Origin of the sequence: Romboutsia sp. D33t1_170424_H2 (assembly GCF_015669105.1) — a bacterium.
GTDB lineage: Bacteria > Bacillota > Clostridia > Peptostreptococcales > Peptostreptococcaceae > Romboutsia_C > Romboutsia_C hominis.
Genome location: NZ_JADOZQ010000004.1, coordinates 57672 through 115342 on the forward strand (window position 1 = coordinate 57672; position 57671 = coordinate 115342).

General features: G+C 26.4%; 56 protein-coding genes, 2 pseudogenes and 1 riboswitch (2 of these 59 cut by a window edge). Of the genes and pseudogenes, 8 read left to right on the top strand and 50 right to left on the bottom strand.

All coding sequences use genetic code 11. The annotated features are described in order from the left end of the window. The 3 genes and pseudogenes from I4U66_RS06360 to I4U66_RS06370 all read right to left on the bottom strand — a co-directional run. On the bottom strand, positions 1 to 22 hold the beginning of the coding sequence (locus I4U66_RS06360; protein ID WP_195238154.1) for a homoserine O-acetyltransferase/O-succinyltransferase family protein. It extends 869 nt beyond the left edge of the window; 22 of the gene's 891 nt are visible here — the first part of the coding sequence; it begins with the start codon at positions 20 to 22; its stop codon lies off the left edge, out of view. Between the two features lies 1 nt (position 23). Then, positions 24 to 1262, bottom strand: a pseudogene (locus tag I4U66_RS06365) (O-acetylhomoserine aminocarboxypropyltransferase/cysteine synthase family protein); the annotation flags it as partial. A gap of 89 nt (positions 1263 to 1351) precedes the next feature. Continuing rightward, a riboswitch (SAM riboswitch) is annotated at positions 1352 to 1455 on the bottom strand. Positions 1456 to 1635: 180 nt separating this feature from the next. Further along, the gene (locus I4U66_RS06370) at positions 1636 to 2193 is read right to left on the bottom strand and encodes a hypothetical protein (RefSeq protein ID WP_195928612.1); all 558 of its coding nucleotides are present in this window, start codon (positions 2191 to 2193) and stop codon (positions 1636 to 1638) included. A 238-nt stretch (positions 2194 to 2431) separates the two neighbouring features. Here I4U66_RS06370 and I4U66_RS06375 point away from each other — a divergent pair, with 238 nt between their 5' ends. Next, positions 2432 to 3031, top strand: a complete 600-nt coding sequence (locus I4U66_RS06375; protein ID WP_195928613.1) for a hypothetical protein — start codon at positions 2432 to 2434, stop codon at positions 3029 to 3031. Positions 3032 to 3349: 318 nt separating this feature from the next. Next, positions 3350 to 4303 (top strand): L-lactate dehydrogenase, encoded by a 954-nt coding sequence (locus tag I4U66_RS06380; protein WP_195928614.1) that lies wholly within the window; start codon positions 3350 to 3352, stop codon positions 4301 to 4303. A gap of 99 nt (positions 4304 to 4402) precedes the next feature. Here I4U66_RS06380 and I4U66_RS06385 read toward each other — a convergent pair whose 3' ends face one another. The 20 genes from I4U66_RS06385 to I4U66_RS06480 form a co-directional block, all read right to left on the bottom strand. Continuing rightward, on the bottom strand, positions 4403 to 4915 hold the full coding sequence (locus I4U66_RS06385) for a transcription repressor NadR (protein ID WP_195928661.1): 513 nt from the start codon (positions 4913 to 4915) through the stop codon (positions 4403 to 4405). A gap of 278 nt (positions 4916 to 5193) precedes the next feature. Next, positions 5194 to 5352, bottom strand: coding sequence for a hypothetical protein (locus I4U66_RS14735; protein WP_240275773.1), 159 nt, complete (start codon positions 5350 to 5352; stop codon positions 5194 to 5196). Positions 5353 to 5579: 227 nt separating this feature from the next. Continuing rightward, on the bottom strand, positions 5580 to 6173 hold the full coding sequence (locus tag I4U66_RS06395; RefSeq protein WP_207743618.1) for a YdcF family protein: 594 nt from the start codon (positions 6171 to 6173) through the stop codon (positions 5580 to 5582). 91 nt (positions 6174 to 6264) lie between these two features. Continuing rightward, positions 6265 to 6594, bottom strand: a complete 330-nt coding sequence (locus I4U66_RS06400) for a hypothetical protein (protein WP_092925451.1) — start codon at positions 6592 to 6594, stop codon at positions 6265 to 6267. 53 nt (positions 6595 to 6647) lie between these two features. Continuing rightward, a complete protein-coding gene (locus I4U66_RS06405) occupies positions 6648 to 7301 on the bottom strand; it encodes a hypothetical protein (protein WP_092925449.1) in 654 nt (217 codons plus the stop codon). Between the two features lie 274 nt (positions 7302 to 7575). Then, positions 7576 to 9048: a protein adenylyltransferase SelO gene (locus I4U66_RS06410; RefSeq protein WP_195928616.1), complete on the bottom strand. Its 1473-nt coding sequence runs from the start codon at positions 9046 to 9048 to the stop codon at positions 7576 to 7578. Between the two features lie 120 nt (positions 9049 to 9168). Continuing rightward, positions 9169 to 9882, bottom strand: a complete 714-nt coding sequence (locus I4U66_RS06415) for a DUF434 domain-containing protein (protein ID WP_092925445.1) — start codon at positions 9880 to 9882, stop codon at positions 9169 to 9171. 81 nt (positions 9883 to 9963) lie between these two features. Continuing rightward, positions 9964 to 11733: a hypothetical protein gene (locus I4U66_RS06420; protein ID WP_242871312.1), complete on the bottom strand. Its 1770-nt coding sequence runs from the start codon at positions 11731 to 11733 to the stop codon at positions 9964 to 9966. Positions 11734 to 11889: 156 nt separating this feature from the next. After that, positions 11890 to 12087 (bottom strand): hypothetical protein, encoded by a 198-nt coding sequence (locus I4U66_RS06425; protein WP_092925443.1) that lies wholly within the window; start codon positions 12085 to 12087, stop codon positions 11890 to 11892. Positions 12088 to 12278: 191 nt separating this feature from the next. Further along, positions 12279 to 12374, bottom strand: a complete 96-nt coding sequence (locus tag I4U66_RS15020; protein WP_166505556.1) for a helicase C-terminal domain-containing protein — start codon at positions 12372 to 12374, stop codon at positions 12279 to 12281. A 329-nt stretch (positions 12375 to 12703) separates the two neighbouring features. Continuing rightward, on the bottom strand, positions 12704 to 13981 hold the full coding sequence (locus tag I4U66_RS06435; protein WP_195928617.1) for a methionine gamma-lyase family protein: 1278 nt from the start codon (positions 13979 to 13981) through the stop codon (positions 12704 to 12706). Between the two features lie 158 nt (positions 13982 to 14139). Further along, a complete protein-coding gene (gene hfq / locus I4U66_RS06440; protein WP_092925437.1) occupies positions 14140 to 14382 on the bottom strand; it encodes an RNA chaperone Hfq in 243 nt (80 codons plus the stop codon). 85 nt (positions 14383 to 14467) lie between these two features. Further along, positions 14468 to 15409 (bottom strand): tRNA (adenosine(37)-N6)-dimethylallyltransferase MiaA, encoded by a 942-nt coding sequence (miaA, locus tag I4U66_RS06445; RefSeq protein ID WP_092925434.1) that lies wholly within the window; start codon positions 15407 to 15409, stop codon positions 14468 to 14470. 14 nt (positions 15410 to 15423) lie between these two features. Beyond that, positions 15424 to 17544 carry a DNA mismatch repair endonuclease MutL gene (mutL, locus tag I4U66_RS06450; RefSeq protein WP_195928618.1) on the bottom strand — a complete coding sequence of 707 codons (2121 nt, stop codon included), beginning with the start codon at positions 17542 to 17544 and terminating at the stop codon, positions 15424 to 15426. A gap of 41 nt (positions 17545 to 17585) precedes the next feature. Further along, on the bottom strand, positions 17586 to 20615 hold the full coding sequence (gene mutS / locus I4U66_RS06455) for a DNA mismatch repair protein MutS (protein WP_195928619.1): 3030 nt from the start codon (positions 20613 to 20615) through the stop codon (positions 17586 to 17588). A gap of 229 nt (positions 20616 to 20844) precedes the next feature. Continuing rightward, complete coding sequence (locus I4U66_RS06460) at positions 20845 to 21411, bottom strand: chromate transporter (RefSeq protein WP_207733573.1); 567 nt, start codon at positions 21409 to 21411, stop codon at positions 20845 to 20847. Continuing rightward, on the bottom strand, positions 21408 to 21947 hold the full coding sequence (locus I4U66_RS06465) for a chromate transporter (RefSeq protein WP_092925428.1): 540 nt from the start codon (positions 21945 to 21947) through the stop codon (positions 21408 to 21410). The genes I4U66_RS06460 and I4U66_RS06465 overlap by 4 nt, the downstream gene beginning before the upstream one ends. A gap of 137 nt (positions 21948 to 22084) precedes the next feature. Further along, on the bottom strand, positions 22085 to 23701 hold the full coding sequence (locus I4U66_RS06470) for a Na/Pi cotransporter family protein (protein ID WP_195928620.1): 1617 nt from the start codon (positions 23699 to 23701) through the stop codon (positions 22085 to 22087). Between the two features lie 200 nt (positions 23702 to 23901). Beyond that, the gene (locus tag I4U66_RS06475; RefSeq protein ID WP_092925424.1) at positions 23902 to 24555 is read right to left on the bottom strand and encodes a diphthine--ammonia ligase; all 654 of its coding nucleotides are present in this window, start codon (positions 24553 to 24555) and stop codon (positions 23902 to 23904) included. Between the two features lie 124 nt (positions 24556 to 24679). Continuing rightward, positions 24680 to 25726, bottom strand: coding sequence for a hypothetical protein (locus tag I4U66_RS06480; RefSeq protein WP_092925422.1), 1047 nt, complete (start codon positions 25724 to 25726; stop codon positions 24680 to 24682). Positions 25727 to 25950: 224 nt separating this feature from the next. Here I4U66_RS06480 and I4U66_RS06485 point away from each other — a divergent pair, with 224 nt between their 5' ends. Further along, positions 25951 to 26562: an NUDIX hydrolase gene (locus I4U66_RS06485; RefSeq protein ID WP_092925420.1), complete on the top strand. Its 612-nt coding sequence runs from the start codon at positions 25951 to 25953 to the stop codon at positions 26560 to 26562. Between the two features lie 121 nt (positions 26563 to 26683). Here the strand turns inward: I4U66_RS06485 and miaB are convergent, their stop codons facing one another. Next, entirely contained in the window at positions 26684 to 28117 is a 1434-nt protein-coding gene (gene miaB, locus I4U66_RS06490; protein ID WP_092925418.1) for a tRNA (N6-isopentenyl adenosine(37)-C2)-methylthiotransferase MiaB, read from the bottom strand. A 194-nt stretch (positions 28118 to 28311) separates the two neighbouring features. Here miaB and I4U66_RS06495 point away from each other — a divergent pair, with 194 nt between their 5' ends. Continuing rightward, positions 28312 to 28962, top strand: coding sequence for a DUF421 domain-containing protein (locus I4U66_RS06495; protein ID WP_092925416.1), 651 nt, complete (start codon positions 28312 to 28314; stop codon positions 28960 to 28962). 25 nt (positions 28963 to 28987) lie between these two features. Further along, complete coding sequence (locus tag I4U66_RS06500; RefSeq protein ID WP_092925414.1) at positions 28988 to 29368, top strand: DUF4363 family protein; 381 nt, start codon at positions 28988 to 28990, stop codon at positions 29366 to 29368. 30 nt (positions 29369 to 29398) lie between these two features. Here the strand turns inward: I4U66_RS06500 and truA are convergent, their stop codons facing one another. The 8 genes from truA to larE all read right to left on the bottom strand — a co-directional run bounded on the left by truA (position 29399) and on the right by larE (position 37314). Next, on the bottom strand, positions 29399 to 30136 hold the full coding sequence (gene truA, locus I4U66_RS06505) for a tRNA pseudouridine(38-40) synthase TruA (protein WP_092925412.1): 738 nt from the start codon (positions 30134 to 30136) through the stop codon (positions 29399 to 29401). Between the two features lie 96 nt (positions 30137 to 30232). Further along, a complete protein-coding gene (locus I4U66_RS06510; protein WP_195928621.1) occupies positions 30233 to 31702 on the bottom strand; it encodes a sensor histidine kinase in 1470 nt (489 codons plus the stop codon). Between the two features lie 2 nt (positions 31703 to 31704). Further along, positions 31705 to 32403: a cell wall metabolism DNA-binding response regulator WalR gene (walR, locus tag I4U66_RS06515; protein ID WP_092925408.1), complete on the bottom strand. Its 699-nt coding sequence runs from the start codon at positions 32401 to 32403 to the stop codon at positions 31705 to 31707. A 17-nt stretch (positions 32404 to 32420) separates the two neighbouring features. Beyond that, on the bottom strand, positions 32421 to 33824 hold the full coding sequence (locus I4U66_RS06520) for an FG-GAP repeat domain-containing protein (protein WP_092925406.1): 1404 nt from the start codon (positions 33822 to 33824) through the stop codon (positions 32421 to 32423). Between the two features lie 10 nt (positions 33825 to 33834). Further along, complete coding sequence (locus tag I4U66_RS06525; protein WP_092925404.1) at positions 33835 to 34458, bottom strand: HDIG domain-containing metalloprotein; 624 nt, start codon at positions 34456 to 34458, stop codon at positions 33835 to 33837. A 162-nt stretch (positions 34459 to 34620) separates the two neighbouring features. Continuing rightward, positions 34621 to 35292, bottom strand: a complete 672-nt coding sequence (locus I4U66_RS06530; RefSeq protein WP_092925402.1) for a hypothetical protein — start codon at positions 35290 to 35292, stop codon at positions 34621 to 34623. Between the two features lie 60 nt (positions 35293 to 35352). Beyond that, the gene (locus I4U66_RS06535) at positions 35353 to 36495 is read right to left on the bottom strand and encodes a THUMP domain-containing class I SAM-dependent RNA methyltransferase (RefSeq protein ID WP_195928622.1); all 1143 of its coding nucleotides are present in this window, start codon (positions 36493 to 36495) and stop codon (positions 35353 to 35355) included. Positions 36496 to 36504: 9 nt separating this feature from the next. Further along, positions 36505 to 37314 (bottom strand): ATP-dependent sacrificial sulfur transferase LarE, encoded by an 810-nt coding sequence (gene larE, locus I4U66_RS06540; RefSeq protein ID WP_195928623.1) that lies wholly within the window; start codon positions 37312 to 37314, stop codon positions 36505 to 36507. Positions 37315 to 37457: 143 nt separating this feature from the next. Between larE and I4U66_RS06545 the strand changes: the two genes are divergently transcribed. Next, positions 37458 to 37688, top strand: coding sequence for a hypothetical protein (locus tag I4U66_RS06545; RefSeq protein WP_166505568.1), 231 nt, complete (start codon positions 37458 to 37460; stop codon positions 37686 to 37688). A 60-nt stretch (positions 37689 to 37748) separates the two neighbouring features. Here I4U66_RS06545 and I4U66_RS06550 read toward each other — a convergent pair whose 3' ends face one another. From I4U66_RS06550 to I4U66_RS06570, 5 genes and pseudogenes are all read right to left on the bottom strand, one after another. Then, complete coding sequence (locus tag I4U66_RS06550) at positions 37749 to 38453, bottom strand: N-acetylmuramoyl-L-alanine amidase (protein ID WP_195928624.1); 705 nt, start codon at positions 38451 to 38453, stop codon at positions 37749 to 37751. A gap of 130 nt (positions 38454 to 38583) precedes the next feature. Then, positions 38584 to 38895, bottom strand: a pseudogene (locus I4U66_RS06555) (Spx/MgsR family RNA polymerase-binding regulatory protein); the annotation flags it as partial. A 97-nt stretch (positions 38896 to 38992) separates the two neighbouring features. Then, the gene (locus I4U66_RS06560; protein ID WP_092925391.1) at positions 38993 to 40300 is read right to left on the bottom strand and encodes a hypothetical protein; all 1308 of its coding nucleotides are present in this window, start codon (positions 40298 to 40300) and stop codon (positions 38993 to 38995) included. Between the two features lie 281 nt (positions 40301 to 40581). Then, the gene (locus I4U66_RS06565) at positions 40582 to 44796 is read right to left on the bottom strand and encodes a 2-hydroxyacyl-CoA dehydratase (RefSeq protein ID WP_195928625.1); all 4215 of its coding nucleotides are present in this window, start codon (positions 44794 to 44796) and stop codon (positions 40582 to 40584) included. Between the two features lie 300 nt (positions 44797 to 45096). Then, complete coding sequence (locus I4U66_RS06570; protein ID WP_195928626.1) at positions 45097 to 46695, bottom strand: Na/Pi cotransporter family protein; 1599 nt, start codon at positions 46693 to 46695, stop codon at positions 45097 to 45099. Positions 46696 to 46857: 162 nt separating this feature from the next. Between I4U66_RS06570 and I4U66_RS06575 the strand changes: the two genes are divergently transcribed. Beyond that, positions 46858 to 47022, top strand: coding sequence for a hypothetical protein (locus I4U66_RS06575; RefSeq protein ID WP_176698671.1), 165 nt, complete (start codon positions 46858 to 46860; stop codon positions 47020 to 47022). Positions 47023 to 47134: 112 nt separating this feature from the next. Here I4U66_RS06575 and I4U66_RS06580 read toward each other — a convergent pair whose 3' ends face one another. Both I4U66_RS06580 and I4U66_RS14820 read right to left on the bottom strand, forming a co-directional pair. Then, positions 47135 to 48304, bottom strand: coding sequence for a CD0519/CD1768 family membrane protein (locus I4U66_RS06580; RefSeq protein ID WP_092925386.1), 1170 nt, complete (start codon positions 48302 to 48304; stop codon positions 47135 to 47137). 209 nt (positions 48305 to 48513) lie between these two features. Continuing rightward, positions 48514 to 48648, bottom strand: a complete 135-nt coding sequence (locus tag I4U66_RS14820; protein WP_271893476.1) for a hypothetical protein — start codon at positions 48646 to 48648, stop codon at positions 48514 to 48516. Positions 48649 to 48865: 217 nt separating this feature from the next. Between I4U66_RS14820 and I4U66_RS06585 the strand changes: the two genes are divergently transcribed. After that, positions 48866 to 49114: a hypothetical protein gene (locus I4U66_RS06585; RefSeq protein ID WP_092925384.1), complete on the top strand. Its 249-nt coding sequence runs from the start codon at positions 48866 to 48868 to the stop codon at positions 49112 to 49114. A 28-nt stretch (positions 49115 to 49142) separates the two neighbouring features. Here I4U66_RS06585 and I4U66_RS06590 read toward each other — a convergent pair whose 3' ends face one another. The 11 genes from I4U66_RS06590 to I4U66_RS06640 all read right to left on the bottom strand — a co-directional run. Further along, entirely contained in the window at positions 49143 to 49691 is a 549-nt protein-coding gene (locus I4U66_RS06590) for a hypothetical protein (RefSeq protein ID WP_092925382.1), read from the bottom strand. 76 nt (positions 49692 to 49767) lie between these two features. Further along, positions 49768 to 51387, bottom strand: coding sequence for an ABC-F family ATP-binding cassette domain-containing protein (locus I4U66_RS06595; protein ID WP_092925380.1), 1620 nt, complete (start codon positions 51385 to 51387; stop codon positions 49768 to 49770). Between the two features lie 90 nt (positions 51388 to 51477). Further along, positions 51478 to 52497: a molybdopterin-binding protein gene (locus I4U66_RS06600; RefSeq protein ID WP_092925378.1), complete on the bottom strand. Its 1020-nt coding sequence runs from the start codon at positions 52495 to 52497 to the stop codon at positions 51478 to 51480. Further along, positions 52484 to 53062, bottom strand: coding sequence for a molybdenum cofactor cytidylyltransferase (mocA, locus tag I4U66_RS06605; RefSeq protein WP_092925376.1), 579 nt, complete (start codon positions 53060 to 53062; stop codon positions 52484 to 52486). Before mocA ends, I4U66_RS06600 begins: the two co-directional genes overlap by 14 nt. Positions 53063 to 53152: 90 nt before the next feature. Next, positions 53153 to 53863 (bottom strand): selenium cofactor biosynthesis protein YqeC, encoded by a 711-nt coding sequence (gene yqeC / locus I4U66_RS06610; protein WP_092925374.1) that lies wholly within the window; start codon positions 53861 to 53863, stop codon positions 53153 to 53155. A 106-nt stretch (positions 53864 to 53969) separates the two neighbouring features. Further along, positions 53970 to 54713 carry a cell division protein gene (locus I4U66_RS06615; RefSeq protein ID WP_207733574.1) on the bottom strand — a complete coding sequence of 248 codons (744 nt, stop codon included), beginning with the start codon at positions 54711 to 54713 and terminating at the stop codon, positions 53970 to 53972. Positions 54714 to 54731: 18 nt separating this feature from the next. Beyond that, positions 54732 to 55223 carry a QueT transporter family protein gene (locus I4U66_RS06620; protein ID WP_092925372.1) on the bottom strand — a complete coding sequence of 164 codons (492 nt, stop codon included), beginning with the start codon at positions 55221 to 55223 and terminating at the stop codon, positions 54732 to 54734. Positions 55224 to 55429: 206 nt separating this feature from the next. Next, on the bottom strand, positions 55430 to 56014 hold the full coding sequence (locus I4U66_RS06625) for a CDP-alcohol phosphatidyltransferase family protein (protein ID WP_092925370.1): 585 nt from the start codon (positions 56012 to 56014) through the stop codon (positions 55430 to 55432). A gap of 16 nt (positions 56015 to 56030) precedes the next feature. Beyond that, positions 56031 to 56684, bottom strand: coding sequence for a TVP38/TMEM64 family protein (locus tag I4U66_RS06630; protein ID WP_166505576.1), 654 nt, complete (start codon positions 56682 to 56684; stop codon positions 56031 to 56033). Then, a complete protein-coding gene (locus I4U66_RS06635) occupies positions 56677 to 57498 on the bottom strand; it encodes a (Fe-S)-binding protein (protein ID WP_092925368.1) in 822 nt (273 codons plus the stop codon). Before I4U66_RS06635 ends, I4U66_RS06630 begins: the two co-directional genes overlap by 8 nt. A gap of 82 nt (positions 57499 to 57580) precedes the next feature. Then, positions 57581 to 57671, bottom strand: the final stretch of a protein-coding gene (locus I4U66_RS06640; protein WP_330383729.1) for a TVP38/TMEM64 family protein. It continues 629 nt past the right edge of the window; only the last 91 of its 720 coding nucleotides appear in the window; the start codon falls outside the window, past its right edge; it ends in the stop codon at positions 57581 to 57583.

The following is a 57671-nucleotide window of genomic DNA, read 5'->3' on the forward strand; positions in this document are numbered from 1 at the left end:
TTTTACAAAGATATACAGTCATATTATATTTCCTTAAGTGCTCTATCAAAGTCATTTATTAAGTCATCTATATTTTCTATTCCAACAGATACTCTAATCATCTCTAAACTAACTCCACACTTTATCTTATCTTCATCAGACAACTGGCTATGAGTAGTACTAGCAGGATGAAGTACTGATGTTTTATTAAATCCAAGATGTATTGCCAAATCTACTAATTTTAAAGATTTTATAAAAGTCTTAGCTTCATTTATTCCACCTTTTATACCAAATGTTAATATTCCACTTCCACCTTTTAAGTAAGTTTTTACTTTCTTATAATCTTCTCTACTTTCTAAGTATGGATAGTTTACCCAGCTTACTTTTTCATGATTTTCTAAATACTTTGCTAATACTAAAGTATTTTTACTATGTTTTTTCATTCTAAGATGAAGTGTTTCCACTCCTAGATTACTTAAAAATGCATTAAAAGGGCTCATTGTGCTACCTAAATCTCTAAGCAGTGATGCTCTTAACTTTGTTATATAAGCACTTTCCCTAAATTCCTCAACATATTTAATATCATGACAACTAACATCTCCATCACTTAATAATGGATATTTCCCATTATCCCAATTAAAATTACCACAATCAACAACTATTCCTCCAAGTGCCACTGCATGACCATCTATATATTTTGATGTAGAATGTATAACTATATTTGCACCAAAATTTATAGGATTACATAAATACGGGCTTGCTACTGTATTGTCAACTATAAAAGGAATATCCCCCTTTTTAGCTATTTCACTTAATTTCTTAAAATCTAATATATCTAGTCCTGGATTTCCTATAGTTTCTCCATATATAGCTTTAGTATTTTCATCTACTAAGGATAGTATATATTCTTTATCATCATTATTGGATACAAATTTTGTTTCTATTCCAAAACTTCTAAGAGTTATATTAAATAAATTATAAGTTCCACCATATAGTGATGATACTGATATTATATTGTCTCCACTTTTGCATATATTTAAAATAGCTAAAAGCACCGCCGATTGTCCTGAACTAACTGCAACTGCTCCGACGCCACCTTCAAGATATGCTATTTTTTCTTCAAAATTTGCTACTGTTGGATTGCTTATTCTACTATACATATGGCCATCTGCTTTTAAATCAAATATATCTGCCACTAAGTCTGGATCTTCATATTTGAAGGTTGTACTTTGAACCAAAGGATACACCATAGGCTCCCCAACATTTGGTTTATATCCCCCTCTTACACATAAAGTTTACTTGTTATAATTTTTCATAAAAAAAGCCCCCTTTTATCTAGGAAGCCTTTTATTAACGCAACAAATCAATATGCCTTTTATCTCTCAGGAAAACTCCTGCAGGATTTAGCACAATTCTAACTAAGTTAGCTGTTGCCAGGCTTCATAGGGCCAGTCCCTCCACCATTCTTAATAAAAGACTTTCTATTTATTTTTATTATTTAATAAGTATTATATATTATAATTATCGAAATTATAATTTAATAAATTAATTTATATATATTTATATGTATATGTTCATAAAATATTTTATACTATAACTTACCATTTTTGCTTAATTATTGATTATTCCAAATTACTATATTCTATAAAATTTTGTCTAGTTTTGAGCTTTTACTACATATTTATTTCTAACCTCTTTAGGTAGAATATTCCATACATAAACTGCTAAAGAGAAATCTAACATACTATGTATTATAGTTCCAACTCCTATTAATCCTATAACAGATACTAAAAAACCTTGATTATAAAATCCTTCCGAAAGGTTTGATGAAAAATAAAAAGGTATAATTACTAAAACTTCTCCAATAGCATGAATTAATCCTATAACAAATGAATATCCTAAAGAACTTTTTATACTCTTTATAAGATCCCTATTTTTGTTTAAGTAAATACACCCAATACTAACAAATAATAAATGACTTAGTGCTCTAATTACAATTGGTAATGGGAAACCACCAAATAAAAAACCTATTGTAGTTCCAAGTGTTACAAATAGAGCAGTCTTTGATGATATAAACATAGCTATAAATATTGGTATATGACTAGCTAATGTAAAAGATGCCGGTTCTAATATTATTTTAATTGGTGAAAACATTGGTATAATAATTCCCATTGCACATAAAAGTGCTGATAATACAATATTTTTAGTTCTCATATCTCTCCTCCAAATATATTTTTTAATTTAGTATATTTAATTCATATTACATGTGTCTTTACATATATATTTACAGTTTAGTGACTAAATTTATAATTGTCAAATACTTTTTTATGTTTATTCATTTAAGCTTGCTTACATATATAAAATTAATTTATTCATATTTATAATTTTTTAATATTGATAATATCAACTAATATGCTATAATTTACATAAATTTTCAATGAGTGGTGATATTATGAATGAATATATTGGAATAATCATAAGAAATCAAAATGATAAGTTTTTACTTTGTGATGGAAGCTTTTATATAAAAACTAGATTAGATTCTAATAGGGATATTGAGGATATAATAAAAACTGAAATATATAACGTATTAGAAAAAGACATATTTAAGATAAGAAAAATTTTTGAAGAAAAAATCATTCATAGATATGAAGAAATAACACTTTACTTAGTTGATGTTGGAGTTTATACCAATGACTACGATTTTATATCAATAGACAAGATATTAAGTGAAATTATAAATTTTGATGATAAAAACTATTTTAATGAATATATATTAAAACCTGAAGAATACTCTAATATACTCTCAACTACATTTACTTTGCTTATGCTTGTTATCACAGTTAATATATTTCATTTACCACAATTTATACACAATATTTCTTCATATACTCTAAGTGGATTTTCACTTATTTTTATATATGCAATATTTAATAGATACTTAAAATCAAATTTAATAACATACTTATCTTACTTTAAATTTAATGTTAAAATTGCTAACTATATAACATCACTTTTACTAGTTATATATTGTATAATAACTTTATTTTAAATACTAGCTATATATATATGAATCTATAATCAAATTTTTAAGTAAAATATAGCACAAAAGCTACTTTAATTTTATATAATCTAAGGATTTTCTATTCTTTTACTACCAATTCATTCTTTACTTTATAAAGATTAAGCAGTATAATAATGCCAAATACATCAATTTATAATTTTTTATAAAATAAATATATAATAATAATTTTATAACCAATATAGACTTAACTAATAAAATTTATAGGTTACTTATCTTATTTCTTAAGCCATACAAATAAATTCATTTCAAAACACTTTACAAAAGACAACTTTAGGAGGATGACTTATGTGTTTAAAATTAAGAAAAATAGCAATAGTAGGTACGGGACTAGTTGGATCTAGCTGTGGATTTGCACTAGTTAATCAATGTGTATGTGATGAACTTTTAATGATTGATATAAATGAAGAAAAAGCTAAAGGCGAAGCTTGGGATTTAACTCACGGAGTAGAATTTATGTCTCAAAGAACTAAAATAAGACAAGCAACATTTGCAGATTGTAGTGATGCTGATATTGTTATATTTACTGCAGGACCAGCACCTAAACAAGGTCAATCTAGACTTGATACTTTAGAAGTTAGTGCTTCTATATGTAACTCAGTAATTAAGGAAATAATGAAATCAGGATTTGATGGTTTCTTTGTAGTTGCTTCAAATCCAGTTGATATAATTTCATATCATATATGGAAGTTATCTGGACTTCCTAAAAACAGAATAATAGGAACAGGAACTACCATAGATTCATCAAGATTAAAAAACTTCTTATCTAAATATTTAGATGACGTAGACACAAGATCTATACATGCATATTCTATGGGTGAACATGGAGATTCTCAGATGGTTCCTTGGTCAAATGTTAGCATTGCAGGTAAACCTCTTCTAACCCTAATTGAAGAAAATGAAAAACTAAAAAAAGAAATAGATTTAGATTATTTAGTAGAAAAAACTGCTAAAGCTGGTTGGGAAGTATATAATAGAAAAGGTACTACTTACTATGGTATAGCTTCAGCAGTTGTTGGAATCATAAAATCAATATTTAGTAATGAAAGAAGAATTTTACCAGTTTCAGCTTTACTTGAAGGTGAATATGGAGAGACAGATGTGTATACAGGAGTCCCAACTATAATAGGTATAAATGGAGCTGAAAAAGTTATAGAAATTGATATGACTGAAGAAGAGAAGACTAAGTTTAAACATTCAAATAATATACTAAAACAATATTTAAAAAGCATTGGATATTAATTTATATATCTTAATAAAAAGTAAGGAGGAACGAATCGTTCCTCCTTACTTTTTATTAAAATTATATAGTTTTGTCTTATTTATAAAATACAATTTAGACTAATATAAATACCCTTTTTCAGTTAAAGAGGTTATAACTTGCTTATAAGTTTTTTCATCTTTGCACTTTATCGTGTGAAGATGTACACCATCTGTTAAATGAGATAGAGGGCTAGTTTCTTTTGAATTTAACTTGTTTATAAATTCTTTTACATCTCTTCTACATTCTAAGTGCAGATTGCCACTAATTTGACCATATATACTATGCTCTACTATTACCTCCTCAACTATAACACCTTCATCAACTATAGTATTTAATTCATCTTCTATATCTTCTTTATCATGCTTACAAGCTATAGTTTTTATTATATAATTGTCTTCTTTATTGTCATTTAATATATACCCTCTTGGAGTAGATATAATATGGATGCCACTAGCTCTAAGAAGAGCAACATCTCCTACTATAACTTGTCTACTTACATTAAGTTCACTTGATAGTTTTGATCCACTCACAGCTTTATTTTTATTTTTTAGTAGATTTAATATCTTATCTCTTCTATCTGAACCTGTCATTTTAATACCTCTTTTCATATACATGCTATTTTTATTATATCTTAATAAATGTTGCTTATCTATAAAATAATATAAAATATCTATAGCAAAACTACATTTAATTCATAATAAAAGTCTGAGTATAATACCCAAACTGTTATTATTTATATAATATAATTTTAATATATTTAACAGTAAACTCTTTAATTTATTATGCCAATTTAATCACTGTACCATCTTTAGTATCTTATTATAATTATATATATTTTTTTCTTATTTAATATATAAATTTGATACTATTAACTACAACCAGTGCATCCATGGCAGCCTGCACCTTGAGGCATATTATCAACATTTATTATAAATCCGTTAGGTGTTTCTATAATTGTCACATCTTTATATTTCTCATACTCTAACTTATCCATAACAAAATGTAGTCCATCTATAAAATACTCCACATCGGATTCTTCTTTTTCATCTAATGCTAGATTAAATATTGCTCCGCTACATCCAAATCCTGCAAAATATATTCTTATTGTGCCCGGTTTATCTTTATTTTTTTTCTATTATACCTTTTAATAAATTTATTGCAGATTGTGGTAAATTTACCTTCATATCTAGTACCTCCATCTATTTATATATACTTATACTTATTCAATAAATAGATTATTGATGTTATTTAAAACTAAAAATTGATTGGTAATAATGAATTAATAACTAAGACTAAATATAAAAGTATAATAATGATATTTAACCATTTATATATGAACAATATAGCTATAAACTCTCGAATCAGCGCGCTTGGGAGAAAATAAAAAGCTGTAGGAGCTCCTACACCATTTGCCTTTAATCCAACCTTACGAGCAAATATTGATGCACGGAATACATGATAATTATTAGTTACAAAAATACATTTATAATTACCTGATTTATCCATGATTGCCTTAGAAAACTTCATGTTCTCATACGTTGTTGTGGATTTATCCTCAGCAATAATATCTTCATTATTTATACCTTGTGATATTAAGTATTTTTTCATAGCATATGCTTCTGAAACTAACTCATCTGGACCTTGACCTCCAGATACAATTATCTTAGGTAAATTCCCTCTGTCTTTTTGATCTTTATATATATCAATTCCTTTATCTAATCTACTTTTTAAAAGAGGTGGTACTCTATCTCCAATCAATCCAGAACCAAGAACTATTATATAATTTATATTGTTTCTTACTGGTATCACTTGGTATATATATGAATAAATTAAATAGCTTATAAACATAAATCCTAAATATACTGACATTACGATTATTGATATAATAACCATATAAGTAAACATATTTAATTTATTACCATGATATATCAACACGTAACTAAGAAATATCATAATAAATATATATACCTATAATTAGCGAAAGAAGATTTGCTAACTTTTTCCCCTCTTTTTTTATCATACTTCTTCCATTTTTAATAAATAAAAATGCACATATTACTACTAATATAGGTATTAACCCATAGACTATTAAAAGTATTAAAGTGTTAGCAATATTACTTTTATCTGATAAAGTTGCTAATGTATAAAAAGTTATTCCTAAAAATCCAATTATTAATATAAGCCCTGTTAGAAAACTTCTTTTTTCTACTAGAAATAAAATTGTACCTGATAAAATTATGATTATACTAGTAAACAATAAGGTATTCATATTCATCCTTTCTGAATAAAGATACTTTTTTATCTTTTTCTAAATCTTACTATTTATTTAGAAAAAAGATAAAATATATCATTTTCATTATTATTTGAGAATAATTTATTCTCTTTTATCTGTAATATAGCTTTATCTGATTTTGAATTTTCTTTAAATTCATATCCTTTAACTGTAACTATTTTATTTTCACTGTCTTTTTCTAATTTGTTATACAAATTATCACTTATAATAATTTGACTTTTGAATAGACCTGTAATTAATATTTTTTTATCTACTACACCCACTACTTTCAAATTGTCGTTTTCTACTTTATAATTAGTTAATTCTTTTAACTCATTCATATACTTAAAGTTTTTTATACCATCATATCTTGGTATTATTGCGGCTTCTTTATCATTTACCCTTACCTTCTCTAAATCTAATTTATTAGCTAATTTATTATATTCAGACTCTTTAATAACCATATTATTATCATCAACTTTAAGCATCTCAAAGTTTATTTCTTCAAATTTACACTTATTACTATTTAAGCTTTTCTCTATTGTATCAATTTGATCTTTTTCTCTTTTATTCCCTTCTATTGATATATAAGTTAATGGATAAGTAAAATCATCGTCTATAAAATTATCATATACAAATTTCCCTCCTATTAAAATTACTGCAGCTGAAAGTAATCCTACTATCGTTCTTTTACTAAGTTTCATAAATAATTCTCCTTTTATTTTTATATATGATTATATTATTATAAAACTTAAAATCTACATATTGATTTATCTTTCATAAAGATTACAAATTTGTAAGGTAAGATTATTAATAATATTTTAGCTAATTAAATATATTAGTAATAAAAAATTTACTTCGCCTAAGCGACGTGTCAGTGAAACACTTTATGTCGCCCACAATTTTTGAAGTATCATAATTTTCTTAAGTTTAAAAAGAGGCTTTTATATAAAAGCCTCTCTCATTTTTATTAATTTTTTATGTTCCACAATAAGTTCTATAAGAGCAGTTCGATGGTTTAGGTAACTTTGAATACTCTTCTTGCTCTTTTGAATGCTCATATGGTTTTGAAATAGCATTGATAAGATTTATCATAACTTCAAAGTTGCCTTTATCAGCAGCTTCTAAAGCTTCTTCTACTCTATAATTTCTTGGAATTACTGCTGGATTAGATTTCTTCATTAATTTAAGTATTTCCTCTTCTGAACTAGACTGTCTCTTGAGTCTTTCCTTCCAAATATTATACCAATTTTTAAATTCTTCACTACTAAACATACCTTTTTTGCTATTTTTATTAAATGTTAGCTCTATAAAAGTATTAGTATAATCTTCATTATATTTTTCCATCATATTAAGTAAATCTTCAATTATAGATTTATCTTGTTCATCTTCATTAAATATTCCAAGCTTTGATCTCATTATTGATAGCCAATTTATATAATATAAATTTGAAAATTCAGAAACAGCATCTTGAGCTATTTTTATAGCTTCTTTTTGATCTTCATGTAATAATGGTAATAATGCTTCTGCAAGTCTACATAAATTCCACTCGGCCATAATTGATTGATTTTTATATGCATAACGACCCTGAGTATCTATAGAACTAAATACAGTATTAGGGTTATATGTGTCCATAAATGCACAAGGACCATAGTCAATAGTTTCTCCACTAATAGTCATATTATCAGTGTTCATAACACCATGTATAAATCCAACGCTTTGCCATTTACTAACTAAGCTTGCATGTACTTTTATAACTTCCTTGAGTAAATTAATGTATTTATTTTCATCATCAGCTATATGTGGAAAATGTCTTTTTAAAGAATAATCTGCTAAAGCCTTAATATCACTTGTACTTCCAAAATTTGCTGCATACTCAAATGTTCCAAATCTAATATGACTAGATGCAATACGAGTAAGTATTGCTCCTTGTTTTATATCTTCTCGAATTACAGATTCACCAGTTTTAATTACTGCCAAACTGCGGGTAGTTGGAATACCTAAACCATACATAGCTTCACTTATTATATATTCACGAAGCATAGGGCCAAGTACTGCCCTCCCATCTCCTCGGCGAGAGTATGGTGTTTTACCAGAGCCTTTGAGTTGAATATCATATCTTTCACCACTTGGTGTTATTTGTTCGCCTATTAATAGTGCTCTTCCATCTCCTAGCATTGTAAAATACCCAAATTGATGTCCTGCATAAGCCTGTGCAATAAAAGCACCTTCTTCTATTTTTTTGTTACCTGCAAGTATTGATACTCCTTCATAACTTTTAAGAGCATCGCTATTAAGCCCTAAATATTCTGCTAGTGGATAATTTAGAATAACTAATTTGGGCGAACTTACTTTATTTAAATCAATCTTACTAAAAAATGTTTTCGGTAAAGTAATATAACTATTATCTAAATTCCATCCTATTTTTTTAGTTTCGTTCTTATTAGTCATTTTTTCTCCTATCTATTTTTTATATTTAATTTATCTTATATTAATTTTTATATATTCTATTTTTATATATTATTTTCATTTGCTACTTTTTTATTTATTATTTATAAATTAACCTTATATCTATGTGTTCAGATCTATAATATTTGCTTCTTGTATATACTTATCTATTATCTCTTTTGCTATATTAAAATAACTTATACATTTATCAATTATAGCTGCATCGCTACTAACTACTCTATCTAACTTATCTAGTATTATATCTGCATTGTTAACTAATACAACATCAGTATTAAATTTCCAATTTTTTGTATGATCTAATATTTTATATTTTAGATTACCAGAATTAGAAACTGGAGAATCTAAATAAAATATAACTTCGCTAGGATTATATTCATTAAAAAACATTCCAATTAAATTTAATGCTTCTTCTGTTTTATCTATGATTTTATAAGTTCCTCTAAGCCCTGCTAAATCCCTAATATTTTCATCAGTTCCTATGATTAATGTTCCTTTAGATAATGCGACTTCTAGTGTTATTATCAAGTTGAATCCATCTATATATATAGTTCCTTCACTTATCTTATCTATTGGAAGTTTTTTAGATTTTCTTATCATTTTCTTTTTATAAGAACATACAGATCTTTTTATAGCATCCCTTTGTCTTGTTGAGAATTGATATTTATTTGAAACAAAATTTACTACCGGTTCTATTTTGTAATCTCTATTTATCAACCATTCTACTTCTTCTTTAGCTTTTTTTAGTTTCATCAATTCTTTATTAGAAAACCATCTTTTATCATTTTCATCAAATCCACGCCTAGATATTTTAGCCATATTATATTTTACCCCTTATTATATAAAATTCGTTTCGTTCATGTCGCCAATGTCTTTGTACGTTGATCAAAATATTATTTATTACTTTTTATTTAATATATCTAAGTAATCAAATAAAGTAAATTTATCTTCACTAACAAAGCTACCTAGTCTATCCTTAGCCAAAGATATATACCAATCCTTATCAAGCTTATCTGGTATATCTTTATTTATAATATTACTATTATCTATAAATACTCTATCAGGAGTATAACTTATCTTCTCTAGCTTATTATCTGACTTCATTTTCATAACAGCAAAATCTAAATTCGACTTACTGGCAAATACCCTAAGGACTTTTAATTTTATCTCTTCGCTACCATATACAGCATGACTATATTTGCCAGTTATCTTAACACATTTTTGAAAATCTATAAGCTTATTAGAGTTATTTATAGTAGTTTCTATATCTACATCATTAATTAACTTTTCTTTCAAAGCTTTATTAACTATAGGTAAATCATTATCTATTAAACTTAATTTCTTTACATAAGTACCTTTACTTTTAATATTACCATCCTCTTTTATATAAATATAATTATTAACATCTTTTTGTATAATCTTCTTTATAAAATCATGTTCTAAATCCATCCTAGTTCTTTTGCACCATTTGCTACAAATATCTAAGTATTTATCTACATCTTCCTTAGAACTAAACTTAAACATAACTCCATCAGTATTGCCTTGTATAAATTCTGCACTGCTTCCAAACTCCAATTCTACCTTTTCTATAAGGTCTAATAGTAAAAGTTGTCCATTTACGCATATAGATATTCCTTGTCTAGGGTCATAAAGTTCATTATTAATATCCATACAGGCACCATAAGTGCTATTTAATACTAGTTTAAGAGATTTTTCTATAGGATTATTTTCTTTTTTAAATTTAATTCTAGTATCCCTTATTTCTTTGTACTTAGAAGGTTTTTTTACATTTCTACTAAGTAAATCATATTCTATCATTATAGAAGGATAAAAAGAGCTTACATCTGAGTTTACTATAAAGTCTTCCCCTTCATATTTTTTTCTAGCAGAGTGAAGTCCTCCCCAACCAAAATCAGTTTCAATTCCATATACATTAGTTCTTAGATATTTTTTTAAATCTCTATTATTATAATTTTCATACCAATCTTTTATATGATTATATTTACTAAGCTTTAAAGTATTGACTATATCAAATTCATTAGTATCATTCCTATCGTAATTAGGCTTTTTTGCACCTAGTATATATGCACTTAGTTGAGCTTCTGTTTTATTAAACATATCTTTATCTAAATTAAAGTATTCTATAAGCCCTAACTGTGCTTCATATTTATAATAAATCTGTTCAAATACTTTATAAGTCATTCTTACATCATGTAAACAATAAGATGTTAACTCATCTATTTCTTTTTTTGTTGGATATCTATCTAAATCAAAAGATACACTACTTTCTCTTATATCTTCTCCCATAAATAATTCAAGCTCTTTTAAACTTCTATAACTGTCACTTATCTCAAATATATATAAAGGTATCTTGTGTAAGTTTCTATCTATTTTCCATCCTGACACTTTTCGTTCAACAAGCTTATACGATACATCACAAGGATCTATGCCTGCTATTATTGACTTTAATATCCACTGATCGTATCCTCTTATATTATATCCTACCCATACTGATTCTTTATTTTTGTTAAATACTCTTAAAAGTTCTTCTCTATTATTTATTATAATATGTTCTTTTTGCGTTTTATAATCTTTCATACAGCACATCCAAAACCCTGCTTTAGATAGTACTTCAAAGTCTATTATTATACGTCTTCTTTCTTTTGCCATTAGCTCACGCCCTAAATTATATTTTGTTATATATTATACCCAATTTTTATATACCTCTAAATGTTTACTATAAGTTTATCCTCATCTTATTTTTAAGCGTGAATAAATGCTTGTTCAAATAGTAATTAACCTTTTCTTATTTTACGATAAAAAAAACTAATTTATAACCTTTATATAATCTGTGTATACTTCTCCTTTTAAACCATTTGGTCTTACTATCTTTATTAAATAGTAATCATCATCTAATTCTTCATATTCTTTAACAAAATAATTTCCTATTAATTCATTAAATTCATTGTATTTTAAATTTTTCTTTTTAAGGTATTTTTCTAGTATTTCTAATTCTTCTTTCATTTTTCACCTCTAGTATTTACCCCTATGTATCAATTTAATATTCCTTAAAACAAATTATATATCTTATCATTATATTTTATATCCTTTATTTATCTCCAGAACTTATCACAACAATTCTTAACGTCTTCACTTTTTCTAACTCTAATATTATCTCTCCAATCAGATGAAAATAAACTTTGATACCTTCTTTGCTAATACCTATTGTCTAAGAGAAGTATTACTCCTTTATCTCTATTAGTTCTTATACATCTTCTAGCTCCTTGAAGTACCTTAGTCATATAATCCATAATTCTTTGCTTGCTCTAAATATAGTGGATTTGTATTTTCATCTATTCTACCTTCTACTATTATGTCTAAACCTTCATATATAAAAGCATGCTTTATAGGTACTTCTGGTGTATAGTTTTCGCCATATAATTTTTTAACCCTTTTGTTCCCTCTAATTCCTTCTATTGCTTTTTCTCAACCTAACTATCTATTATCTATACTTCCTCGCCTCATTATAAATCCAACTAAGTTTCTTAGTGATATCTTTATATTATTCATATTAGTTTTCTTTTTATTAAAAAAATACCCTACATTATAGACTTATTATCTATAACATAGAGTATTTATATTAAATATTTTTTTTCATGTATTCTATAGCCTTTAATGTACCCATCTTAGAATGGTCAAATGTAAGTCCACCTTGGAAATATACATTATATGGAGGCTTTATAGGAGCATCTGCACTTAATTCTATAGAAGAACCTTGTATAAATGCACCTGCTGCCATTATAACATCGCTATCATATCCTGGCATTGCCCAAGGTACTGGCTTAACATATGAATCAACTGGTGCCGCTGCTTGTATTCCTTGACAGAATGCTATAACCTCATCAGCATTTTTAAGTCTAACTATTTGTATTATATCACTTCTTGGATCATCATACTTTGGAAGAACTTCATATCCTAACTTTTCAAACATTCTAGCACAGTATATTGCACCCATAACAGCTTGGCTAACTACATATGGAGCCATAAAGAATCCTTGAAGTACAGTTCTACTAGTACCAAATGTTAATCCACATTCTTTACCTATACCAGGAGAAGTTAATCTATATGATATAAGTTCTACTAAGTCTTTTCTTCCTACTATATATCCACCTGTTAGAGCAAGTCCACCACCTGGATTTTTTATAAGTGATCCTGCCATTATATCAGCACCTACATCTGTTGGCTCTTTAGTTTCTATAAATTCCCCATAACAGTTATCAACCATAACTATTACTTCAGGCTTTACACTTCTTACAGTATCTATTATCTCTTTTATATCTTCTATTGTTAAAGATTTTCTCCAGGAATATCCTTTAGACCTTTGTATCATTACAAGTTTAGTTTTATCATTTACCTTTTCTTTAATTCCTTCTAAGTCAACATTTCCATCTTCTAAGAAATCTACTTGGTTATAAGTTACTCCAAACTCTTTTAAAGAACCTTTTTCTTCTCTTATACCTATTACACCTTCTAATGTATCATATGGTTTCCCAGTAACTGATAATATCTCATCACCTGGTCTAACTATACCTTGTAAGCAAAGAGTTAGTGCATGAGTTCCATTAACTATTATAGGTCTAACTATTGCATCTTCTGCATTAAATACACTTGCATATATTTCTTCTATTTTTTCACGTCCAATATCATTGTATCCATACCCAGTTGTCCAGTTAAAGTGATTATCACTTAAGTTGGCTTCCTGCATTGCTTTTAATACTTTATATTGATTATATTCTCTTATTTTTTTTATTTCTTCAAATCTTGGTTCTATCTCTTTTATAACTTCTTCAGATAAGTTGAATGTTTCATCATCTAATCCGTAGAAACTTTGTAATAATTCTTTTGTTTCCTTTAGCATATTTTCCACCTGTCTTATTTATTTTAACAATCAAATTTTATCATATTGAATTTTTTAATGCAAATTAAAAAGTAAATTCACTAATATCTTCAAAAATATTTTACATTTATAATTAAATAAAAAAGGCTAACACATGTTAGCCTTTTATCTATCTAAGTTTATTTTTGCATATTTGGATTCTGTAAATTAATAGGTCTTGCAGGTATTATAGTTGATACCGCATGCTTATATATCATATTTTGTTGCTTGTTCTCGCCTTCTAATAATATTATATAACTATCAAACCCCTTAACTAAACCTTTTACTTGAACTCCATTCATTAAAAATATAGTTACAGGTGTTTTATCTTTTCTAGCATTATTTAAAAACATATCCTGTAAATTTAATACGGCATTTTTCATTTGTATATATCCTCCCGAGATCTTAATTAAATTTTAAAGATTAATATATTTTAATTTATTTTATACTATTCCTCTATACTCTATTTTATACAAGTTGTAATCTTTTTTCAATATAGTTATTTACTTCTTTTTCCAATTCTTTTTTATCACTATATTCATCTAGATTAAACCATTTCGCATCTTTATACCTTCTAAACCATGTTAATTGACGTTTTGCATATCTTCTAGAATCTCTTTTTATAATTTCTACTGCTTCGTCAAGAGTGTACTCTCCATCTAAATACTTTATTATCTCTTTGTAACCAATTCCTTGCATAGATATCATATCCTTAGTATATCCCATAGATAAAAGATTTTTAACCTCATCTATAAGTCCACAATCCATCATTATATCTACTCTTTTGTTTATTCTTTCATATAAATGTTCTCTTTCTCTATTTAGAACTATTATTATCGGTTCATATTTTTCATTAAATCTTAAGTCATTAGAAAAATCATTCATTTTTTCTCCGCTAAGACATACTTCTAATGCTCTTATAACTCTTTTTGTATTATTTTTGTGTATTCTATCCGCCGCATCACTATCTAGTTCTTTTAGTTTTTGATGCATATAATCTATTCCATTTTCTTTTAATTCTTGCTGTAATTTATCTCTTAATTCGTTGTTTGCATCAGATTTTGCAAAATCCATATTGTATATTAATGAGTTTAGATATAATCCCGTACCACCAGTTACTAAAACATTTTTACCTTCTTGATGTATTTTTTCTATATATTTGTTTGCTCGACTTTGAAATTCCGACACCGAAAAAGCATAGTTAGGTTTTACTTCATCTATCAAATAATGAGTTACACCGTTCATTTCCTCTTTAGTTACCTTCGCACTTCCTATATCCATATACTCATATATTTGCATAGAATCTGCTGAAATAATATCAGCATCTAAGGACTTTGCTAAATTTATTGATAATTCTGTTTTACCAACAGCTGTTGGTCCTGTAAGTATTATAAGTGGAATCTTTTTCATAATTACCTTCCTATCTACATAATTCTTTTGAACATTTTTTCTATTTCTTTTTTAGAAATCTCTACTAATACTGGTCTACCATGAGGACAAGTAAAAGGATTTTCACAAGCTTCCATCTGACTAAATAAGCTATTTATTTCTACATTTTTTATCTTATCATTAGCTTTTATAGCTGATCTACAAGCCATTGATGCAAACTTTTCTCCTTTTAGTTCATAGTTATTATTTATATCTTCTATATTGTCTATTATTTGTAGTATAAATTTCTCACTTTCAGGGACTCCAAATACAGTTGGTACACATCTTATCATTATATGATTATTACCAAAGATTTCAATTTCAAACCCAAATTTCATAAATAATTCCAAGTTTTTCTCTACCTGAAGCATATCTACATTTGATAACTCTAATATTATTGGATCTAGTAACATTTGCATACTTATATCACTTTTATAAAACTTGTCCATATACCTTTCGTATAAGACCTTTTCATGTGCTGCATGTTGATCTAGCAAATACATAGAATTTCCTTTGGACATTACTATATAAGTATCAAATATAGTTCCTAATACTTTGTATTCACTTAAAGAGAATTTACTTTTTTCCTCTTTAAAAAATCCTTCTTGAATACTTTCACTATCACTTGTTATAGATAAATCATTTATATTAGTAGTGTTTAATATATTATTTTCTAAACTTTTTTGTAAGCTATCATTTTTATCCTCATCTAACTTACTTAGTTCCTCTATAGAAAATGTTTTGTCTAAATTTATGTTTCCTTCTATTAAAAATTCATTATTTGAATCCTTAGTTAATTTAATATCGTCATCTATATAGATTTTAGGTGTATTTTCTTTTATAACATCCTCTTTAGTACTTTCTTCGTTGTATAAAATATTTTTGTTTTCATGTGAAACATTTATATTTTTGTCGTTTGATGTTTTACTTTTTAATACATCATCTAATCCTAAAAAATTATCTATAGGTTTTTGACTGTCTAATTCTACTACCTCTATCTTATCCATAGCTATATCATCTAAATTAACTTTGGCTTCTTTTTTATTTAGTATACTACTTTTATTATCTACTGCATTAATTTTATCTAAATTATTTATACTATCGCTAGCTTCATATTTTCCTATTAAATGATTGTTAAGTAATGTTCTTCTTATTAAATCTCTAAGTTCTATATATACTTCTTTTTCATTTTCAAACTTTACCTCAAGTTTTGTTGGATGTATATTAACATCTATACTACCTGGATTAATTTTTATATCTAAAAAGCATACAGCATGTTTATTTATAGGTATTATACCTTTATAAGCTTCATTTATAGCATCTAATATAATTTTACTTTTAACAAATCTCTTGTTTATATATATATGCTGAAGGTTTTTATTTGAACGATACACATTATTATCTCCAACATAACCTCTTATTTCAAAGTTATCACTTTTATATTTAAGCTTAACTAAATTTTCACATACATCTTTTCCATATATACTTCTTATGGCGCTAATTAATCTATTATCTCCAGGTGTATTTAACATAGGTTTGTTGTTGTTTATATATTTAAATTGAATATTAGGATTTCCTATAGCTAATTTGTTTATTAAATCACTTATATTTATAGTTTCAGCATGATTTGATTTTAAGAACTTTTGTCTAGCTGGAGTATTAAAAAATATATCTTTTATTATGATAGTAGTTCCATTAGAACATCCTACTGGTTCCTTAGATATAATCTTTCCACCCTCAACTATAACCTTGGTTCCTATTGATTCTTCCTTAGTTTTTGTTATCATTTCAAGCTTACTTACCGCACTTATAGATGCTAGTGCCTCTCCTCTAAAACCTAGGGAATATAAGTCATATAAATCATCAATTTTCTCAATTTTGCTTGTTGCATGTCTTAAAAATGACTTATCAACTTCACTAGAGGCTATACCACAACCATTATCAGTTATTCTTATTAACTTTTTACCACCGTCAATAATCTCAACTATTACTTTAGTACTTCCTGCATCTATACTATTTTCAACTAATTCTTTAACAACAGAAGATGGTCTTTCAACCACTTCTCCTGCTGCTATTTTATTTATAGTTAAATCATCTAAAATATTAATTCTATTCATATTTATTCCTCCCTTATCAAACCTTTAGTTTAGTAAGGTAATTATTTAAGTGAATCCTTGGCTTTTCTTTGTAGCATATATATGGTATTCATAGCATCTAGTGGAGTCATATTTAATATGTCTATATTTGCTATTTCATCTAGTAAAGATGTTTGCCCCAGATTATCAAATGAAACTTGAGATATTGCAACTTCTTTTACCCTGTTACTACTATTTATTTTTCTATTTAATTCTTCATTTTCCTTATCTAGATTATTATAATTATTTTGTAAAGATATATGGTCTCTATCTAACTCTTCATATTTGTGCTTTAATATATTGTACTCATCTTCTAATTTATTTACCTCAGTTCTTAATGATTCAAGTTCTAACTCTTTCGAAGAATCTATATTAACCTTTACTTTACTTAACTCATCCTCTAATGTTTGAGATATTGCAACTTCTTTTATCATGTTACTACTATTTATTTTACTATTTAATTCTTCGTTTTCTTTATCTAGATTATTATAACTATTTTGTAAAGATATATAGTTCCTATTTAGCTCTTCATATTTATACTTTAATATATTGTATTCGTCTTCTAATCTACCTATTTCAATACTATCACTTAAAACTAAATTCTTTTCATTATTTATAGTTACACTTTCATACATATGATTTTTTTCTAAATCACTAAGTATTTCTTTAGCTCTAGCTATAACTAAATCTGGTAACTTTGCAAGTTCAGCAACATATATCCCATAACTCTTATCAGCGCCTTGTGGTACTATTTTTCTTAAAAATATTATATTGTCATTATCTTCTTTAACAGCTATAGAATAATTCTTGACATCACTAAACTCATTTTCTAAATCTGTTAATTCATGATAATGTGTTGCAAATAGTGTTTTACATTTTATATTATTTTGAATGTATTCAACTATTGACCAAGCTAAACTTATACCGTCATAAGTACTTGTTCCTCTTCCTATTTCATCAAGTATAACTAAACTTTTTTCTGTAGCATTTTTAAGTATATGAGATACTTCACTCATCTCTACCATAAATGTGGATTGTCCTTGACTTAAGTCATCACTAGCACCAACTCTAGTAAATATTCTATCCATTATAGGAATTTCAGCAAACTCCGCTGGTACAAATGAACCAATATGTGCCATTAAAGCTATTATTGCAGTTTGTCTCATATATGTAGACTTACCTGCCATATTTGGCCCTGTTATTATATTTATTATATTTTCACCAGTATTTAAATAAGTATCATTTGGTACGAAGTTTTCTTCTCCTACTAAGTTTTCAACTACAGGGTGACGACCATTTTTTATATCTAGTTTATTGTTGTCACTTATAGTTGGCTTAACGTAGTTGTTAATATATGCCACAGTAGCAAGTGACACAAATACGTCTATATTTGCTATTGTTTTAGCAGTTTTTTGTATTCTATCTATATTTTCATATATGTTATTTCTTATATTTACAAATATCTCATACTCTAAAGACTTTATCTTTTCTTCAGCATTTAATATCTTATCTTCTATTTCTTTAAGTTCTGGAGTTATAAATCTTTCTGCATTACTTAAAGTTTGCTTTCTTATATAGCTATCATCTATATTTGCAGTAGCTAAGCTAGCTTTAGTTATTTCTATAAAATATCCAAATACCTTGTTAAATCCAATTTTAAGTGATTTAACACCAAGCTTTTCTTTTTCTCTATTTTCAATTTCTTTTATTAAAAATGCTCCATTTTTAGATATATCACGAAACTCTTTTAATTCATCATTAAACTCAGATTTTATTATGTTTCCTTCTTTTAAATTTATACCTGGGTCTTCTTTTATAGCTTCTTCTATAAGGTTATATATATCATCTAATATATCCATATTAGCTATATATTTTTTAAGTATACTTACACTAGAATCATTTATAGTTTCTCTAAGCTTTGGAAGATTTTCTATAGAATTTTTAAGGTGTATTAGTTCCTTTGGAGTAACTCTTTCAAAGGCAATTTTCCCACATATTCTTTCTATATCGTATACAGTTTTAAGTATTTCATTTAAATCTTCTCTTAACATAAAATCTTCTTTGATTTCTTCTATGACATCAAGTCTTCTCTTTATACGCTCTTTATTAACTAATGGTTCTTCTACATATTTTCTAAGAAGTCTCCCTCCCATAGCAGTAGATGTTTTGTCTAATACATGTAAAAGTGAACCTTTTTTCTTATTTCCTCTTATAGTTTGAGTAAGTTCTAAGTTTACTCTTGTAAACATGTCTAATACCATATATTCACTACTATTATATATGTTTATATTATTAATATTTGATGTTACTTGCTTTTGAGTGTTGTATATATAGTTAAGTAATATTGATAAAGAAGACTTTATAAGTCCATTATCATCAAAGTTTAATCTTTGAAGGTATGCCTCTGTGAAGTATTCTTTAAGTATTTCAGCATCTAGGTAGTTATTATCAAAGTTTTCATTTATATATATATTACTAACTGTTGCTATGTTTTTTAGTTTCTCTATAAAATCTAAATCATTTAATATAATTTCAGTTGGGTGAACTTTTGCTATTTCTTCTATAACTTTCTCTTCTTTTAAGAAAGTGGCATTTACTTCACCTGTACTTATATCAACATAAGTAAGACCTATATTATCATTGTTTTTATATAAACTCATTAAGTAGTTATTTTTCTTATTTTCAAGTAAGCTTCCATCAAGTACTGTCCCTGGCGTTACTACTCTTATAACATCTCTTTTAACTATTCCCTTAACGCTAGCTGGGTCTTCTAATTGCTCACCTATAGCTACTTTATATCCATTTTCTACTAACTTTGATATATATGCATTTGCAGAATGGAAAGGTACCCCACACATTGGTGCTCTTTCTTCTAATCCGCAAGATTTTCCTGTTAGTGCAATTTCAAGTGTTTTTGAAGCAACTATTGCATCTTCAAAGAACATTTCATAAAAATCTCCTAATCTAAAAAACAATATACAATCAGGATATCTATCTTTAACTTCAAAATATTGTTTCATCATAGGAGTTAGTTTATTTCTGTCTATATTCATATTTGCCTCCTTATGTTTTATGCTAATGTTTATTTTAAGACTTCGTAAGTTTAAATATTTAATCTTTAACTTTAATCTAATTATTTATTATACCATAACTGAAAATTGTTATTAAGTTAATAATAAAAAAGAACTAGCAAAATTTATGTCAGTTCTTTTTTATTAAATCTATTTTAACTCTACAGTTATTGCTTTATCATAAAAAAGATTAGTCAAATTGACTAATCTTTTAAAGCCCTAATATTATTCCGGCTACTGCTCCTATTAAAATAAATATAGCCGGGTGTTTTTTAGATTTTCTAGATAATATAAATATACCTATAGCTAATATTAAAGCTTTGTAGTCAAATATATATAATATATTTTTACTTTCAACAAAATTACTTACAGTTATTATAGATAACTTTAATATTTCAAATAAAGCTACTGCTATAAGTCCAGTTACTGCGGGTCTTAATCCATAAAATATAGATGTAACTATAGTATTTTCTTTAAATTTATTTAAAAAGTTAGCTATTATAATTATTATTATAAATGATGGAAGTACAAGTCCTGTTGTTGCAACTAAAGAACCTATAATACCTTTAGCATTATATCCAGCAAATGTTGCCATATTTATTCCCATAGGCCCTGGTGTTGATTGGCTAACTGCCACCATGTCAGCTAACATTGATTTATCAAACCAATTATATTTACTTGCTATATCACTTAAAAACGGGAGTGTTGCAAGTCCACCACCTACTGCAAATAGTCCAGTTTTAAAAAATTCAAAGAATAACTGTATATATGTAATCATTTTTCATCTCTCCTATATTTAAAGGCTATACCAAATACTGCCGCCCCTACTACTATATAAATAGGAGAAACATAGAAAAATGCACCTAGTATAACGGTTGATAAAAATATTATAGTTCCTATATTATCTTTAACTGAGTTTTTATACAGCTTACAAACTGCATTAAATATCAAAACACTTACTGCTACCCTTATGCCACCTAATGCATGCTGTACAATTTTATAATTAGAAAAATTCTTAAGAGTTGATGCTATTAATATAATTATAACTAGTGATGGGAATACCATTCCTATTGTAGCAAAAGCTGCTCCTAATATACCTTTTGTTTTATATCCTACAAATGTTGCAACATTTATTGCTATTACACCTGGTGTAGCTTGCCCTACTGCGTAGTAATCTAATAGTTCTTCATTTGTAACCCAATTTTTATTATCTACTATTTCTTTTTCTAACATAGGAAGCATTGCATAACCACCTCCAAATGTTAATCCACCGATCCTTGCAAAAGTTTTAAATAAATCAAGTAACTCTTTCATATCGTCTCCTTATTATTTCTACTATATATGTATATATTACTATTTTGTATTGTAAAAATCTATATCTTAAATTTTTAATACAAAATAGTAATATAAATCATAAAAAACAACCCTGTTTTTTAGGGTTGTTTTTTTAATTATTTTGAATGTATAACTCTTTTAGCTATATTAGTTGAATGATCTGCTATTCTTTCTAAATTACTTAATAAATCTAAGTAAACTATACCAGAGTCTATTTTGCATAGATTTTTATTTAATCTTTCCATGTGACTTGATCTAAATGATTTCTCCATACAATCAACTTCTTCTTCTAAGCCTAGTACCTCTTTTGCTAGTTCTTTATTATCTTCTTTCATAGCTTGAAGAGATAATGTATATACTTTTGTAACTTTTTCATAAATATATGCTATTTCATCTTTTGCTTCTTTTGATAAATTAGCATTTGAATTTATAAGATCTTGTGCTAGTTCAGCCATATTTTCAGAATGATCACTAACTCTTTCTATATCATTTACTGTATTAAATAAAAAGTCAACTTGCTCTATTAATTTATCATCTAAAGATTTCTTAGATAATTTCACTAAATAATCTATAAGCTTCTTTTGTAATTGATTTACTATGTCTTCTTTATCAAAAGTTTTTTGAATATCTTCTTGTGAATTTTCTCTAATAGCTTTTATTGAACACTCTAATGTTTCATTGGCTTTTCTTCCCATTCTTAAGGTTTCTTTTACAACATTTCCTAATGCTATTGATGGAGTTTCTAGCATTCGCTCATCTAAAAACTTAGTTGCTCTTTCATCATATTCTTCATCACCATTATCAGGTATAAGCTTCATCACTATCTTAACTATGTACTTAGAAAATGGTAATAATATTATTACATTTATTATATTAAATAAAGTATGAGAGTTTGCTATTTGTCTTGATATATCTGTTGGATCTAAATGTGTAACTATCATACTTATTGGTTTGTTAAGTACTATCATAAATAATGTTGTTCCTATTACATTAAATGTTAAGTGCATAACTGCAGCTCTTTTTGCATTTTTGTTAGTTCCTATACTTGATATTAAAGATGTTGTACAACTTCCTATATTATCTCCGTATAATATTGGTAATGCTCCAGAAAGTGGCATTAATCCTTGTGATGCTAACGCTATTAATATTCCCATTGATGCACTTGAACTTTGTAAACAAGTTGTCATAGCAAAACCAGCAAGTAAAGCTATTACTGGATGACTTGCAAGACCTTGCAGCATATTTCTAAATGCTTCAATTTTAGATAAAGGTGCCACAGCCTCTTTCATAAATTCCATACCTATAAATAATATAGCAAAACCTATTAATATTTCTGATATATTTTTTAGATTTGGCTTTGATTTAGATCCTATCATATATAATATAATTCCTACCCCAAGGGCTAATGATGATATTATACTTGCATCAAATGATACTAACTGAGCTGTTACTGTAGTACCTATATTTGCACCCATTATAACACCTATTGCTTGGTATAAACTCATTATACCTGCATTTACAAAACCAACTACCATTACAGTAGTAGCTCCACTACTTTGTATAATTCCTGTAACAACGGCACCAACTAAAACACCCATTACTACATTACTAGTTAAAAGTTCGATAGCTTTTTCAAGCTTAGGTCCAGTAGATTTTTGAAGACCTTCTCCCATTAAGTTCATTCCATATAAGAAAAGTCCTAAACCTCCAATAAGGTTTATGAATATGCTCACTGTCTATTCCTCCTCAGAAAATTATGGTTATTTTTCTTACTTTTTTGTCACCTCTTTATCTTATCAGAATTTTCGACATGTTTTGTTAATTTTATGTTAAATTTTTTACATTTCTTTAACTTTTTAAATATTTTTTATATTTAAATAATCATAAAAAGATATAGTTAAAAACTATATCTTTTTACTTGTACAAAATATAATTATACTAATGATATATCTAATATACCATAGTTATTATCTACGACATTCTCATTTTGTATGTACTTTATTTTATTTTTAAATATAGGTCCATCAACTACAAAAGTATGATACTCTCCATTTTCTCCACAAGGATCACTTCCTAAATCCTTTATTCTTTTAACTACATCTTTATTTAAAGTTTGTCCTAATAAATCAATTGGTAAATATTTTAAGTTAACTATTTTTATAACAGTTTCAAATCCTTCGTTTATAAATTCATAAACTAAAGCTTCTCTGTCTTCTTGCCAAAGTGGAAGTTCGCACTTTATATTAGCTTCACTGCATCTATCTTCACACCATTTTCTGTGATCTACTATATCTATATCCCCAAATACACAAATTTTAGCTCCCATATCCTTGGCTTTTAAAAGTGTTTTTGTAAATTCTTTTTCATAATTATTCATGTCACATTCTACTATTAATAATGGTATATCTAAAGACTTACTTACTTTATATAATAAATCTTTTTTTATACTATGTGTAAATGAACTATCTTTGCCTTTTTTAAAGGTTACAAGTAAACCCACGGGCTCATAACCTCTTTTTATCATTCTATATAATGCTAGAGTACTATCTTTTCCCCCGCTAAATGACATTACAAATTTCTCTCCCATACACGTTCTCCTTTTATCTGATTTTTTATGACACTATATATTAATTATATAAAAAGTCATTTTATGTATCAACTCAAAAGTAAATTTACAAAAATAAAGCCTACAATATATGTAGACTTTATTTTTATTTACTAATATCCTTACCTTTAAATGTTTTGTATGAGTGCATAAATTCTCTTGTGTTAAATATGTACTTTCCTCCTATTTGAGTGTAATAATTATTAGCAGAATCATATATTTCTTTAACTTTTTGTGTAAGGTTTTTATTGTAATATCTAAGTTCTTTGAATTCTTTTTTTAATTTATCTGCTGTCATCCATACTTTATTGGAAGTTATATCTGCTAGTCTTATATTTTCAAATTTTAAAGAGTTTTGTTGTGAATATACATAAAGTTCGGCTAGTATTTCTTGAAGATTTTCATTGGTAAGATCTGCCTTTAACTTTTTATAAATTATAGCTCCCATAGAATCAATACCTTTTTCTTCTAATCTTTCTTGATTTATAAGGGCATTTAATGGTTGCCTTTTTATATATACATAAGATTTCTCTTCTAGTATATATTCACCTCTTACATACTTTGCAGGTCTATATATAACAAGTATTGGAGCATATTGTCCACCTATTTCATGTTCATTTAAATCTATTATCTCATCTCTACTTTTTACCTTATATTCATTAGATATAGTCCCATATCTAGATCTATCTCTAAGGGAATACATATGAGAATCCTCTATATGTTTAATTATTTCATTTATGTATAACTTGTCTACTACACCCATATCGTGTGAATTATTTACATAATTACTTGCTAATTCATCTTTGATAGAATTTATATCATCTACACTTATAGAAAAACATGCACAAAGCTTTTTTAATTTATCTTCTATATTACTTAAATCTATGTCAGTATAAGCAAGTACATCTTCTAATTTTTCTTCACTTTTTAACTTTATAATATCATTTAATATCTGTGTATCGTTTTTAGCACTATTTTTATCAAATAGATATCTATTTATATCAGATTTTAAGTTATTTATACTTGACTGTATTTTTATATAATCACCTAATAGATGTGTATTATTATTTATTATATCTTTTGGTATGCTTATGTATCTTTCATCTTCTTTTACATATATATTTATGTCATTTCTTGTGATGTCTTCTAACATTTTAATCTCCTTACTAATTATAGTTTAAAGTCATATATAATTATAACATGAATTTTATCTTATAGTTAGTTTTTAAATTTAAAAATTAACTAGCTTATATAAGCATATATTTTTAGTTGATGTTTCTATTATTTTACTAATTAGCTATTATTTAAATTGTATTTTGCTATAATTTTTTATAATTCATATTATAATAGTATTATGACATTAACAAGGAGGACTTTATGATTTACAATTTTAAAGAAAAATTAAAAAACTATAAGGCATATATAAACGGACATGAAAATATGAAAAAAGCATCTGTGTTAATTCCAATAGTAAAAAAAGATAATAAGCACTATATCTTATTTGAAGTTAGATCTAAAAATTTAAAAACACAACCTAATGAAATATGTTTCCCTGGTGGTAAAATAGAGCTTGGGGAATTACCTATAGATACGGCTATAAGGGAGACATGTGAAGAGCTTGGAACAACTTATAATAATATTGATATTATTTGTGAATTAGATTTACTAGTTACTCCATCAAACTTAATAATACATCCATTTTTAGGATATATAAATGATATAGATAATTTTAGTATAAATACTTCTGAGGTAGATCACATATTCTTAGTTCCTATATCATATTTACTAGAAAGTGTACCAAATATTTATAATAGCGATGTTAAAACTATACCAAGTTCAGATTTTCCATTTGATAAAATTCCTAATAAAGAAAATTATAAATTTGATACAGGTAATTATTCTGTTTTATTTTATTCTTATAAAAATTATACAATTTGGGGTATAACAGCAAAAATACTAGAAAACTTTTTATCTATAATATCTAATTAGAAGTGTTAATTACTTCCTTAATAATTAAAAATTTTGTTAATTCTTATATACATCTAGTTAATATTCTATATTTTAAATAAAAAGGTATCTCTTGAAATTACACAAGAGATACCTTTTTTATTTATTTTATTTTTCCTACTAATGAGAAGTTAGTAGCACTAGTTATATCAACCATTACTAACTTTCCTATTAAATCTTCATCCTCTTTAGCTTCAAAGTTTACTAACTTATTTTGTCTTGTTCTTCCTGTAAACTTATTATCATCAGTTTTACTTTTTCCTTCAACTAAAACTTCAACAGTTTTACCTACATAACTTTTATTTATTTGAGCAACTATTTCATTAACTTTGTCTAGTACTCTATTAAATCTTTCGTGTTTTACATCTTCTGGTATTTGATCTTCCATCTTAGCTGCTGGAGTTCCTTCTCTCTTTGAATATATAAATGTAAATGCTGAGTCATATCTTACTTTTTCAACTACATCTATAGTATCTAATACATCTTCTTCTGTTTCACCTGGGAATCCTATCATTAAATCAGTAGAAAATGCTATATCTGGTATTTCTTTTTTAGCTTTTTCTATAATTTCTAAATAATATTCCTTAGTATAGTGTCTATTCATCTTTTTAAGTAAAGTTGAACTTCCACATTGAACTGGTAAGTGTAAAAATTCACATACTTTGTCACAATCTCTTATAGCATATATAACTTCATCAGATATATCTTTAGGATGAGAAGTCATAAATCTGATTCTTTCTATTCCCTCTATTTCATTTACCATTCTAAGCAACTTATCAAAGCTTATTGGTTCTTCTAGTGTTTTTCCATATGAATCAACATTTTGCCCAAGTAATGTAACCTCTTTTGTCCCATTAGCTACCAATTCTTTTATTTCAGATATTATATCTTCAGGCTTTCTACTTCTTTCTCTACCTCTAGTGTATGGTACTATACAGTAAGTACAGAAGTTATTGCAACCATACATTATATTTACAAAAGCTTTAAGTTCAAATTTTCTATTGCTTCTTAAACCTTCTACAACTTCACCATCAACATCCCATACATCAACTAACATAGTATTTTCATCCATTGACTTAACTAATAATTCAGGGAATTTGTATAGATTATGTGTTCCAAATACTAAATCAACATGTCTATATTTTGACTTTAATTCTTTAACAACATGAGGTTGTTGCATCATACATCCACAAACTGCTATTTTTAAATTAGGATTTTTTCTTTTTTGACCTTTTAACTGACCTAAATTACCATATACCTTTAATTCTGCATTTTCTCTAACCGCACAAGTATTGTATATTATTAAATCACATTCTCCAGCAGTCAATCCTTTTTCATACCCCATAGCTTCAAGCATAGCACATAGTTTTTCAGAATCATGTTCATTCATTTGACATCCAAATGTTTGTATCAAATATCTAGGTTTTGCTTGATGTATTGCATAATATCTAGTGTTTTGTTCTTTTATTGCATCTATAAACTTATCTTGTTCTTTTATTTTTTCTATAGGAACTTCTATTTGTTTTCTTTTGCTCATCTATTTCATCTCCTCAGTAATTTTAAATAAACTACACATTTATATTAATATTTATTTATTTTCAAACAAATTTACTAAACCATATTATATCAAATTTATAAATTATTTTAAAGATATTAAATTTAAGTTTTATGTATCATAATTTATAAATAAGGGTAAAATAACTTATCATATAATGTGAAAGGAAAATAATTATGGTGTTAGTATTGGTAAGAAGTATTTTACTTTATATGGTTGTTTTAATATCTTTGAGAATTATGGGAAAAGGCGAAATAGCAGAAATGAATACATTTGATTTAGTAATAACTCTTTTAATAGCAGAAGTTGCTGCATTGCCTATGGAAAACAATAATATACCTTTAATTAATGGTATAGCTTCTGTTACAGGCCTTACGCTTATTCAAATAGTTGTTTCTTATATAACTTTAAAAAATAGAAAAGTTAGAACTTTTTTATGCGGGGCTCCATCTATTTTAATAAATAAAGGCAAAATAGATTATAAGGAATTAGAAAAACAAAGAGTTACAATAGATGAACTTCTTGAACAACTTAGAATTGAAGGGTATTTTAAGGTTTGTGATGTTCAATATGCAATACTTGAAACAGATGGCAATTTAAGTATATTACCTTCACCATCATACAAAGATATCCCTACAAAATGCTTTGAACATCTTCCTATGTCTCTTATAATAGATGGTTATATTATAGATAAAAATCTTAGAATTATTGGAAAAGATAAAAAATGGCTATATGAAATATTAAGTAAAAAAAATATAAAAAATAAAAAAGATATCTTATTATTAAGTATTGATGAAAATGATAAGGTATTTATACAAACAAGATAAATTGATAGATATGAGGTGAAATTTATTGAAGGCTTTAATATGTTCACTTATTTGGACAGTTTTATTTTTATTATTTAGTTTTTATTCTCTTGATAAATTTGATGATTTTGCTAAATTATACACTGAAAAAGCTGAATCAATAGAACTTCATATAAAGGATGGTGATTGGGATAGTGCTAAAAAAGCTTTAGATGAATATGACACAAGCTTTAATGAAAGTAAGGATTCTTGGTATAAAGTATTTAATCATGAGTATTTTGGAGAAGTATCTTTATATTTAGATATTCTTCAAGGTTCTATTTGTGCTAAAGATAAAGGTATGTCACTTGAACAGATACAAAGAATAAAAAATGCATTACATAATATAATAGAAAATGAACAGTTTGACTTAAATCATATATTCTAATAGATGGGATTTCTCCCATCTATTTTAGTATTAATATGTAACTTTATATAAGCAAAGTCCTTTAGCTGGTGCCGTATCAGATGATTTAGATCTGTCTTTATTTTCTAGCATTATTTTTATGTCTTGTGGAGTTTTTCTTTTAGACCCAACATCTATTAATGCTCCCGCTATTATCCTTACCATATTATATAAAAATCCATTACCTTGAACATATATATCAATCATATTATTATTTTCATTTATTACTATTGAATGTATTTCTCTAACATTTGATTTTTTCTTAGATTTAGAAGAAGCAAAACTAGTAAAATCATGCTCCCCAACTAAATATTCACTTGCCTCTCTCATTAAATCTATATTTAGTTTTTTTTCTATATGAGTAGTATATCTTCTAGTAAATGGGTCATGATATTTATTATTGTCTATTTTATATAAATAAGTTTTTGACTTAACATTATATCTACTATGAAATCTTTCTTCAACTTCTTCTAGTTCAGTTATAACTATATCTTCCGGTAGATAATTATATAGATAATCTTGCATTTTTTTTAAACTTAACTCAGAATTTGTCTTAAAATTAGCAACCTGTCCTCTTGCATGAACTCCCATATCAGTTCTTCCAGATCCTATTATTTCTATATGTTCGTTAGTCATTTTACTAAGAACATCTTCTATCTTTCCTTGTATTGTCATATCATTATCTTTTAATCTTTGAAACCCCTTATATCTTGAGCCATCATATTTTATTGTCATTTTTATATTTCTCATTTTGTTCCTCTTTTCATTAATTTATAATCCTTAATTATATAAAAATAGGATATACTTTATCTAAGTATATCCTATTTTTATGATATTTAATACTATTTAATAATCTATAGATTCTAAAAGTTTATTTTTTACAACTATCGTCATAGTTGTTCCAACACCTTTTTCACTATCTAGATTCATATATCCACCATGAAGTTTTACAATTTCATTACTTATTGCAAGCCCTAAACCACTACCTGCTTTGTTATAATCTTCTTGGAAGAATTTATCTAGTACTTTATCTAAATTTTCTGTTTCTATACCACAACCATTATCAGTAACTTTTATTGTTGTATACTCCTCATTTTGAGATACTATAAGCTTTACAAATCCATTGTTATCTGTAAACTTGATAGAATTTTGTATTAAATTTATTAAAACTTGTCTTAGTCTATCTTTATCTCCTTGTATAGGTTCAAAATAATCTCCTATAAATTCTACAGATAAATCTATATTTTTTTCACTAGATTTAACTTTCAACTGATTAACAACACCTACTGATAATTTTCTTATATCTACTAAATCTATTTTTAATTTTATTCTATCAGATGCAAGGCGAGAAAAATCAAGTAATTCTGTAACTAACTTTATAAGTCTTTCTGTTTCATCTTGTATAATACCTAAGCCTAGGTCTAACTCTTCTTTGCCTATACCTTCATAAGAAAGTGTCTCACTCCATCCTTTTATAGATGTAAGAGGAGTTCTAAGTTCATGAGATATAGATGATATAAATTCTTCTTTTAACTTTTCACTTTTGTCTATTTCCTCTGCCATATGTATGAAAGTTTCTGCTAAATCACCTATTTCATCATCTGATATATTAACATTTTTAAGTTTTATACTGTAGTTTCCATGTGCTAGTTCATTTGCAAATTGTTTTAATTCTCTAAGAGGCTGTATAAGAGTTTCTGCAAATCTAAGACTTAAAGATATTGCTATTAGCAATATGCAAATTCCTGCTAATACTAATCCAAGTATTACTCTAAATATAGTTGAATCTATCTCTTCTAAAGAAATAGTATATCTTACTACACCTTCTATTATATTGTTAGTCTTAAGAGGAACAGATATACTCATAACATGCTCCCCCGTTTCAGGAATTTTATATACATATGGATTCAAATTATTCTCATCTTTTAAAGCTCTACTTATATCTTCTCCATTTACATCTACGTTAGTTTTAAATCCATATTGATCTATAATCATCTTTGAGTTTTTATCTATAATTGAAATAGCAAATTTTGAATCACTACTTGAGTGCTCTTTTTGTAATATAGCATTTATTTTGTTTTCTTTTTGTAGTATAGCATTTACTTTATTTTCAAAGCTATCAGCTTCATTTACTATGTTATTATTATATTGTCTATTTATATTATTTGCTTCACTTTTTAAAATTTGACTTACATAATCATAATAGTAGTTTTGTACATAAAACATAAAAAGACCTTCAAATAATATAACAGTTATAATTATTATAGTAAAATAATTTTTTATTATCTTCTTTCTTAAGCCTTCAAAATGTAACAATATCATTCTTCCTTTCTAAAACAGTATCCATAACCCCAAACTGTTTGTATATATTTAGGCTTAGATGGGTCTTCTTCTATTTTATTTCTTATTCTTCTTATGTTTACATCTACAATTTTAAAATCATATAAATAATTAGTTCCCCACACTTCATTAAGTATTTGATCTCTACTTAATGATTGATTTGAATTTTTCATTAAGTATTTAACTATTGAAAATTCAGTAGGTGTAAGTTCTATTTCTTCATTATCTTTGAATAATTTCCTTTTATCTAAATTTAATACAAATGAATCTGATACTATCTCATTTCCCTTTGATAAATTTTCGTCTTTTTTAACTCTTCTTAAAAGCGCTGATACTCTTACTAATAGTTCTTTTATACTAAAAGGCTTCACCATGTAATCATCTGCACCTGATATAAACCCTTCGATTTTATCATCTTCCTGTGCTTTAGCTGTAAGCATTATTACACCTACCTGATCAAAGTTTTGTCTAATAAACTTACATACTTCTATACCACTTATATCTGGAAGCATAACATCTAAAAGAGCTAGCTTTATATCTGGTTCTTTGCTTATTTTTTCTAATGCTTCCTGTCCTGTTCCTGCTTCTATTATTTCATATCCTTCCCTTTTTAGGTTTATACTAACAAAACTTCTTATTCCTATTTCATCTTCTAATATTAATATTTTTTCCTTCATATTAAACCTCCCAATAATTAATATATAAGTGAGAAATACTCTTTCAATGCCTCTTCATTTATTTTTAATTTTTTTAATTGTTCTAAGTTGTTTATATATAATGTGAAAGTATAATCGTTATTTTCACCAAGTGTTATTGACGATTGATTGACATTCTTTTTATTTTCATCAATTATATTTTTATTAACAACAGCTATTGTAAATAATTCTTTAGGTTTTGTTTCTAGTATATCATAATAATAGAATTTAAATAATACATCACTACTTTGCTCTTGATAATCTTGTTCTATATAGAACTTGTTTACTAGTTCATTAGGTATTAAAAGGCTAAATTTATATTGATAATTATAATATATCTGAATTGTAAATAATAATGATGAATCTTCTAGATTTTCTTTTCCATTCCATCTATACCAGCTTATAGTTGCTGAGGTTTTTGAAGTATATATATTTCCACTTCCATTTACTATAGGTATATCTATAACCTTATCATTGTTTATATCCTCTACTGGTATGTAGTATGGCTTCATTATACTTTTATCGTCATCTTTAAATGCTTTTTTTAATTTACCATCTTTTAAGTACAATATCTGTGTTATATAGTTATCATTTTTAAGTATAGGCATATCAAGTACTATGCCTTTATGTTCAATTGTTTTACCCTTTTTATTTTCAGTTGATATAGTGCCTAATGTTATATATGAATTATTCAGACTTTTTATATTATCAAACTCAACATAGTTAACAAGCTTAAGGCCTTTATCAAAGTTAGCTAAACTTGCATATGCTTTATTAGTCTTTGGATTAAAATGTAGCATTAATATATCTAACTTATCATCTCCATCAATATATCCAATTTTTACTTTCATATCTAAAAGATTTTTACTATCTTCTAACCATGTAGGATCTAATGTGTATACTTTTTTTACTTCATCATCAATAAAATTATATATATACATATTAGTTTTTCCCTCTGATTTTATAAGAAGTACTATTTCTTTTTTTCCATCATTATTTAAATCATAAAAATTAGCATATTGTATTTCTTCACCTTCTTGAAGTGAATAAGCTTTTTCTTTATTTGTATATGTACCATCAGGATTCTTAGTTAATACAATAAATCCCACTTCATCTTTTTTATCATCTTGGCTTTCTTTCTTTTGAAATACTACTAATTCCTTTTCTCCATCATTGTCTAAATCTACCTCATTTATTTTTGCTGCTTCTTTTGAATTATTTGGCTGTAACAAAGATGTTTGTTTTGTTAGTAATTTTTTTATACCTTTATATAAATCTGATTCATTTTGATTATATAAAGGCTTATCTTTAATAAGCTCTTCAGGAGATTCTGAAGTTATACTACATCCAGTTGTTAAAAATACAATTAAGCTAGCCCCAATTAATAACTTAAAAAATTTCATCTAAAACCTCCTATCCTTTGTATGTTTTAAAATATTGTTTAAACTTTTCTATTCTTTCCTTTTCATTATTTATAGTCTCTAAACTTAAATTTCCTCTTCCTAATCTATCACAAAAAGATAATAATGCTATCTCTTTATATTTTACATCATTTATCATATTTTGTGGATTAAAAAAAGGAAGATTTTTATCATAAAATAATGGTTGCATGTGATATCTTATCATTTTAGATACACTTTCATTAAATTTTTTGTCATTACTTACCATATCTAAAAAAACTTTACCAATTTTTTCACCTTCTATATCATGATTATAGGATGTTATTTTGCCCCTTCTAATTTTTGTCGTTGTAAGTTTTCCTAGATCATGAAGTAAAGCTGACCACATAAATACTCTTTCATTTTCTGAAAGTTTTTTTACTTCACTAGCTTTATCAACTACTAATAGTATATGATTTAATACATTTCCTTCTGGATGATATTTTAGATTTTGTTCTACCTTCTCTAGATTTTTTATCATTTCAAATGGCTCTTTATCAAATTCTCCATTTTCAATTAACCTTCTTATATCTTTAGAAGGTTTATTACTTTTAAGTAATATTTCATCTACCTCATTAAATATCTCTTTACTAGTCATATTTTTTCTCCTTATTTTTTTAATAAAAAATTCACTTCGCCTAAGCAACGTGTTGGCGAACATATTTATAATACCTTAATATATAAAAAAAGCTTAGAATAACTAAGCTTTTTTATTTTATCACTATTTATTTTTTTTTATTTATATATGATTTTAACAGCTTTATTTTTTTGGAAACTTTTCTTCTGACCAAACTATATTTTCAAATTTATTGCTGCTTTCTTCACTTTCCACTACATTATCTTCATTAGATGACTCTTCTTGTATAGTTCTAAATCCTACTGAATCATCTGCTTCAATTTCATAATATCCGTCAGAATTAATTTCATTACTAAGTTGATTTTCATCTACATATATATTACTTTCATCACTTAAAGGTTTTACTTTTTTTCCTTTTTGATTTGAAGACTTTTTACTTTTGACTTTTTTATGGCTAACTTCTTCTTTTGGTTTTATCTTATTATTTTTAGAAGGTTTCTTAGTTGCTGACTTATTACTTTTTTGATTTTTACTCTTTTTGCTAGGATTATTGCTATTTTTGCTCTTTTCTTCTACTTGTTTACTATTTTTTTCCTCTACCTGTGCTAAATCTTTTTCTTCTTGATGTTTCTTAGAGTTTTTTGGTTTAGATTTTTTACTTCCTAGGCCTAAATTTACCTTTAACTTATTTGATTTTTTTGACTTAACATCTTTTTCTAACTCATCATTATTTTTTCTTTCTTCAGTAAGGAAATCATTAAGTATGACTTCATTTAAATCCTCTTCATATTTAGGTGCCTTAATTGTTTTTTCTTTAGGTGATTTTTTTCGATTTTTACTATTAACTCTAAACATAAATACACCCCCTAAAATACTCTTTATATTATATATAGTATATTAGAGGGTTAAATATTACTATTTTCTAGGTGGTTTTGGACCTATATATTGATATAAGTTTGTTTTTAACATTCCATTGTATAACTTTCTCTTTTTATCAGCTTGTTTTCCAAACTCTTTTTCAAATTCATCATAAGAAGTTATTAAATAATATGACCAATTTCTAAGTCTAAAGAAGGCCTTTCCTAAATTTCTATATAGCATTTGGACACTTTCTTTATCTTCAAGTCTTTCTCCATAAGGTGGATTTGTTATTATAAACCCATACTCTTCATCACTTTTAAATTGAGTCGCATCTAAAACATTAAATTCTATATATTGATCAACTCCAGCTATTTCTGCATTTTCCTTAGCTATTTCTATAGTTTCTTCATCTATATCATATCCATAAATTTTAAAATCTATATCTTCATTTATTTTTTCATAGGCATCTTTTCTAACATCCCACCATATTTTTTTATCTATAGTTCTCCATTTTTCAGATATAAACTCACGATTCATACCTGGTGCCATATTTATAGCTTTCATAGCTGCTTCTATAAGCATAGTCCCCGAACCGCACATAGGATCAACCAATATTCTACCTGGTTTCCAAGGTGTTAAATCAACTATACCAGCAGCTAAAGTTTCTCTTATAGGTGCTTTGTTAGCTCTTTCTCTGTATCCTCTTTTATGAAGAGCATCTCCCGTTGTATCTATGTAAAGAGTTACTATATCTTTATGTATAAATACATATATAGGATATTTTTCTTTACATTCTTTTAGTAGTCCTCTTTCCATATACTTAGCTTTTAAACTATCTACTATAGCTTTTTTTACTATTGATTGTATATGTGTAGTACTATATAACTTTGACTTTATAGATGATGCTTTTGATACTGGAAATTCAGCTTCATAAGGAATGTATCTTGACCAATCTATTCTCTTAGTATTTTCAAATAATTCGTCAAAAGTTTTAGCTTCAAATTCAGCAATTTTAAGGTGTACTCTTTCTGCACATCTTAACCACATATTAGCTTTAGCGATACCATCTTCTCCAGTTTTATAAGTTACTCTACCATCTTCTGTTTTTACTATTTCAAAACCTAGTTCTTTTATTTCTCTTGCTAGCATTTTTTCCATACCAAAAAAGCATGGTGATACTAATGTATAACTTTTCATACGTCCTCCTTAGTTGCTTATATCTTTATTCATACTACCCATTTCATATCCATTCATATCTAGGGTAACATATTCAAATCCAAATTCTTTAAATTTATTACTAGTGTTTTTAAGTACTTCTTTAATAAAAAACTTATCTATCTCATCAAATCCAACTTCAATTCTAGCAATATTTTCATGTATTCTTACTCTAAACTGATTAAATCCTAAATCTGCTAAATATTGCTCGCTCATTTCTATTTTTGTAAGAAGTTCTTTAGTAATTCTTGTATTGTATGGGACTCTAGTTGCAAGACATGCAAAAGCCGGCTTATTATATGTTTTTAGTCCCATTTCTTTCGATAATACTCTTATATCTTTTTTAGTTAAATTGCACTCTTTTAATGGACTTATAATATTTAATTCCTCTAGTGCTTTTAGCCCTGGCCTATAATCACCTAAATCATCTATATTTGTTCCATCTAGTATATACTCTATATTATTATCTTTTGCTATCTTTTTAATAGTATTAAACACATATTTTTTACAATGATAGCATCTATCTTTTTTATTTTCGATAAACTCATCTAATTCTAAATTATCTATATCTATAACTAGGTGCTTAACACCAAATTCATTTGCGTACTTTTTTGCTTCGTTTATTTCCTTTTCACTATGCATCATAGCATTTAAAGTTATAGCCACTACTTTTTCACCTAATACATCTTTAGCTACTTTAAGTAAAAAATTACTATCTACTCCTCCAGAATAAGCTATAGCTACATTGTCTAATTTAGCTAATATATTTTTTAATTTTTCTAGCTTATCATTTAATTCCACAAATACACCTCTCCCTTATTTAATAAATTAATTATATATAATGTTATAATATAAAGCAAACTTTAATTTCTCTTTACTTTAAAATTGAGTTTTTTATATATTTATTGTAATATTAAAATAGTAAAGGGGGAGGGATGACTATTATGAATTATTATGACATCTTACAAAATTTTCTTAGATGTAACAAAAACATAAAGTTAAAATTTAAAGAGGATAAAAAAACATTAGATATATGTAACTATAATAACACTATACTTTCTTTAGAGTTACAAAATAGCGACATGAAACTTAATGCTAAAGTAATTTACGAAAGTATTATTAATTTAGATAATTTAACTATATATATTCCTAAAATATATGTAAAAGAAAACTAGAATATAATTAATTTATCCCAGAGTAATATTTCTCTGGGATGTTATTAATTAATCTATTACTTATTCCTTCTTGTATATAACTATAAAAGCATCATTAAATCCTTTTTCTTTTAACTCTTCTATTCTTTTTTCAGCATTCAATCTATTATTATATGAGCCACATACTACCCTATATAAAGTATCCCTATTATCTATAGGTGTTATAGGTTTATTAACATCATTGTCAACTGGAGTATACGTTATATTTAAATATCTACATATGCCTCTTGCTATCCCATCTGCTAATGCCTCTTGCTTTTGAGTAAGAATTTTGTAATCTTCCTGATTATCTATAAAAGCAAGCTCTATAAGACATGCTCTCATATTAGTATTTCTTATTACATAAAAATTAGCAGTCTTTACTCCTCTATTTTTAGTATATGCTTTGGTTTTTAGCAATTCTTCATGTATATAATTTGCTAAATCCTTAGTTGATGATGTATGAGAGTACGTCTCTATACCGTTAGCTGTGCCATTAAATGAATTACAATGAATAGATACAAAACAGTCTGCACCCCAACTATTTGCATCACTAGTTCTCGCTTCTAAAGATATTGTTTTATCTTCAGATCTACTTAACCTTACTTCTATTCCTTGTTTCTTTAATAATTTCTCTACCTTTTTAGATACTTCTATATTTATATTTTTTTCATATAGATTATTAATACCAATAGCTCCACTATCATTTCCACCATGACCTGGATCTATATATACCTTTTTTACCATAATTAATTCTCCTTTTATAGTACTTAAGCTATAATAAATAGCCCTATACATTATATGATTTAGGTATATAATTTGACATTATTTTTAATACAAAAAGCCGTGTTATAAATTATACAACACAGCTTTTGTTTTATAGTAATTTTTCTTTCCATTCCTCTTCTTTAAAACCTACCACAACATGTTTTCCATCAAATGCTATAGGCCTTTTTATAAGCATTCCATCGCTAGATAATATATCTAGTAATTTATCATCATTCTCAGTTTTAACTACATCTTTAAGCCCTAGCTCTCTATATTTTACACCACTAGTATTAAAGAATTTTTTTAATTCATATCCACTTAGTTCATACATTTTTTTTAATTCTTCTTTAGTTGGAGGATTTTTAACTATTTCAATATCCTCAAATTCTAAGTTATTTTCCTTAAGCCAAGCCTTGGCTTTTCTTACAGTCGATCATTTTGAATACCCATATAATTTTATCATTTGTCTCACCCTTTTAGTTAACATTTTATTTTATATTTACCCAACAGCTATACTTTTAATCAAACTTATTCCATGGAACTACTTCTACTTCCCCAAACCATCTTTCATTTAGTCTATTAGAAAATTCTCCTTTATATCCTATAAAAGATAATACTATTAGTTCTAAATACTTTGTCCCTATTTGTATTATATTCCACATATCCTCAACACTAAGATTTGCTCTATTATCTCTTCTGCTTGGATGCACTATTTTATTTCTAAAGTATATTACTAGATCTACCCCATCATCAAATCTTGTTTTAGTCCAATCATCAAATAGATCTAATTCTTCCATTCCATATGGGATTTTACATATATCTAGTACCATTTTTATATTTTTAGCTGCACTATTTAAGTCAAATTCATCATCATTAAGTATTTGTTCTTGCTCTACAAGTATCATATAAGATAGTGCTTCTAATGCAATTTGAATTGATATTATATTATTTTCTATTGTTATCTCACCTAATGATTCTATATACCAATCTATTACATTTTTTATAACTTGTCCACAATATCCATCTTCTAGTTTTTTGCACATTAAAGACATATACTTTTCTATATTATGGTGATTTGATATAGTATCTGTCCAAGTTGGTACAAACTTAAATGGAGTTACTATGTTTTCTCTCCATAACCTATAGACATTGTTATTTCCTTGATACCCTTTAGCTAAGCATATTCCAATATGCCTTCCACACATAAAGCTAAGTGCTATTGATATCCTATCTAAAAAATCTATTATATTATTAGTTTTAAATTGTTTTTTATCTTTTCTTTGAACTCTCCCTATATGAGTTATTATACTACCAGATTTAGATTTTAGTTTTTCATTTAATTCTTTTCTATAATCATACCTTTTATCTATTGTAACTACAAAGTCATTAATTTCAAATTGAATTCTACCTGCGAACAACTTATCCACGTGTTTTATAAGTGTTCCCGGAAATTTATCTAAGTTTATTATATGAAAATCTATATAATCTACATATGCATTTTTTGACTTTATATAGCTATCATTTGTATATCCTTCTATATTAAAATCATTTATCGAATTTATACTTATCGAAATTGGCTTATATCCATAAATTTCAAGTATTGCATTATCATAATCTAAATCTAAGTCTATATCTTCATCATATGCAGAAAGTATTTGTGCTTTAAAGTTTATAGATACTGGAGGAGTCATTTTATAATACACTATTCCGCTACATTTATATTTTTTATCTAAATAAATACAAAATCTACCTTGATATATGATTATATCTTCATCTATTTTGTATCTTAAGTATTCTGAAGATATAGCACTATTTATTTCTTTCATAATGTTTTCCTCCTTCCATGCAGTACTTCTTGATTATATCATAAATAATAAACTTTAGCTAAGATTTAAATTAATCGTTGTTATATCAATGTATATAACTATCTATTATACTAATTATCTTTTTCATTTTAACTTAAATTGATTTTATATAATATTATAGCATTTTCAATCTCTTCTTTTAAACACATATTTGAATTATTTCCTTACATAAAGATTCCCCTTAAAGTAGTGTTATCTAATAACTTTAAATTCTATCTATCTTAAGGGGCTTAATTCATACTTTAAAAATTATTTTTTAATGCTGTTGATAACATTAATTTAATTCTATTTATTTGATTTATTTCACTTGCTGATGAATCATAATCAATAGCTATTATATTTGCATCTTTATACATTTCTTTTATTTTCTTTATTTGACCTTTTCCTGTTATATGATTTGGAAGGCACCCAAAAGGTTGCATGCATATAATATTTTTAATATCATCTTCTAATAACTCTAACATTTCTCCTGTCAATAACCAACCTTCTCCTGTTTGATTTCCTAATGATATTACATTTTCAGTATACTTAGATATAGTTCTTATATTTTTTGGAGGAATAAACCTTTTACTTTTCATTAATTCTTTATTATAAGTGCTTTGATAAATATTCATTGCATTTATAAATAGATTTCCTAATTCTTTATTTATCCATTTTCCATCTAGATGTTTAAATTTATATTCTGCATTTAAGCAACAACTAAGAAAGAAGTTAGATAACTCAGGTACTACCGCTTCTCCTCCTTCAGCTTCTATAATATCAACTAAATAATTGTTTGCAAGAGGATGAAATTTTACTAATATTTCTCCTACTAACCCAACCTTAGGCTTTTTTATATCTATTAACTCTAAATTATCAAAATCATGTATTATACTTTTTATATTTTTCTTAAACTCTAATATACTAGATTTTTTTAATGATTCTTTGCATATACAAACCCATTTATCATACAATTTATTGGCACTGTTTGTATACTTTTCGTAAGGTCTTGTTCTATATAAAACTTTCATCAATAAATCTCCATATATACAAGACATTAATAATCTATTAGCCATACTAAGTGTAATATGTTTTGATAATCCATTTTTCTCTATTCCATTTACACTTAAAGATATTACAGGTATATCTTTGTAACCAGAATCATAAAGGGCTTTTCTTAAAAATCCTATATAATTAGTAGCTCTACATCCTCCACCAGTTTGTGTTATAGCTACAGAAGTGCTATTTAAATCATACTTACCAGTTTTTAAAGCTTCTATAATTTGACCTATAACTATTATTGCAGGATAACATGCATCATTGCTTACATATTTCAACCCCTCATCTATTATTTCTCTTTTTATATTTTCTAAAATAACCAAATTATACCCACTTAAATTTACTGTTTCTTTAAAAAATTGAAAATGTATAGGTGACATTTGAGGTACTAATATAGTATGTTTTTTATTTATTCTACCTTTTTTATATTCGATATGATCATTTTCTATATATTTATTATTTTTTCTTTCTTCTATTGCAGCTTTTAATGACCTTATCCTTATCTTAGCTGCACCTAGATTATTTCCCTCATCAATTTTTATAACTGTATGAATTTTAGATTTCTCATTTAAGATTTCTTTGACTTGATCTATTGTAATAGCATCTATACCACATCCAAATGAATTTAGTTGAACAAGTTCTAAATTAGAACTTTCTTTTACAAAACTTGCTGCTTTATACATTCTATGGTGATATACCCACTGATCAACTACTCTAAGTGATTTATTTATTTTAGATAGGTGAAATATAGAATCTTCACTTAATACATTTATTCCTAAGGAGTTTATAAGTTCTGGTATTCCATGATTTATCTCCGGATCTATATGGTATGGCCTTCCACATAAAACTATACCTTTTTCATTTTTATCATAAATCTCTTTTAAGGCTTTTTCTCCCTCAATTTCTATATCTTTTCTGTATCTCTCTTGCTCTATATATGCCTTATCTAGAGACTTTTCTACCTCAGTCTTAGATATATTAAAGTACTTAAATAGTTCTTCATATAAGTTTTTAATAAGTTTCTCACGATTATTTAGACTTATAAAAGGATTAATGTAATTTATATTTTTTATTTCATCTATATTATTTTTTATAACTTCTGAGTAAGATATAACTATTGGGCAATTATAATTATTGTCACATCGTTCATCTTCTTTTTTTTCATTAACTACACAAGGATAAAAAATATATTTTATATCTTTTTCTATTAAATCTTTTATGTGCCCATGTACCATCTTAGCTGGGTAGCAAATTGTGTCTGATGTTATAGATGATATTCCTTTTTCATATAAATCTTTTGATGAACGTTTAGATAAAACTACTCTAAATCCCATATTTGTAAAAAAAGTATGCCAAAATGGATAGTTTTCATATATATTTAATACTCTTGGAATACCTATTTCACCTCTAAATGCTTTAGATTTTTCTAATGGCTTGTAGTTAAATATTCGATTATATTTATATTTATAAAGATTTATCTTATTTTCTTTTATTTTATTATCATTATATAAAGCTTCTCCCCTCTCGCATCTATTTCCTGATATGAATAATTCATCATAAAATTTATTTATTGTTAATAAACAATTATTTGAGCATCCACCACATCTTGAAGTTTCTGAACTAACTTCTATGTTTTTTACTTTGTCTAAATTAAGTAAGGTGCTTTTATTGCTACCATTATACATATCCATTGATATTAAAGCACATCCAAAAGCCCCCATTAACCCAGCTATAGATGGTCTTACAACTTCTTTGTTTATTATCTTTTCAAAACTTCTAAGTACTGAGTCATTATTAAATGTACCGCCTTGGACAACTATATTACTCCCTAGATTATCAAAATTACTTTCTTTAATAACTTTATATAATGCATTTTTTATTATGGAATAGGAAAGACCTGCTGATATGTCTGCTATGCTAGCGCCTTCTTTTTGTGCTTGCTTTACCTTTGAATTCATAAATACAGTACATCTTGAACCTAAATCTACTGGTAATTTAGATAATGTTCCTATTTTTGCGAATTCTTTTATGTCTATAGACAATGATTCTGAAAAATTTTCTAAAAATGAACCACATCCAGATGAGCATGCTTCATTTAATATTATATTATCAATTACACCATCTTTAATTTTTAAACACTTCATATCTTGCCCACCTATATCTAATATAAAGTCAACTTTATCATTGAAATACTTTGCTCCTTTATAATGTGCTATAGTTTCTATTTCCCCAAAATCTATACCTAATGCCTTCTTTATAAGACCTTCACCATAACCTGTTACTGTTGAGTAACATATATTAGCTTTTTTAGGTAATTTGCTATATATATCAATTAAAACTTCTTTAACCGTATCTAAAGGTCTTCCATTATTACTACTATAGTGACTATATAATATATTTTTTTCTTCATCTATTAAAACTACTTTTGTTGTAGTTGACCCTGCGTCTATACCTAAATAACAATTCCCTACTACTTTTTCTATATCTTTATATCCTATATCTTTTTTGTTATGTCTTTTTAAAAATATTTCATATTCATTTTTATCTTTAAATAGTGGCTCTAATTTACTTATTTTATTTATACCTTCTTTATCCAAATTCTTAATTTTATCTATCAATGATTCAAGGTTAACTTTGCTGCCTTTTTTTGATATTAAACTAGCTCCCATACATACATAAAGTTGGGCATCCTTAGGAAATATTATATCTTCTTCATCTAAATTTAACACCCTCTTAAAAGCATATCTTAGTTCTGATAAAAAATATAACGGTCCTCCTAAAAAAGCAACCTTACCTTTTATCTCTCTCCCACAAGCTAATGCACTAACAGTTTGTATAGCAACTGCATTAAATATACTCATTGCAATGTTTTCTTTTTTAGCTCCATCATTTAAAAGAGGTTGTATATCTGTTTTTGCAAATACACCACATCTTGATGCTATCTTGTAAATCGTATCATAATTTTTTGCAAGTTCATTTAATCCATTAGAGTCGGTCTGTAAAAGATATGCCATTTGGTCTATAAATGCACCTGTTCCTCCTGCACATATACCATTCATCCTTTGATCTATTCCATCTGTTAAATAAGTTACCTTTGCATCTTCTCCTCCCAATTCAATAATCACATCAGTTTCTGGATAAAAATACTTTATAGCTTCTGTAGATGCTATTACTTCCTGTATAAAATCTATTTTTAGTCTCTTAGCCATATCGATTCCACATGACCCTGTTATTGCTACAGTTATTTCTCTACCTTCTAGTATACTTTGTACGTCTAATAATGTATCTAAAACTGTATTTTTTATACTTGACAAATGTCTTTTATAATTTTTATATACAATATTATTATCATCATCAAATACCACAACTTTGACTGTAGTTGAGCCAATATCTATACCTAATGAAAATAATCTATTCATGTTAAATCCCCCATATTTTCTGTTTATCTATTATTAAGTTTTATGCTTTTTTAGATATTTATATGTAGCCAAAATTTATAAGTTTTTTAAGTTGATATTTATATATATACATAAAAAATTCGCTTCGCTCATGTCTCCAACGACTTCGTTCGTTGCTTAAAAATTATTTTTGAGCTACTGTATATGCGGATATCTTTACTTTTTCTAAATATGTTACTATAACTTTAATTCATAGATTATCCACAACTTTCAAGTAAATATATTACATTAATAAGTAAAAAAGCACACTTATTTAGTGTGCTAATAATTTAATACTCTTATAGCTATATTTGAGCAATGATCTGAAATTCTTTCTAAGTTTGATACTAAATCTAGATATAATATCCCAGAGTCTATCTCACATGTATTATTGTTTAATCTGTATATATGATTTGCTCTTATTGATTTTTCTATATTGTCTACTTCTTCTTCTGTTTTAATTATTCTTTCAGCTATTTTTTTGTCTTTTTTATTTATAAGAATTAAAGCATCTTCATAATTTTTTTTGACTTTTTCAAACATTTCTTCAATTTCTTTTTGACCATCATTGGATATGCTTACATCTTTATCAATTGCTATCTCAGCAAGTTCAGCTATATTTTCAGAATGATCTCCTATTCTTTCCAAATCATTTATAGTGTTAAATAAATTATCTACCTCTTCTACTGAGTTACCAGTTAAAGATGTCTTAGACAATTTTAATAAATAGTTTAATATATTTCTTTGATAATCATTTATATCTTTTTCAATTTTAAATGTTTCTTCTACATCTTTTTTAGATTTATTTAAAAATGCACTCATAGATGAATTTAAGCATATATTTGTTACTTTAGCCATTTTATTAGTTTCTTTTAATGTATTTGCAAATGCTATTGATGGTGTTTCTAACATTCGCTCATCTAAATAAGTTTTAGCTTCCTTTTCTTCTTCAGTTTGAGGAACTATCTTCATAGCTAATTTTACAATATACTTAGAAAATGGTAAAAGTATTATAACTGTTACTATATTAAATAATGTATGTGCATTTGCTATTTGTCTTGCTACATCTGTTGGATTAATTCTTGTTACTACTGCAACTATTGGCTTGTTTAATATTAATAAAAACATTAGTGTACCCAAAATATTAAATAATAAATGCATAATTGCTGCTCTTTTTGCATTTTTGTTAGCACCTATACTAGACAATAATGATGTAACACAAGTACCTATATTATCTCCATAAAGTATAGGAAGTGCAGATTGAAGTGGTATAATTCCTTGAGATGCTAATGCTATAAGCATCCCCATTGATGCACTTGAACTTTGAACTACTCCTGTTATTATAAGACCTAACAGTACACCAAGTAGTGGTCTATGACCAAAATTAACAAGTGCATCTGTGAATCCTTTATATTCAGCAAGAGGGCTGACAGCATCTTTCATAAACTCCATACCCGTAAATAATATACCAAATCCAAGCAATATCTCTGCTATATTTTTAGTTTTACTTTTTGATGAAAATAGATAAAGTGCTATACCTATACCTAAAGTTATAGGAGCAAGCCCCTCTAAATTAAAACTTACTAATTGAGCAGTTATAGTTGTACCTATATTTGCTCCCATTATAACTCCTATAGCTTGAGATAACGTCATTATACCTGCATTTACAAAACCAACTACCATAACAGTAGTAGCACTAGAGCTTTGTATTATCGCAGTTACTCCTGCTCCAACTAATACTCCAAGTAAAACATTACTTGTTAAAAGCTCTACTATTTTCTTTAGTTTTTCCCCAGCTGCTTTTTGAAGTCCATTACCCATTAATGTCATACCATATAAAAAAAGTCCTAGTCCTCCTATAAGACTTATTAGTATCTCCAAATTAATTCCTCCTTTGGTTAAACATCATTCTATATATATTTTTCTCCTTTTTCCATTTAATAATTCACTCTAATTTCTAAAGCTACATTTTATTGATTAGAATAGTAATTATATTTTTAGGTTAAATTATTATTGTTCAATAAATTATTTAAGGAGGACTATATGACTAGAAAAAAAGCTTGTAAAGCCCCTCAACAAAGTAAAAATGTTGCAAGTTCAAGTCTAGAAATAGCTGAAGAACTTAATATATCACCAAGATTAAGACCTAGCAAAACTGGTTCTGTTAGTCAAAATACATCTAGACCTATAAAGCCTAGAAAGAAGTAATCTAAAATATAAAATTTTTATGGTTCAAGATTACTAATCAATATAATTTTAAATATCCTAATACAAATAGAAAATAGACTTAGATATCATCTAAGTCTATTTTCTATAAATTTTATGAAATTAGCATAAATATAAAATGAGAAGATACACCTGCACATATTCCACCTATCGTATGTGAAATTATTGCTTTACTAGTTAGTCCTCTTGCATTTAATGCATCCATCATACCTACATGAGTACTTAAGTATCCACTCCAACACATTCCCATGGCCGTAAATACGGCTATATCATTAGGAGTTATAACATTATCTTTGATAAACTGTGGTACTAAACTCATAGCTGCACCAACTGCACCTAATGAGGTTATAGGAAATGCTATAGCTTGTGCTGATGTAAATCCAAATAGTGGTTCTAATATAAAGTTTAGCTTCTTTCCTATTACAGGTAAAAGAGCTATACCTTCATATGCTGCCCCTGTATATACTTCTTTACCGGTATTTGGATCTATACTTGGGCCAAATGTAAGTAACATTACTAATGTACATACTATTAAAACACCTGGTATTATAGCTAATCCTAATTCTACACCTGATTTTCCACCTTCAAGTATTGCATCTAGGACCCTTTGGAATATACTTCCATCTCTTATTTCTCTATACTCCTCTATCTTAGAATTTTCTATTTCTAAACTAGTATTATCTATCTCATCTTTATAGTATTTTTTTGTAAAGTGCAACATTATTCTAACACTAATTATACTACCTATTATGGCACCTATATTTCCTACTAACGCCGGAAGTACATATTTTTCACCCTGAGATATCATAAATGTTGTAACTATAAGACCCATTCCAAAAGATGTACCCAAATTACAAAGTGCTGGTACTTGGTACTTTTTAAAATACTTAGTAAAAGATTTATCCTTGCTAAATGATATGATTGCTGGATTATCAGATAAATAAGTAGTTACAGCTCCTGCTATACTAGCTCCTGGAAGTCCATATAAAGGCTTCATAAAAATAGCAAATATTTTATTAAGTAGTGATATTACTCCAAATTCTGATAATAATGCACTTAGTGCCCCTGCTAAAACAGCCATTGCCATTATTAAAAATACAGTATTTAATAATAAATCGTGAGCAGTGTTCATTATAACTTTAAACATTATACCTGCTCCCATGATACTTGCTACATAGGTAAATCCGCCTAATAAGATAGCTAAAAATACAAATGTCTCTAGATTTACCGACCTGACTTTCCTTTTAGTTGTAGTATTTTGCATACAAATCATCCCCTATGTAATTATTATCTGTGTCTTTTAAACTTAAAATTATAAATTTAAAGAATATTTTTTATTATTCTATAATATATTAAATTTATTTTTATGTAAATATTTATTTTTTTCTTTGCGATAATTTGCATTTATATTTATTAATAAAAAAGTACTACCATATGGTAGTACTTTAAACATTTACATTTATATATTAATTTCTACTTATTATCTATTATAGTTTTTGTTGTATCTAAATCTTTAGCTAAGCATTTTTGACTATTTATTCTTTCACTTACTAATAAGTAGTTGCTTATTCCTTTTAATGTTTTTGCTAATTTGTTTATCATTGCCATTTTTAACTCCCCCTTTATGTTTTCTACTTAGGATATTGTATACAATATACTGTATCAAGTCAATACTTTTATTGAAAGTTTATTTTTTATCAAATTTTTTATGCCAAACTTAATCTATTTAACTTATATATACAATATTATTTTATATTTTTGACTTTTAGTTTATAATAAAGGTTATAATATAAAAATTAATTTTCATAAAATGAGGAGGTACGTCATGTCTTGTCCAAACTGCAAGTGCAATAAATCAAAAATAAGTAATGATGAATATGAAGAATTAAAAGAATATTTCAAAGATGAGATACAAGATTATAAAATTGTTGATTATATAAAAGATAATGGTAATCATAGTTCTTATGTTGAGGTAGAACTTGAAGACTATATCGTTGAAATTGAGGATATAGATACTGATAATTTAAATTTAGATAAAGTAATAGATGCTTTAATAAGAAATAGTGTTAAATAATTAAAAGTAGACTAATTTTAGTCTACTTTTAATTATTTTTCTCTGAATCTATTTTCATTTTTAATATTTCTAATTGACTTTTATATGCTACTAATTGTATTTCTATTTTTTCTTTTTTAAGCTGTATATTCTTTTTAGTTTTTTCACTTTTTGCATTTCTTATTTCATCTTCCATTTTAGTACTCATAGCTTCAAGTACATATACAGTCTTTTGTAATTTTTCATATACAGCCCTAGGATTATTATTTTGCTCACTTTTTCTCTCTAATATAAACATTATCTTAAAGTACATAAATGCAACAAAAATATTTATTACATTATCTAGTAACTCTTGTGTCATACTATCACTAATTATTGCTACTAAAATAAAAGATGCTATATTAAATAAAAATAGTGTAGTTAACTTATTTTTATTTTTGCCATAGTTATAATCTTCTTTATATCTAGCTAGTCTATATGGAATAGCTATTGTGACTATTGGTGATAAAAACAGTATATTTCCTTCTAATATAGCGTATATAACACTTAGTGCGGTTAAAAGCATTATGGCTTTATTAGTTATATCTACTTTTTTCATATATTTCTCCTTTTTGGATATTAAAAATACCTCCTTGCACAAAGTATAAAATACTCTGTGCTTAGAGGGTATTAATTTATTTACCATACATAATTTTTAATTGAGCTTGTATGTCTTTATTTTCTAAGTATTCATCTAGCGTAGTTTTTCTATCCATAACACCACCTGGAGTTATTTCTATTATTCTATTTGCTAGAGTTTGTATCATTTCGTGGTCATGAGAATTAAATATTAATACTCCTGGGAACTTTTCTAAACCTTTGTTTACAGAAGTTATACTTTCAAGGTCTAAGTGGTTAGTTGGGTCATCTAAAACTAATACGTTAGCGTTACTTAACATAAGTTTTGATAACATACATCTAACTTTTTCTCCTCCTGATAAAACTTGAGCTTGCTTTAGAGCTTCTTCTCCACTAAATAACATTCTGCCTAAGAATCCTCTTATAAAACTTTCACTCTTTTCTTCAGAATATTGTCTTAACCAATCAACTAATGAGTATTCTACACCATCAAAGTATTGATTGTGATTTTTAGGTAAGTAACTTTGAGAAGTTGTAACTCCCCACTTAAATGTTCCACTATCAGCAGTATCTTCACCCATTATTATATTGAATAATGTAGTTATAGCTATTTCGTCACCCATAAATGCTACTTTATCATCTTTATCAAGTCTAAATGATACATTATCAAGTACTTTAACACCATCTACAGTTTTAGTTAATCCTTCAACTTCTAAAACCTCATTTCCTATTTCTCTCTCAGGTGTAAATCCTACATATGGATATCTTCTTCTTGATGGTTGTATTTCTTCAACTTGTATTTTTTCTAATTGTTTTTTTCTAGATGTTGCTTGCTTTGCTTTAGAAGCATTTGAACTGAATCTTGCGATGAACTCTTTAAGTTGAGCTATTTTTTCTTCAGCCTTTTTATTTTGATCCTTAGCAAGTTGTAATGCTAATTGGCTTGACTCATACCAGAAATCGTAGTTACCTACATACATTTGTATCTTACCAAAATCAACGTCAACTATATTTGTACATATTTGATTTAAGAAGTGTCTATCATGTGATACAACTATAACGATAGAATCTTCAAGTCCCATTATAAACTCATTTAACCAGTTTATAGATTGGAAGTCTAAGTGGTTTGTAGGTTCATCCATTATTAGTATCTCAGGCTTACCAAATAATGCTTGAGCAAGTAATACTTTAACCTTTTCTCCACCTGTTAATTCTTTCATTTGCTTATAATGTACCTCTTTAGGTATACCAAGACCCATTAAAAGTCTCTCTGCATTAGTCTCTGCATCCCATCCATCAAGTTCGGCAAATTCACCTTCAAGTTCAGCAGCTTTTATACCATCTTCTTCAGTGAAATCAGGCTTCATGTATAATGCATCTTTTTCTTTCATTATAGAGTATAGTCTTTCGTGTCCCATTATAACTACATCTAAAACTGTATCTTCTTCATATTTGAAGTGGTCCTGTCTAAGTACTGACATTCTTTCTTTTTCAGTTATTGAAACACTTCCTGTGTTTGGCTCTATATCACCAGCTAATATTTTAAGGAAAGTTGATTTTCCTGCACCATTAGCTCCTATTATCCCGTAACAATTTCCTTTAGTGAATTTTAAGTTAACATCTTTGAATAACTCTTTATCACCAAATCTAAGTCCAACATTTGTAACTTGTAACATTAATGTGTATTCCTTTCTTTCTTTAATTTTCGTAAATTACATAACATTTTTATAATATAATAAATATTTAATTTAGTCAACTGATGAGTACTACACCTTAGCAAAATTACAGGCTGGATATGTGCAAATATCGCAATTCATACAAAGTCCACCATGCCCATACATTGCTATATCTTTTTTAGTTAATTTTTCATCTACTAGTACTCTTGGTAAAATAACATCAAATACTGTTGTTTTATTATACATTGCACATCCTGGTATCCCCATTATAGGTATATCACCTTTATATGCTAATAAAAACATTGCCCCAGGAAGTATTGGTGAACCATAGGTTATTATACTTGCTCCACTTTCTTTTATAGCAGTAGGTGTTACATCATCTGGATCTACACTCATACCACCTGTGCAACATATAAGTTCTGCACCTTGATTTATAAAATCTTCTATAGCATTTTTTATCATAATAGTATCATCTTTACATATAGCTTGACCTATAACTTCACACCCAAACTTTTCAACCTTTTCTTTTATAACAGGTCCAAATTTATCTACTATTCTTTTATAAAATACTTCATTTCCAGTTGTAACTATACCAACCTTCTTAGGTTTAAACTCTACTACATTTACTATTTTTTTATTACCTACTATATTTTTTGCTTCGGTTAGCTTATTTTTATCTATTAGTAAAGGAATCACTCTTGTTCCTGCTACTTTAGTTCCTTTATTTACTATAAAATTATTATGTAGGGTAGATAACATTATATCATCTATCATATTAAGTTCTAATAATGTATCTACGTCTATTTTTAAAAGTCCATATTTATTTGATATAAAATCTATTTTACCTTCTTTTATATCACTAAAATCTAAATTTTCTCCTGCTGTTAAATCTTTTAAAAATATAGCGCCATCATTTTCATGAACCATATCTTCATTTTTTTCCCAAACATATAGATGATCTTTACCTAATGATAGTAAAACTTCTATATCTTCTTTTTTTACTATATGACCTTTTTTAAAAGCAACTCCTTTAAATTCACCTGGAATTATCTTTGTTATATCATGACAAAGTATATGTCCTATAGCATCTACTGTTTTAATCTTTTTCATATATTCCCCCTAATTGTATATAGTCTTTTTTTGTGTCAATATCAAATAACATATACTCACTGACATCTACATATTTTATTTTACATGAATTAGTTATAACTTTTTTACCTTTTTCATCTTCTTTTAAACTTAATAATTCCTCTCTTTTATACTCTGGAAATATTACAGGATTTCCTTTTCTATCTTTATATCTTGGAATTATTATAAAATCTTTATTTTCATTAAATTCTTCTATCATTTTATTTATATATTTGCTATCAATTAAAGGTTGATCTCCTACAAAAAACATATATCCAAAGGATTGCTTGCTATTATTTATACCTAATCTTATAGATTCACTTTGACCTATATAATTTTTTTTATTTTCTATATATTTATAGTTGTATTTTTTTGAAATATCCTTTATTTCATCATATGAACTAACAACTATAACTTCTTTAAATTCAACTTTTGATATTTCATCAAATACATATTCTATTATAGTTTTATCTTTGTATTTTAGTAAGAGCTTATTTTCTCCCATTCTTTTTGATAGCCCTGATGCCATTATAATCGCTGTTATCATTTTTTATATCCTTATTAATTTATTAAAAAGTTTATTTTTATACAAATATAAAACACTAATTATTTATGATATTAAAATAAATCTTATATTCTATACACAATAAAATAAATCATTTAATATACTTCCATATATTATTTTTATATTATGTTCATGTTTATTAATACTGTTAATAAGATTTTTTGCTATATCTAAATGCTTTTTTGTTTCTACTTTATTGATTAATAATATTTTTTCACAATTGATATTTTTAAACATACCATTTTTATTTATTACTATATCAACCATATTTTCTATAGTTACTTTATTTTTAGTGTTTGTTAATTTTTCAAATTCTTTAAGTCTATGTATATTTTTATCGTTTATACACATATCATAAGAAGTTATATCTAATACCCCTATAACTTTCGTGGTTTTAGGATATACTACCGGCTCGTTTATATTCCATCCTTTAAGCTTTTTTCTCTTAGAACCATCACCTTCTATTAAAAGAACATCAAAATCACCTTTGATCTTATCTAAATCATAAAAATCTAGCCCTATTATCTTATTATCTAAATTTATATATGATCCAACAATAACGACTCTTTCTTTTTCACATTTTTTATATTTTGCACTATCTAATATGTACATATTGTCATATAATTCTTTTGGCGGTACATATATTTTTGTTGTTGTGCTTATAAGTATTTTTTTGCTATTAATGCTAGATGCCAACTTATTTATAAGTGAGGTTTTTCCTCCAGCTCCTATTACTGTTATAATCTCTTGTTCTCTTAAGTTTAATGCTTCTTTTAAATTCATATCTACCCTAACTTTATATATTTATAAACTTTTATTTAATATTTTTTTAATGTAAAATAAAGAATCCATAGAATAATTATAACATTATTCTATGGATTTATACAGATTAATTACATACTAATCCTATTTTTATTTTATCTTTTGTTTGTTCTTTTACATACAATGAGAAAATGCTATCACAAGAATTTTCGCTTTTTTCTTTTATAATAGTTAATATATCATTTACAACAAATATCATTTCATCTTCTTTGCAATAATTAGATCCCATTTCAATAAATATTATTTGCTTTTTATTTAAAAGTTCATTATGTGATCCACTTACATTTTCTAGTAAATTTCTTACCATGTCTTCTTTAGATATGTCTTTACCAAACTCTTTATAAGAATATTTTATTCCACCATCTGTACATAAAGTTTCTTTTAAATCTGTTAAGTCTAAGTTTATCATGCATTGATATGATATAGATTCAACTAACATATTTACTAAATTTATAAATTTATCCATTGAAGCTTCATCTACTTTAAATTCTCTATTTATATTTACTTCGTCTTTATTTTCTTTATTAGAAGAATCTATTCCTATACTTAATATTCTTCTTTCATCTGCCATATATCCTATTGCATTGACTATCTGTAATGCCTTTTTATCTTCACTATTATAAGTTAAAAATAATAAGTCTACTCCATCTAATAATTCTCTAACATAATCCTTATCTACATCTTGATTTATAGATATTTCTTCTATATCCATATTATTTTCTAATTTAAATTTAATAGAATTTAATGTATTTATTCCATCATTTCCTATACCTATTATTTTAGCTTTTTCTAATTTTTCTTCTATATTCATAATATCTCCTTAATCAGATTACTTTAATAGTTTAAGATATTTATTTTCTAATATCTTAAATAATGGAACACCAATTATAGTTATTACTACAAATTGTCCAAAACCTACTTGTAGCATTGAAAGTATAAGAGGCACACCAAATAATTTATTTAGCATAATACCTATTATTATAGCATTTACTATTGTTGGCCATAATGATGCGATTAGTACATAACCTTTTTTTCCTTTCATTGTTTTACCTGTTAGGTAAACTAAGTATACACTTATAAATGTTGCCAAAGTTCCAAATATAATATCAGGAACACCATAAGGACCTATTACATTAGCTAAAAAACATCCTATTGTCAAAGCTAATATGTATTCCTTACTTATAAGTGGTAGTAGTGTCATAACCTCAGCTATTCTAAATTGTATTGTTCCATAACTTATAAAACCAAAAGCTAAAGTAACTGCTGCATAAACACCTGCTACTACTCCAGTTTTAACTATCTTTTTAGTGTTGTTTCTCATCTTTTTTCTCCTAAGTGCTTATTATTTATAGCCTAATCTACTTGGAAAAAATAAAAACCGTAGAAATTCTACAGTTTTAATGGCAGTTAATTAAATGCCTATTTTAACCGTAGTTTTTTTTATAGACAGGAGGCTTTCGAACTGTCTTTTTAAGGTTACTTACGATATTATATAATATATATTTTTTTATTTCAAATATTTTAATATTACTTTAATATGTTTTTAGCTTCAATCATTCTTTGAAGTGCTGTTATTATAACTATAAACGAAAATATATTAACTACTATACCTAAATAACTTTCAAAAATCATCATAAGAGATAACATTATAAATCCTTCACTTCTTTCAGCTACTCCTGCTTGATAATAAAATGATTTTATTCCGCTTTTTTCACTAACTGCACCAACTGTTAAAAATATTACCATTGATATTAATATACAAGCTAATAATACAATAATATTTAATCTTATCTCTTCAAATTTTAGTGCACTTACAAATATTATACCTATTTCTACTATCCTATCAAACGTAACATCTAACACTGTTCCAAAACTAGATGATGAGTCTGTTTTTCTAGCTATACTTCCATCTACTGCATCTAAGTATCCAGATATCCAAAGTAGCATTACAGCTAGTATATTTTTATCTAAATATAATAATACTGCTGATAATACCCCCAGTATAAGAGCTAGTGTAGTTACAGTGTTTGCGCTAATTTTTCTTTTTATAAATATATTTGCTCCAAATTCTATAAATGGATTTACATATTTTCTAGCATGTGTGTCTAACATATTATTTCCCTTCTATTTAATGTTTTTCTTCTAATTTATCTTTTAGAAATTTATTTTTTAAAAATATTGATACAGTAAATAATAATACTAAAAGAGCTATTGAAATATAAAAGCTAGTACTTTTTATATTTAAAGAAGTAGCCCCTATATTTGTAAATACTGCTATACCAGGAATAGTTCCAAATAGTGTAGCTAGTATAAAATCCTTATATTTTACATTTGTAATACCTGCTCCATAGCTTATTACATCAAATGGAAATAGTGGTATTAACCTTAATAGAAATATTATATAAAATCCATTTTTTTCTATTAATCTTTCTATTTTTTCTAACTTATCACTTGACTTTCTTTTAATTATTTCTTTTCCTAAATACCTAGCTATAAAAAATGCTATACTTGCACCTATTAAAGCTCCTATTGTTGTATATATATACCCCTTACTAAATCCAAATATTAGACCTGCTGATATTGCAAGTACTGAATCTGGAAAAAATGTTAGAGGTACTAATGAAAACATCACTATATATATAAGTGGAGCTAATACACCAAATGTTTTTACATATTCTTTTATTGTATATATATCAACATTATTACCTATATATCTATTTGTAATTACTACAAAAGCTAATATCCCTATTATGACTAGTATTTTTTTTAACTTATTATTCATATTTTCTCCTATTATTTAGTTTATATCTATTTATCCATGAATTTATACTAGATTTATTATATTGTGTAAACTTATCTTTGTTTAAATATTCTTCATTAAAAATTAAGTCTAATATATGAATTGAATTTTTCCCTCCATTTATCATAAACTTAACACATGTTTCACAGTAACATATAGTATAATCACTTTTTGTTTGAGAACATCTTTTTTTAAGTTGTTTTTTCTTATTTTCATTGTCTGTAAATATAGCTCCACAACACATAGAACTACTTCTATTTTTTTCAAATTCAGTGTATTTAATTCCTAAGCTTTTAAGTATATCTCTAGCACTTGTATATATAGATTCAACACCTCTTATTGCGCAGGAATCATGTATTGCAAATTCTATATTTAGATCACTATAATATCCAATTAACCTATTATCTAATCCAAATTCTCTTATGACATCTAATAAAAAATATACTTCTATATTTTTACTATTTTCACTTAAACTTTTATAACAATTAGGACATGACGTTATAACCTTTTTAACATTGTTAGTATTTAGAGTTTCATCTAAATTTTTATAGTATTTTTCAAATGATTTATAATCTTTTATCATTATACTTGGTTTATAACAACAAGAAAAAGTTATTCCTATATTTTTTATATGACCTCTTAAATAATTATATATATTTAGTATAATCTTTTCATCATACCCACTCAAACTACACCCTGGCATAAATAATACATCAGCATCTTCATCTATAAAAGTTTTTCTAAATAATTTATTATTGCTGCTAATTTGATGTATTTTATATGGTAGTTTACTCATTTTATCACCTTCCTTAAACTTATTTTAAAATAATTTTTTATATAATTTACAAAACAATATGGATTGGCTTAGCCAATCCACATTATTTTTCTTTTAAAGATTTATTTAAATTACTATTTTTTTCATTGTAAATCTTTTTAAGCATATATACAAGTATACTTAATGCAAATAAT

Bases quoted from the DNA above. Each gene is read 5' to 3' on its own strand.
- I4U66_RS06575 (WP_176698671.1), top strand. From the start codon at position 46,858: ATGACTAGAAAAAAAGCTTGTAAAGCCCCTCAACAAAGTAAAAATGTT.
- I4U66_RS06620 (WP_092925372.1), bottom strand. From the start codon at position 55,223: ATGAGAAACAACACTAAAAAGATAGTTAAAACTGGAGTAGTAGCAGGT.
- I4U66_RS06420 (WP_242871312.1), bottom strand. From the start codon at position 11,733: ATGGCAAAAGAAAGAAGACGTATAATAATAGACTTTGAAGTACTATCT.
- I4U66_RS06485 (WP_092925420.1), top strand. From the start codon at position 25,951: ATGATTTACAATTTTAAAGAAAAATTAAAAAACTATAAGGCATATATA.
- I4U66_RS06615 (WP_207733574.1), bottom strand. From the start codon at position 54,713: ATGAATATAGAAGAAAAATTAGAAAAAGCTAAAATAATAGGTATAGGA.
- I4U66_RS06625 (WP_092925370.1), bottom strand. From the start codon at position 56,014: ATGTTAGACACACATGCTAGAAAATATGTAAATCCATTTATAGAATTT.
- I4U66_RS06460 (WP_207733573.1), bottom strand. From the start codon at position 21,411: ATGATTACATATATACAGTTATTCTTTGAATTTTTTAAAACTGGACTA.
- I4U66_RS06385 (WP_195928661.1), bottom strand. From the start codon at position 4,915: ATGACAGGTTCAGATAGAAGAGATAAGATATTAAATCTACTAAAAAAT.
- I4U66_RS06425 (WP_092925443.1), bottom strand. From the start codon at position 12,087: ATGAAAGAAGAATTAGAAATACTAGAAAAATACCTTAAAAAGAAAAAT.
- mutS (WP_195928619.1), bottom strand. From the start codon at position 20,615: ATGAATATAGACAGAAATAAACTAACTCCTATGATGAAACAATATTTT.
- I4U66_RS06565 (WP_195928625.1), bottom strand. From the start codon at position 44,796: ATGAATAGATTATTTTCATTAGGTATAGATATTGGCTCAACTACAGTC.
- truA (WP_092925412.1), bottom strand. From the start codon at position 30,136: ATGAGAAATATAAAAATGACAATAAAATATGATGGCTCAAGATATAAG.
- hfq (WP_092925437.1), bottom strand. From the start codon at position 14,382: ATGAAAAATGCCGTATTAAATTTACAGGATATGTTTTTAAATAATGCT.
- I4U66_RS06520 (WP_092925406.1), bottom strand. From the start codon at position 33,824: ATGAAATTTTTTAAGTTATTAATTGGGGCTAGCTTAATTGTATTTTTA.
- I4U66_RS06560 (WP_092925391.1), bottom strand. From the start codon at position 40,300: ATGAAAGAAATAAATAGTGCTATATCTTCAGAATACTTAAGATACAAA.
- I4U66_RS06410 (WP_195928616.1), bottom strand. From the start codon at position 9,048: ATGACTAATAAGAACGAAACTAAAAAAATAGGATGGAATTTAGATAAT.
- I4U66_RS06415 (WP_092925445.1), bottom strand. From the start codon at position 9,882: ATGGCTAAAATATCTAGGCGTGGATTTGATGAAAATGATAAAAGATGG.
- I4U66_RS14820 (WP_271893476.1), bottom strand. From the start codon at position 48,648: ATGGCAATGATAAACAAATTAGCAAAAACATTAAAAGGAATAAGCAAC.
- I4U66_RS06585 (WP_092925384.1), top strand. From the start codon at position 48,866: ATGTCTTGTCCAAACTGCAAGTGCAATAAATCAAAAATAAGTAATGAT.
- I4U66_RS06495 (WP_092925416.1), top strand. From the start codon at position 28,312: ATGGTGTTAGTATTGGTAAGAAGTATTTTACTTTATATGGTTGTTTTA.
- I4U66_RS06600 (WP_092925378.1), bottom strand. From the start codon at position 52,497: ATGAAAAAGATTAAAACAGTAGATGCTATAGGACATATACTTTGTCAT.
- I4U66_RS06525 (WP_092925404.1), bottom strand. From the start codon at position 34,458: ATGACTAGTAAAGAGATATTTAATGAGGTAGATGAAATATTACTTAAA.
- I4U66_RS06530 (WP_092925402.1), bottom strand. From the start codon at position 35,292: ATGTTTAGAGTTAATAGTAAAAATCGAAAAAAATCACCTAAAGAAAAA.
- mocA (WP_092925376.1), bottom strand. From the start codon at position 53,062: ATGATAACAGCGATTATAATGGCATCAGGGCTATCAAAAAGAATGGGA.
- I4U66_RS06400 (WP_092925451.1), bottom strand. From the start codon at position 6,594: ATGAATACCTTATTGTTTACTAGTATAATCATAATTTTATCAGGTACA.
- I4U66_RS15020 (WP_166505556.1), bottom strand. From the start codon at position 12,374: ATGGATTATATGACTAAGGTACTTCAAGGAGCTAGAAGATGTATAAGA.
- I4U66_RS06375 (WP_195928613.1), top strand. From the start codon at position 2,432: ATGAATGAATATATTGGAATAATCATAAGAAATCAAAATGATAAGTTT.
- I4U66_RS06550 (WP_195928624.1), bottom strand. From the start codon at position 38,453: ATGGTAAAAAAGGTATATATAGATCCAGGTCATGGTGGAAATGATAGT.
- I4U66_RS06535 (WP_195928622.1), bottom strand. From the start codon at position 36,495: ATGAAAAGTTATACATTAGTATCACCATGCTTTTTTGGTATGGAAAAA.
- I4U66_RS06370 (WP_195928612.1), bottom strand. From the start codon at position 2,193: ATGAGAACTAAAAATATTGTATTATCAGCACTTTTATGTGCAATGGGA.
- mutL (WP_195928618.1), bottom strand. From the start codon at position 17,544: ATGAATAGAATTAATATTTTAGATGATTTAACTATAAATAAAATAGCA.
- I4U66_RS06595 (WP_092925380.1), bottom strand. From the start codon at position 51,387: ATGTTACAAGTTACAAATGTTGGACTTAGATTTGGTGATAAAGAGTTA.
- yqeC (WP_092925374.1), bottom strand. From the start codon at position 53,863: ATGAATTTAAAAGAAGCATTAAACTTAAGAGAACAAGAGATTATAACA.
- miaA (WP_092925434.1), bottom strand. From the start codon at position 15,409: ATGAAAAAGATTCCACTTATAATACTTACAGGACCAACAGCTGTTGGT.
- I4U66_RS06395 (WP_207743618.1), bottom strand. From the start codon at position 6,173: ATGTTTATAAGCTATTTAATTTATTCATATATATACCAAGTGATACCA.
- I4U66_RS06465 (WP_092925428.1), bottom strand. From the start codon at position 21,947: ATGAAAGAGTTACTTGATTTATTTAAAACTTTTGCAAGGATCGGTGGA.
- walR (WP_092925408.1), bottom strand. From the start codon at position 32,403: ATGAAGGAAAAAATATTAATATTAGAAGATGAAATAGGAATAAGAAGT.
- I4U66_RS06580 (WP_092925386.1), bottom strand. From the start codon at position 48,304: ATGCAAAATACTACAACTAAAAGGAAAGTCAGGTCGGTAAATCTAGAG.
- I4U66_RS06630 (WP_166505576.1), bottom strand. From the start codon at position 56,684: ATGAATAATAAGTTAAAAAAAATACTAGTCATAATAGGGATATTAGCT.
- I4U66_RS06475 (WP_092925424.1), bottom strand. From the start codon at position 24,555: ATGGGAGAGAAATTTGTAATGTCATTTAGCGGGGGAAAAGATAGTACT.
- I4U66_RS06635 (WP_092925368.1), bottom strand. From the start codon at position 57,498: ATGAGTAAACTACCATATAAAATACATCAAATTAGCAGCAATAATAAA.
- I4U66_RS06380 (WP_195928614.1), top strand. From the start codon at position 3,350: ATGTGTTTAAAATTAAGAAAAATAGCAATAGTAGGTACGGGACTAGTT.
- I4U66_RS06435 (WP_195928617.1), bottom strand. From the start codon at position 13,981: ATGCTAAAGGAAACAAAAGAATTATTACAAAGTTTCTACGGATTAGAT.
- I4U66_RS06405 (WP_092925449.1), bottom strand. From the start codon at position 7,301: ATGAAACTTAGTAAAAGAACGATAGTAGGATTACTTTCAGCTGCAGTA.
- miaB (WP_092925418.1), bottom strand. From the start codon at position 28,117: ATGAGCAAAAGAAAACAAATAGAAGTTCCTATAGAAAAAATAAAAGAA.
- I4U66_RS06480 (WP_092925422.1), bottom strand. From the start codon at position 25,726: ATGTTAGAAGACATCACAAGAAATGACATAAATATATATGTAAAAGAA.
- I4U66_RS06545 (WP_166505568.1), top strand. From the start codon at position 37,458: ATGAATTATTATGACATCTTACAAAATTTTCTTAGATGTAACAAAAAC.
- I4U66_RS06590 (WP_092925382.1), bottom strand. From the start codon at position 49,691: ATGAAAAAAGTAGATATAACTAATAAAGCCATAATGCTTTTAACCGCA.